Genomic DNA, 54128 nt, shown 5'->3' with positions numbered 1-54128 from the left:
CCCGCTCGGCGCCTTCGAGATCGAGCCTTTCGACCACGCAACAGTGGCAGCCGCCAAGCACGCGGCGGCACGTACCAGGGCCGGCAAGCTGGTTTCGGTTGCAGGCGGCGGCGATACGGTGGCAGCACTCAACCATGCCGGCGTAGCCGACGATTTCACCTATGTCTCGACCGCCGGCGGCGCGTTCCTGGAATGGATGGAAGGCAAGCCGCTGCCCGGCGTCGATGTGCTGAAGCGCTAGGCATTTTGCAGATACACGGAAACGGTTGGCTGGCGGCCCAGAACAGGCAGCCCGATCAACACAAGGAGAGCGGCCAAGGGAGGCCGCGACTTTCAATCGATTCGAGCTTTCCGATGCCATTCCTTTGGCGGTAGAGTTCCGTTAAGCGCGGAACAGACCCCTTGAGGAGAAGCAGAATGAGCGAACGTCTCGAAGACATTGCCGCCGCGATCGTGGGCGGCGGCAAAGGCCTGCTCGCCGCCGACGAGAGCTCCGGCACCATCAAGAAGCGCTTTGACGTCATCGGCGTCGAATCGACCGCCGACAGCCGGCGCGACTATCGCGAGATGATGTTCCGCGCCAAGGAGGCTATGACGAAGTATATTTCCGGCGTCATCCTCTACGACGAAACCATTCGCCAGAAGGCGGCCGACGGCACGCCCCTGGTCGACATCATCAAGGCCGCGGGCGCCATCCCCGGCATCAAGGTCGATGCCGGCGCCAAGCCCCTGGCCGGCTTTCCCGGCGACACCATCACCGAGGGTCTCGACGGATTGCGCGAGCGCCTTGCCGACTATTACAAGCTCGGCGCCCGCTTCGCCAAATGGCGCGCGGTGATCGACATCGACACCGGCAAGGGCGTGCCCTCGGCCAATTCGATCGCCTCGAACACGCATGCGCTCGCCCGCTATGCAGCGCTTTGCCAGGAGGCCGGCATCGTGCCGATCGTCGAGCCGGAAGTGCTTATGGACGGTGCCCACGGCATCGACACCTGCTTTGAGGTCTCAAAGGCGACGCTGCTGAAGCTCTATGAGGAGCTCTACGCGGCCCGTGTCGTGCTGGAAGGCACCATCCTGAAGCCGAACATGGTCATATCGGGCAAGAAATCGGGCAAGACCGACAGCCCGGAGGAAGTCGCCGAAAAGACCATCAAGCTGTTCCGCGAAACCGTGCCGGCGGCCATCGGCGGCATCGCCTTCCTGTCGGGCGGACAATCGGATGAGGAAGCAACCGCCAACCTCAACGCCATCAATGCCATCGGCCCGCATCCTTGGAAACTGACCTTCTCCTATGGCCGCGCGCTGCAGGCGGCGCCGCAGAAGGCGTGGGCCGGCAAGGCGGCCAACGTCGCCGCCGGTCAGGCTGCTTTCACCCACCGCGCCCACATGAACCATCTGGCCGCGCTGGGGAAATGGCAAGCAAGCCTGGAAAAGGCCGCCTGAGAGCAAATCTTTCTGTCTTTCTTCAAAACCCGGGCCACTTGCCCGGGTTTTCTCTGTGGGGGCTTGGGAAGAAGCCCCGGCATCCTTATTTCCTCTCCGGCGCTAGCGGCTGCGATGTCGGTTTTCGTCCGTCCCATACGTCCTTGGGATGAAGAGAGGGAGAAGTTCATGCATCGCACCAAGGCCGTTTCGCGCGAAGACTGGTTCGAGGCGCATAAGGCGCACCTAGCTCGCGAGAAGGAACTGACGCGATTTCGCGACCGCGTCGCCGCTGAGCGGCGCGAATTGCCCTGGCTGAGAATGCGTAAAGACTACGTCTTCGACACCGAGCGAGGGCCGAAGAAACTGGCCGAACTGTTCGCGGACCGCAGCCAGCTGATCGTCTGTCATTTCGTGTTCGGGCCGGGCTCGACCCACCACTGCGAAACCTGCGCGTTTCTCGCCGATCATATCGATGGCGCCAATCAGCATCTGAGGCATCACGACGTGTCGCTGGTCGCGATTTCGCGGGCACCGCTCGCCGAGTTGTTGCCTTACAAGGAGCGCATGGGCTGGAAGTTCGACTGGGCGTCGTCCTATGCCTCGGACTTCAACTTCGACATGCAGGTGTCCTTCACCGACAAGCAGATCGCATCGGGCGATGCCGTCTACAATTTCGAAACGCGCAAATTGAAATCGAAGGACCTGCCGGGCACCACCGTGTTCTGCAAAGACGCGAACGGCGACGTCTTCCTGACCTTCATGTCGCGCGCCCGTGGCAGCGAACAGCTGATCGGCGCCTATCAGTATCTCGATATGGCGCCCAAGGGCCGCGACGAGACCGGCCCCTACAAGACCCTTTTGGACTGGGTGCGACTGCACGATGAATACGGAAATCGCTCGCTACCAGATGACGATTGCCCCTAGGGCACCGTTCACCTGCGCCGCAACTTGCGCTAAGTGCACGTCGCTCTCGTCTTCGAGGTGTTCGCCGTGCAGCGCTTTCTCGCCTTCCTCACCTGGCTCGCCTTCCCGGTCTATATCTGGCAGGGACTGGGCGTGCGCCGCCGCACCACGCGCATGCTGCCGGCACAAGGCCCGGTCATGCACGACCTCGCCGGCAAGGCGCCTGATATCTCGCTGCTGGTCCTGGGTGATTCCTCCGCCGCTTCGGTTGGCATCGGCAATTCCGAGAACGGGCTCGCCGCGCAACTCGCCGGCCTGATCGCGCGGCGCACCGGCCGTGCCGTGCGCTGGCGGGCGGCGGGCTTCAACTCGGCGACATCAGGCCAGATTCGCGACCACGTGCTGCCCAACCTCTCGGCCGATCCATGGACGCATATCGTGCTAGCCATCGGCACCAACGACACCAAGAATTTTCACTCGGTCCCGCGTTTCAAGAAGGAGTTCGGCGGCCTGCTTTACGCGCTGCGCGCCAGATGGCCGGAGGCGCGCATCGTCTGGTCGCCGGTGCTGGAGTTCACGCAGGCGCCGGCAATGCCGAACCTGCTTGGCAAGATCCTCGAAATCCGCGCCGTCGAGATGAACCGCATGGGCGAGCGCCTTTGCCTGGAACGCGGCGCGGTTCCGGCCCCACGCCTGCCGATCACCGACCCCGAGGCCGGCTTTTCCTCGGACGGATTCCACGCTTCCGAGGCCGGCTACCGGGCCTGGGCCGAGCATCTTGTCGGGTGGGTGATCGCCGAGTAGGCCGCAAGCTCTCTGCCTACGTCCAGTGCCCCAGCACCGCTGTAATCGATATCGCCGCCATCGCCAGCAGCGCCAGCTTCCAGAAGTCGCTGCGCCGCTTCAGCCCCGGCCAGCCGAGCGGCTTGATCAGCTGGATGGCCATCATGGCGATGATGACGAGCGCGAGGAGTTTCGACATGCCGCCTTTGACCAGTATCGCGGTCGGCTGTCAAAGCACATGCGTGTCAAGGCGCGCCGCTGACCTCTTCAAGAGCTTCACCCCTGGAAGAACATGCCGGCGCTGATCAGCGCCGGCACTTTGGCTCGCTCAGACAAGCGGCTTCAGGCCAGCTTCGATCGAGGCCCGCTTTGGCTCGAGGAAAGGCGGCAAGGCCAGTCTTTCGCCGAGTGTTTCCAGCGGCTCGTCGGCTGTGAAGCCCGGCCCGTCGGTCGCAATCTCGAACAGAATGCCGTTCGGCTCGCGGAAATAGAGCGAGCGGAAATAGTAGCGCTCCACCTCGCCGCTTGACGGCAAGCGGAATTCGGCCAGCCGTGCCGTCCATTCATGCAGCGTTTGCTGGTCTGGCGCGCGGAAGGCAACGTGGTGGACTGCACCGGCGCCTTGCCGCGCCGTCGCCAGCCCTGGCTGGACCGCGACATGCAGTTCCGCCGCCGGGCCGCCGTCGCCCATTTCGAAGACATGAACCTGCCCCTGCCCGTCCGGCGAGGCATAATTCCGCACCTCGCGCATGTTCATCACCTGCGTCACCACTGCTTCGGTGTTGGTGATATCAGGGACACTGATGACGATCGGCCCAAGCCCGCGGATCTGGTGCTCGACAGGCACCGGGCTTTGCGCCCAGGGGTGGCTGTCGCCCTTGCCGCCATCGCTGACGAGGCGCAGGCGCTGCCCCTCGGGATCCTCGAAATCCAGCGATGGATAGCCGCCGATGTCGGCGATTTCTCCCGTCACGATATTCTCACCCGCAAGCCTTTCCTTCCACCAGACAAGGCTTTCGCTGCTGGCGACTCTGAGACTTGTGCGGATGATGCTGTGCGTGCCGCGCCGTTCCGGTCCGACTGGCCAGTCGAAGAAGGTCAAATCGCTGCCAGGCGTCGCTTCGCCATCGGCGTAGAACAGATGGTAGGCGGAAGTATCGTCCTGGTTCACAGTCTTCTTGACCAGCCGAAGGCCCAGCACGCGCGTATAGAAGTGCAGGTTCCCCAGCGCATTGGCGGTGATCGCGGTCAGATGATGAATTCCGGTCAGTTGCAGGCTCATGGTCGTCTCCCTGATTTCCGAGAAGTGTTCCCTCCCCATATCAGAACGCCGTCGCCGCTACTGAAGACCACAAATCCCGACAGTTCGTCGCAAGAAAGTGAACAATGAAGCCTCTTGAGTGATCGTTACGGTGAACAATCCTTGCATGCCTGGACCGTCGGTCCGCAGCCACCAACGCGATGAAGCAGCGGCCTTTCAGGATGTTGGTCCCCAGGTCAGCCATGATCCAGATAATCCTTCAGCATGTCAAAACTCTCGCCCCAGCCCTGCAAATGACCGTCACGGGTCTCGGCTGTCAGGAAGTCCGCCTGGTGGAAGGTCATGATCGTCCGGTCGCCGTCGTCGACGAAGGTCAAGGTCACCAGCGTTTCATGGCCGAGGCTGCCATCGTCCTCTTCCCAGGCATGGGTAAAGACCAGCCGTTCAGCCTCGACGATCTGGCGGAACACGCCTTGTTCGGCCACCTCGGTGCCGTCGTGCTTGCGCGAATGGGTCCGCCAGAACCCTCCCACCCGCAGATCCACTCGCGCGGACAAGGTCGTATAGCCCGGCGGGCCCAGCCAGCGCTTCATGTGGTGCGGCTGCGTCCACATCCGGTAGACCAGCATGCGTGGCGCCTTGAGAACACGGGTGATCGTCAGCGCCAGCCCACGGGCTTTGCTTCTGTCGGTGGCCGGGATCATTGCATCCAACCTGCCATTCCTGTATTTAACGATTAAGTTAAGTAAAGACCGAAAATCAAGCTGTCAACAAGCGGCACCTAGCCACCTCGCAAGGCAACAGAAGAGGTGCCGCCAGTGCTGAAGAAAGTTCGGCGAACCTGACACCCTCCTGACAGACTGCTGTCAGGAGGGGTATGCGATAGTGCCTCCATTCACAGAGAGGAGACTAGCCATGAACGGTTTCACCATTTTGCGCGGCGTGCAGCACTATGTCGGCAAGGTCAGGACGATCCGCAACGAGATCCGCACCCAGCGTTTTCTCAATGCCTTGCCTGCGGACATCCGCAAGGACATCGGCTGGCCGGATATGTACGAAGGCCGCCACTTGCGCCGCAATTGATTTTTTGGGCGCGACTGTTGGACGAGAGAACCGCGCAACCCAGATAATAGTCCCGGCATCTGAACAGATGCCAGGTCCTGGATAAGCAGGACGGAACTGGCGGCGGACTAAAGGATAGTGATGATGACTGAGACGGAGCAAGGCATGTCCAAACAGAAGACGATCGGCTTTCTTTTCATCGAAGGCTTCGCCGACTGGGAATATGGCCTGCTGGCCGCCTCGGCCGTTGAATGGTTCGGCGCCCGCGCCGTATCGTTGACACCGGACGGCAAGCCGGTGACCGGCATAAGCGGTTTCAAGCTGATGCCCGACCGCTCTGTCAAGGCCGATGAAAATACCGATCTCGATGCCGTCGCGGTCATCGGCTCCGACCAATGGGCCGGCAAGGCGCCGCCGGATGCAGCCGGCCTGCTGACAGCGGTGGCGTCGCGAGGCGGTGTCGTCGGTGGTATCTGCGCCGGAACGCTGGCGCTGGCCCGCGCCGGCCTGTTCGACAATGCCAATCACACCAGCAATGGCCGCGACTGGATCAACCAGCACGAGGCCGGTTACGCCGGCGACCAGAACTATCGGGACGTGGCGCACGCGGTGGCTGATGGCACGATCGTTTCCGCGCCGGGTTCAGCGCCGGGCACATTCGCACTGGCGTTCCTGGAAACGCTCTACCCGGAAAGGGGCAACGATCTAACCCAGATGCGCGCGATGTTCGCCAAGGAATACGCCGCAGCCTCCTGACAGTATGCTGTCAGGAGGCCCATGCAATACTGACAGGGGATTTCGGGACAAGTAGTCGATGAAAAGCTGGAACGACAGGCTGAACGCACCGGGCATCAACGGCATCAGGCCGACGCCGCGCACGATGAGCGATGTCGTCGAGGGGCAGCCGATGCTGGTGCCGACCGCACGCCAGGTCGATGACTTTATCCGCTCTATCCCCAAGGGCGTGGATATGGATGTTCGTGCGCTGCGCACCGCGCTTGCAATCGAACATGGTGCCGAAGTGACATGTCCGGTCACCATCGGCTATCATCTGCGCACTGTCGCCGAGGCCGCCAACGAGGATCTCGAGCGCGGCATGGCGCTGAGCGACGTCGCGCCGTTCTGGCGCGTGCTCGACGCGAAGACGCCGACAACGAAAAACCTGTCCTTCGGCACGGCATTTGTCGCCGCGCAGCGCAAGCGCGAAGGGCTCGACCCATAATGCATGCCGCCCAAAAGTCGGATCCGGTTTTGGGCCCCGGTTTTGGGCAAAGACATGCATAGAAGCAACGCCGAGGGACTATACGATGCGTCGTGCCGACAGGCTCTTCCAGATCGTGCAGCATCTGCGCGGTGGCCGTTTGGTCACCGCCCAGAAGCTGGGCACGTGGCTCGAGGTTTCCGAGCGAACCATCTACCGCGATATCGCCGACCTGCAGTCGACCGGGGTGCCGATCGACGGCGAAGCTGGCGTTGGCTACATGATGAGGGAGGGTTTCGACCTTCCGCCGCTGATGTTCACGCGTGACGAGATCGTGGCGCTGGTCGCCGGCGCCCGCATGGTGCGCGCCTTTGGCGGTGCGGCCATGGCGCGCGCGGCCGACGAAGCGCTGGTCAAGATCGGCGCCGTGCTGCCCGACGCCGAGAAGGATCGTATCGCCCGCACCGAGATCCACACACCGATGTGGGTGGTGAGCGATGCCGCCCGCGAGGCGATCGACCTGATCGAGCGCTCGGTCGAGAAGCGTCAGGTGCTGACCATCGACTATTCCGACGAGGCTGGACGCGGCACGGCGCGCGACATCAGGCCGCTTGGCCTGTGGTTCTGGGGCAAAGTGTGGACGCTGGTTGCCTGGTGCGAGATGCGCGATGATTTCCGCGCCTTCCGCATCGACCGCATCGCCTCGGTGGTCATTGCAGGCCGGATCTTCAAGCCGGAGCGCGGCAAGCAGCTCGCCGACTTCTACCGCGCGGTAGAACGCAGCGAGGACTACGGCATGGCGCCGGATCGCGCCGCTCGGACCTGAGGGTTCTTCCCTTCTCCCCTTGTGGGAGAAGGTGGCCGCGCGAAGCGGGGTCGGATGAGGGGTGCTCCAGAAAACACCAACGCCTCATTCCTCCCAGCACCCCTTGCATGTTGGGCTGGCGGCTATTTGTGCAAGATAGCTGCACTCCCCGACAGATGGCCGTCCGCCGGGGAGTGGACGGATGGGACCGTACGCCCCTTGGTGTGAACCGCGGATGAGCAAGGTCCATTCGTTCTCGCACTGGTCCTGAACAGATGATGGGGAGCGAGTCCCGCATGCAAGGCAAGGTATTGTCCGAACCGAATGCGACGCCGTCAGTCTATGCCGGCATCGACGTGTGTAAAGAGTGGCTGGATGTGTACGTCCATCCAACCGGCCAGAGTTTTCGTGTGGCCAATGATGGTGGTGGCCTGCGGCGGCTGAAGCGCCGGCTTGGTGATCTCGCAGTGAGGCGGGCGATCATGGAGGCGACGTCCAAATACCATCGTGCGGCACAGCGCTCGCTGCATGAAGCGGGATTGGTAGTGGCCGTCGTCAACCCGCTGCGTGCTCGGCTGTTCGCGGAAGCCTGCGGCCAGCTTGCCAAGACCGACAAGATCGATGCCAGGCTGCTGGCAGAAATGGGGGTCGCGCTCAATCCGGCCGAGACGGTGCCGCCTTCCCTTGCGATGGAGGCGCTGCAGGAGATGATCGGCGCGCGCAATGCCGCCTGTGCCGAACGCATCGCGCTCATCAACCGCTTGGCGACGCTCAAAAGCCCCTTCCTGCGTGCTGAACTCAACCGCAGGCTCAAAGCGCTTCACAGCCATATCGTGCGTCTTGAAGCCGAGACCGGTCGCCGGATCTCAGCTGATCCCGCTCTTGCCCGCCGCTACACAATCTTGATCTCGATCCCCGGCATTGGCCCGATCACTGCCGCCACGCTCCTGGCGGGCCTCGCTGAGATGGGTACGCTCAACGCCAAGCAGGCGGCAATGCTGACCGGCCTTGCTCCCGTCGCCCATGACAGCGGCCCGCGCCAGGGACGCCGAGCTATCAGGGGCGGCCGAAAGGGTGTCAGAAACGCCCTCTACATGGCCGCACTGTCTGCAAGTCGTTACAACAAGGACCTTGCAGTGTTCGCCGCCCGTCTGCGCAAGGCAGCTAAACCCGAAAAGGTCATCCTCGTCGCCGTCATGCGAAAGCTCGTCGTTACGGCCAACGCGCTCGTAACTCAGGACCGCATCTGGAGCCAAATCGCTCCTTGACAACAAACACAGATGCTCATCCGTCTTGCCGCTTCGTGGCAATCCACCTTCTCCCACAAGGGGAGAAGGCTAGGTCGCGCTTATTCGTCGTCCGCGTCGTCGTCGGTGTTCTTGGACTTCAGCGCCGAGAGCTTGGCGAAGACTGCGTTGGCGTCGAGCTCGGCATCCTCGTCCTTCGGCTTCTCAGGCGTCGGCACCAACCGCTCGGTCAGGGCGGCCGGCAGCAGTGTGTCGCCGACCGGCGCCGGCTGTTCGCGGCCACGCGAGGCGCGATTGACTTCCATGTCGAGGTCGATTTGCGAGGCGAGGCCCAGCGTCACCGGATCCATCGGCTGAAGATTGGCCGAATTCCAGTGCTTGCGGTCGCGGATCTGGTCGATCGTCGATTTGGTGGTGCCGACGAGGCGCGAAATCTGCGCGTCCTTCAGTTCGGGATGATTGCGCACCAGCCAGAGGATCGCATTCGGCCGGTCCTGGCGCTTCGACAGCGGCGTATAACGCGGGCCCTTGCGCTTGGATTCCGGCACCCGCACCTTGGGGTCGGACAGCTTCAGCCGCTGGTTTGAATCCTTCTCGGCGCGCGCGATCTCGTCGCGGGTCAGCTGGCCGGTCATGATCGGATCCATGCCCTTGATGCCTTGCGCCGATTCGCCATCGGCGATCGCCTTGACCTCAAGCGGATGCAGCCCGCAGAACTGCGCGATCTGCTCGAAGGACAGCGCGGTGTTGTCGACCAGCCAGACGGCGGTCGCCTTGGGCATCAGCAGCGTATTGGCCATTTAGATATCCTTCTCGTTCGCCCGCGTTCCCGCGCGGGCGGTGGTTTAGAGCCACCAAAATGGGAAATTCGCGGTCTGTATAACCGCTCTCCGCCCATTTCGCAACGTTTTTGGAAGATGGGCAAGCGACGCCTCGAAGGCCGGCCCAAACAGGTCGCCGCGGCGCTTTCCACGGCCCAAAACGACAAAACCCGCCGGACATTGTCCAGCGGGCTCGGAACCGGCGACGGGAGACCCGTCTTGTGCGGCTCTGGCTTCCAAAGCGCGATCCCCGGCCGGAACACGAAAAACATGGGTTCCGATTTCAGAGGGCCGCGTTCGAAATCAAATCGCGCGGCGGGCGATCTTTTCGATGTCGGCGCGGTTGATGCCGAGATCGTTCAGCTGACGCGAGTTCAGGCGGTTCAGTTCGCGCACGGTTTCGTTGTACATGCGCCAGTTACGGTAAGCGCGGATCGGGTTCATGGTAGTCCTCCATTCGTTGAATTCGTTTCGGTGATGCTCAAATAGGCATCATCGATCAGGACTTGAATGGCTGATTTTGCATAGCAATGATGCAAATGCTGCATTGCAGCATTAAGCTTCTGTTCACTTTGCGGGCATGGGCGCACATGCCAGCGACGTGTCGCGATCCAGGTCGGGCCGGCATCACTGAATATCGATACAGCCTTAGCCGACATCCAGCACGATCTTGCCGATATGCTCGCCCTCCTCAATGCGCTCATGCGCACGCCAGGCTTCGCCGAGCGGGAAGATCATGTCCATCACTGGGGCTATCCGGCGGGTGCCGAGCAGCGGCCACACCTGGGCTTCCAGGGATGCCGCCAGTGCCGCCTTGAACTCGACCGTGCGCGGCCGCAGCGTCGAACCGGTATGGGTCAGCCGCTTGACCATGATCCTGGAAAAATCGGCGCTCGCCACCGCACCACCCTGTACGGCGATCTGGACGATGCGGCCCTCGATCGCCGCCGCCTCGTAGTTTCGCGCCACATAGTCGCCGCCGACCATGTCGAGGATGACATTGGCGCCCTTGGCTTCCGTGGCCTCCTTGACCGCCGCGACAAAATCCTGCTCGCGGTAATTGATCGCCCGGTCGGCCCCAAGCTTCAGGCAGGCGTCGCACTTCTCCTTGCTGCCCGCGGTGGTAATGACATAGGCACCGAAAGCCGACGCAAGCTGGATAGCGGTGGTGCCGATGCCGGACGAGCCGCCATGCACGAGCAAGGTTTCACCCTTCTTCAGGCCGCCACGCTCGAAGACATTGTGCCAGACGGTAAAATAGTTTTCCGGCACGGCCGCCGCTTCGGTGTGGGTAAAGCCGGCTGGCAGCGGCAGCACGCTGCCGCTATGAACCTTGACATACTCGGCATAACCGCCGCCCGGCGTCAGCGCGCAGACCCGGTCGCCGATGCGCCAGCGCGAAATCTCGTCGCCAAGTGCTGCCACCTCGCCCGAGACTTCGAGGCCGGGCAGGTCGGAGGCCCCGGGCGGCGCCGGATAAGCACCCTTGCGCTGCTGCACATCAGGCCGGTTGACGCCAGCAGCGCGCACCCGGATCAGGATTTCGCCGGGGCCGGGAACGGGCACATCGCGCGTCTCCGGCTTCAGCACCCGGGGGCCGCCCGGTTCCGAGATCGCGATGGCCATCATCTTCGCCGGAATTTTCTGTCCGCTCGCCATGTTCATTTCCCGTCTTCGTTCACCAGAATCATGCCGGCCGTTTGCATCCGTGGCCTTGCCCTATGTATGCTCATTGCCAAATCAGGCAAATGGCCAACGGGAGGAGCGACGATGGCGATCTTCGACGACGAACCCAAGAAGAAGGCGCGCCCACACGAGGTCGGGCAGGACCTTTCGCTGCTTTCCGTCGGTGACCTGACCGAGCGGATTAGCCTGTTGCGCGACGAGATCGCCAGACTGGAAGCCGAGCTGAAGGCCAGGGACAGCACCAAGTCGGCGGCTGAGGCCCTGTTTCGTCGCGGATAGTGCCGAGACCCGCCGCCGAAAAGCCGGAATGCGATTGTCTTCAGACCCGATAAATTCCAGCCGGATCAAAAAATGTTCGCAACCTACAGACCGATCCTCTCGCTGCTTCGCGGCACGGCTTTTCTGCTTGCGGCCTCGGGATTGCACGGGCTGCTGCTGCCCTTGCGCGGCCAGTTGGAAGGTTTCTCGACCGCATCGCTCGGCCTCATGGGCACCGCCTGGGCGGGCGGCTTTGTCACCGGCTGTTTCTTTGCCCCCCGCATCGTGCGCCGCGCCGGTCACGTCAGGGCCTTTGGCGCTTTCGCCGCCTCGGGCGCGATCGTGGCACTGCTCACTGGCCTGATCATCGATGAATATGTCTGGATCCTGCTGCGTGCCTTCACCGGCTTCACCATGGCCGGCGCCTTCATGGTGATTGAAAGCTGGCTGAACGAGAAGGCCACGAACGAGAACCGCGGCACTGTCTTCGGCCTCTACATGATGGTCACCTACGCCTCGATCATGGGCGGCCAGATGATCGTTGCCGGCGGCGACGTGAAATCGGCTTCGTTGTTCATGATCACCGGCATCTTGTTCTGCCTGTCGCTCATCCCGACCGCCGTATCAACCGCTTCACACCCCAAGCCGCTGCAGGATGTTTCGCTCGACGTCAAAGGCCTCTACGCCAATTCACCGGTATCGGCGGTCGCTTGTCTCCTGATCGGTATCGCCAACGGCGCCTGGGGCACGCTCGGCGCGGTCTATGGCGCACGCATCGGCATTTCCACACCCGAGATCGCCCTGATGATGAGCCTTGTGGTGGTCGCGGGCGCCGCCATGCAGCTTCCGGCCGGGCGCCTGTCCGACACGACCGACCGCCGTTTCGTGCTGGCGGGCGCGGCCTTTGGCGCGGCGCTGTTCGCCATCGCCATCTTCCTGTTCGAGCCACGCTCCGCCGTGTTCGTCATCGTCTGCACCGCTGCCTATGGCGCCTTCGCCTACACGCTCTATTCGATCGCCGTGGCGCATGCCAACGACCACGCCCGCTCCGAGGATTTCGTCAAGGTCTCGGGCGGCCTGCTGCTGCTCTACGGCTTCGGCACGATGATCGGCCCGCTGCTGGCCGCCGCGCTGATGGGCTGGATGCGCCCGGAAGGGCTGTTCTTGGCAACCGCCTTTGCCCATCTTTGTCTGGCCGGCTACACGCTGCTGCGCATCAGCCGCCGCGCACCGGTGCCAATCGAGGGCCGCGATGCCTTCAAGACTCAGCCGGCCGACCGCTCGGTCACGCCGGAAGCATTGCGGCTCGACCCAAGAAGAAAAAATGAAACCAACGGTTGAGATTCGAAAAGCTTTGCCTCACAAATAGGTATGATGTTTTCCGACGCCTTCTTGGCGATTGCCGATCCCAACCGGCGCCATCTTCTGGAAGAACTCCGGCGCGGTCCGAAGACTGTCAACGAACTGGCTGCCGGATTGCCAGTGTCCCGGCCAGCCGTTTCACAGCATCTCAAGGTCCTGCTCGACGCAGGGCTGGTCAACGCCAGGCCCGAAGGTACGAGACGCGTCTATACAGTGAGCAGCTCCGGGTTCCTGAAGCTCAACATCTGGCTCGACCAATTCTGGGAAGCCGGATCCACACCCTGATTGGCAACGGCGATAATCAGGCTTGCGCGCCCAGGAAAGCGCCAAGCGCGTCGAGCAGTTCACCCGTTCCATGCTCGCGCGTGGCTGACGTGTCGTGGCCGTCGAGAAAGGCTCCCTGCTCTGTCATCACGAGCCGTGTGCTCCCACCTTCCGCAATAAGCTCGATCGTCGCCAGTGACACCGATACGCGGGTTTCGCCAAACAGCAGCTCATAACTGTAAACGATGCGCTGATCGGGCACGATGTCCTGATAGACCGCGTTGAAGAAATGCATGCTCCCATCGCTCGGGCAGCCGGCATTGACCTCCTTGCCGCCAACGCGGAAGTCCATTTCGTGGTGGCTGGGCGTCGGATCATGGGGATCGACGAACCAGCGCCGCTTGGCGTCCGGATTGCTGAATGCCGAAAAGACTTTTGCCGGCGCCACCGGATAGCTCCTCTCGACGACAAAGGTGGAATGGACGATGGATCGCTCGGTCATCGGGGTTCTCTCCCTGGCAAGGTTGAAGGTTCAGCTTATTGCTCGGAAGCACTCGACTGGCTCTTGGCCGTCTCGCTTGCGAATTCCGCGGCCAGGTTGGTCAGCGCGGCGCTGAAGCCGGCCTCGCTGCCCGCGATCATGTCCTTGCCGCCGAAGGCCGCGATCTGGTCGGTAAGCACCAGCCGCGTCGACGAGCCAACCGCTTGGAGTTCTACCGTGATCAGCGAAACGGAAAGCCGGTTCCCGCCTTCGCGAACGACCTCGGTCGACACGATCCTTTGCTCCGGCTCGATATCCATGTAGCGGGTCTCGACCTGGTAGACCAGATTGCCGCGCGGCCCGCAGCGGCTGATATCGAGCCCGGCGACGCGGAAGTCGGCTTGGTCATAGACCAGATCGATATTCTTCGACGGCGTGCCCCAGCGAGCGCGGGCTTGCGGATCGGCAAGCGCCTGGAACACCCGTGCTGGCGACGCCTCATAAATGCGCTCCAGCACGATCGTAGCGTGGGTCACGGATGGATCGGTCATTGCGGCCCCTCGCGGGCTGGCGAGGCATCGTAGACGCGTTTGAGCACAATGGTGGAATGGACGACTGTCATCACGGTCTCCTTCAGCCTTCGTCGTTGGTTTCCGCCAGAAAGTCGCCCAGCCGGTCGAGCCTGCGCTCCCACGCGAGGCGCCGCTCGTTGATCCAGTGTTCGGCCGCGCGCAGCGCCTTCGGCTCGATCTGGCAGGTGCGGACGCGGCCAAGCTTCTCGCTGCGGACGAGGCCGCTCGCCTCCAGCACATTCAGATGCTGGACGACGGCTGACAGCGACATCGCCAGCGGCTCGGCCAGCTGGCTGACCGATGCAGGCCCCCGCGACAGCCGATCCACCATCTGCCGCCGCGCCGGGTCGGCAAGCGCCTGGAACATCAGATCGAGCTGGGCGGGATCGTGCAGCATGGCTCTAACCGTTGTTGTAGGGGAACATGTGGAAATAGGGCTGCGCTTCCTCGACCACGCGAGCGAACGAGGGCCGCTGCAGCAACTGGTCGTGGTAGCGCTTCACGGTGGGATATTTGTCTCCCATCGGCTCGACCTTGTTGGCATAAAACAACGCCGGCGAGGCCGCGCAATCGGCCATGGTGAAGGTCTCGCCTGTCGCCCAGGTCTTCGCCTGCATGTCCTGCTCTATGATGGCGTAGGAATTACGCAGCTGGTCGCGTGCCTGTTCGACACCGAACGGATCGGTCTTATCCCCCGGCCGCAGCCGGTCGCCGACGATCTTCTGCATCGGCTCCTGTACATAGAAATCATAGAAGCGATCGGCCTGGCGGACTTGGATCGCGAGGTCGACATCGGCGGGAACAAGTTCGACCGTCCCAGGATAGCGCGCGGCCAGATACTCGATGACGATGGTCGATTCCAGCACGGTGCAGTCCCGCGCATCGTCGCGCAGGGCTGGCATCTTGCCGGAGGGCGATATCTTCAGGAAGGCCGCGCGGGACTCTTCATCGCCGAGATCGACGATGGCTGGATTGAATGGCGTACCGTTCTCATAGAGCGCGATCAGCGGCTTCCAGCAGAAGGATGCCAAAGGGTGAAAATGCAGCGTCAGGGGCATGGTCATTCGTGTTCTCTCAAAAGTGAAGTAGTTACTTAACTATTGCGACAGGTGGCGGTCGTCAAGCCCCGTTTGCTTGGCTCAATGGGCCTGGGTATGCGCGACGATGGCATCCGTCATCGCTGCCCAGTCGTCGGGGTGCAACTCGTGACCGCCGCCTTCGATGCGCAGAATCCGGGCGCCGGCGACGGCATCGACAAGCGCTTCGCCGTGCTCGACGGGAAAGATCGGATCGGCCGTTCCGTGGATGACCAGCAACGGCGCCGCCATTTCATGCAAGCGGCCCTGCCATTCCTCGCCGCCGCTCAGCATGAAGTGATTGGTCGCGCTCAGGAAGCCGCCGGAGCGGTCATAGTCCTGTTCAACGAAACCCTTCGTCCGCTTCTCGTCGAACGGATGCGCTGTTCCCGCGATCTCCCGGGCATCCCTGACGATGTAGTCCATGACCTGATCGCGGTTCGACCAGTCGACTTTGGCGCCATCGGCCGAATGCTGCATATAAGCCTCGGTCATCGTCGGCAGGTGCGAGGTGTCGGTGCCAACCGGGGAACTGCTGATCACTGTCAGCGAAGCAACACGCGCCGGATGCTTGAGCGCGGCGAACTGTGCGATCATGCCGCCCAGCGACATGCCCACGATATGGGCTTTCTGGATGCCGTGGCTGTCGAGAACCTGGATCGCATCGTCGGCCATGTCGTCGAACGCATAGGGCGGCTCTCCCGGGGCATACTTGGTCGATCGGCCGGTATCGCGATTGTCATAGCGGATCACGAACAGACCATTGTTCGCCAGTTTCCGGCACAATGCCTCCGGCCACCACAACATCGAGGCCATTGCCCCCATGATCAGCAGCACTGGCGGATGAGTACGGTCGCCAAAGGTCTGGGAGACGATTTCGGGGCGTTCCATGGCGATCATTTCCGCAGTTCCTGATCTCAATAACCGATTGCGTTTTGCAATCAGTTGCACAATAGTAAGACTGATACGATAATGCAACTGGTTTTTAGTGGGAGAGTCGCATGAGCTTGGATCGCCGATCTGGCTGCCCGATCAATCTGTCGCTGGAAGTGTTCGGCGACCGCTGGAGCCTGATCATCCTGCGCGACATGATTTTCGGCGGCAGGCGCCATTTTCGCGAGCTGCTCAACGGATCGATGGAAGGCATCGCATCGAACATTCTCGCCGACCGGCTGAAACGGCTGATGGCACTCGGCATGCTGACCAAAGCCGATGATCCGAGCCACAAGCAGAAGGCGATCTACAGCCTGACTGAAATGGCGATCACGCTGGTGCCGATCCTGGCCCATCTCGGTGCCTGGGGCCGGGTCTGGCTGCCGGTCAGCGATGAACTGTCGATCCGCGCCGAGCTGCTCGAAAACGGTGGCCCGCCGCTGTGGGACAGGTTCATGGATGAGCTGCGTCACGACCATCTGGGCACCCCTGCCGCGCCTTCAGCCGAACCCACTGTTCGGGCGATGCTGCAAGCCGGCTACGAGGCCGTGGTCGCCCGTAACGCGCGCGCCGCCGATGCACCGGCCTGAATCCGCCATCAGTCTCCGGAAGGCGTGAGGCTCTTGATCGTCGCTTCTCGTCTCTTTCGAATATTCAATCGGCAGCGCATGCTCCCGGCGCGGTGCGGGCTTTTGATCAACTTATTTTCCCAAATACAGGCCGTCTCTGCTATCAAGACGTTGAAATCATATTTTATGAGATTGGATCAAACGCTTGGTTGAGAACTCGAAGGATACGGCCCGTGCGCGGGCCGACTTGCGTTTCAAGAAGCAGGAAGAGGCGGCAACCGTTCGCCAGAAGGCGATGGCGGAATATGCCGCCGAGAGCGATGCCCGCCAGGCCAAGACCAACAAGCTGAGAGCCCTGCGTCTCGCCAAGGAAGCCGAAGACCTCGCCAACGCGCCCGCAACTCCGGCCAAAAAACCAGCACGCGCCAAGAAAAAAATCGCCTGACTGGCCCCAATTTTGGAACGCGGCTCTGGAAGCCCATTGGTGGCAACGCCATAGTATCGGTGTAGCGCCTGTCCCTGGCGCTATCCATACGATCCCGACACCGTCCATTCCGCCTCTTCACGCGAAGCAATTTCAACCAAGACCGGGATTATTATCCCCGGGCTGGCGGTCGATGATTGACGCGTTTTTCAAACAGGAGATTGTCATGACCGCACTGCCGCTCGAAAAGGCTATCGAGATCATTGGGGCCGCTTTCGCCAAGGGCGCCGACTTGAAGCTCAAGCCGCTGGGTGTCTCTGTCCTCGACGCAGGCGGCCATCTGGTCGCTTTCCAGCGACAGGACGGCGCTTCGTTCCTGCGGCCGCAAATGTCGGCTGGCAAGGCCTATGGAGCGCTTGCCATCGGCATGGGTTCGCGCCGTGTCGAAGCCTTCGCCAAGGAACGCCCGCACCTGATCACCGGCATCTCCGACGTTTCCGGAGGGCGTGTACTGCCGGTCGTCGGTGGCGTGCTGATCCGTGACAAGGCCGGCGCCGTCATTGGTGCCGTCGGCATTTCCGGCGACACGTCCGACAATGACGAAGCGGCAGCCATTGCCGGCATCGAGGCGGCAGGCTTCACCGCCGATCCGGGCTGATGATGTGTTGAGATTCAGGTCAGGCCGGGTCCGAGAATGGCTGATACCGAGAACCGGAGCGGAGCGTACTTAAGTACGTGAGCACCGGAAGCGCAGGTACCAGCCATTTGCAGGCCGGCCTCACCTGAATATCGAAACATCCTCAATTCAGGTTGATGTCACGGCTTGCCGACCGCATCGACACCGCGAATCCGGCCAGCACGTCGATCAGCGCGATGATCATCAGCGTGAAGAAGACGGAGTGGGCGGCGCCTTTCACCAGCAGGAATTCGACCAGGAAAGCCACGAAGACCAGGGTCGACAACAGGTGGTCCATGATCGACGCGTTCGTGGTGCGCGTCGACTTCACCATCTCGACGAAGAAGAAGACCAGCCCGATCAGCACCATCAGGTCTCCGAGCGTCATCGAGAACACGCCGCCCGACATCATGCCGACCGAAAGGATCTCGGTCGCCCACGGATCGTCACCGCTGCCGAATATTCCCAGAAGTCCAAGATTGTAGAGGACGAAAGGCACGATCAGCAGTGGGATGGCACCGAACATCTGGCGTCTCCATTTGGGGCACCCCTTTGTAGAATGCCCCACCGTCACGCCGTCAAGAATTTTCGTTGTTCCACCAGGCGACATATGAGCGCGACAGCATGAACCAATGCCGGCCGGAGCTTGCCCCGGCCGGCATTTTTGCCGCTGCTCAGCGCTTGAATTGACCGGCGCGCACAGCGGCGCCGATGACATTCAGGATGATGTGGCCGGCGGTCATCGAGGTGATCTCGTTGACGTCACGCGCTGGCGCGATCTCGACGATGTCCACGCCCACGACCTCGCCCTTGGCGAACAGCCCCTTGATCAGGTCGATTGTCTGGCGATAGGTGACGCCGCCGGGCTGCGGCCCCTCGACGGCCGGCATGACCGCCGGATCCAGTCCGTCGGCGTCGATGGTGAGATAGTAGCGGCCGCCATCGGGAATGCGCTTGAGTAGAGCCCCGGTGCCGATATCCTGCCACTCGTTGGTGGTGATGATGTTGGCGCCATACGCGCGGGCCGCTTCCACTTCCTCGGTGCGCGCACTGCCCTGGCCGCGTATGCCAACCTGGAAAATATCCTTGATATGCGCCATTTCGGAAGCCCTGCGGATGGTGCTGGAATAGCCCTCCTTGACGCCATTCACGTTGTCGCGCCAGTCGAGATGGGCATCCAGATGCACCAGTGTGATCGGGCCTTCGCCGTCGAGCGCCCGGAAGATCGGGATCGGGATGCCGTGATCGCCGCCGATCGTGATCGGCAGCGCACCGGCGGCGCGGATTTTGCGGATCGCCGCCTCGGCGCGTTTATAGTGTCCGACATGGTCGGCGGCATTGCCGGGGACGTCACCGACATCGACAACCTTGATGTCCTGACCATCGAAGACCGGCCCGCCTATATCGAAGTCATAGCGGTCGAGCGACTGGCTGATACGCTGCGAGGCGCGCCGCACCGCCGTCGGCGCGTTGGTCTGGTCATTGATCAGTTCGTCGATCGTATAGGGGTCGCCGTAAGGCATGCCGATGATCGCGACATCGGCCTTCAGCGTGTCGAGATCCTCGACCAGTGGGAAATTCAGAAATGTCTGGAAGACATCGCGCGGCGCGCTGGTGAGCTTGGACATGGGGTCTCCTCGTTTTGAAAGGCTTTTGGATCAGGCGCCACGGCGGGCCGCGAGATGGGGTTGCAGCCTGCGCTCCAGGCTGCGCGAGATCGCCGCGACAAGAGCCGTCAGGCCCCAGTACAGCAATGCAATGGCGGTGAAGATCTCCACCGGTGAGAAGGTTTGGCCGATGACGTTCTGTGCCATGTAGGTCAGTTCCGGCACCGTGATCGCCGAGAGGATCGCCGATTCCTTGATCAGCGTGATGGTGAGGTTGGTCGCGGCGGGCAGAATGTAGCCGATCACCTGCGGCACAAGGACCTTGCGGAAGATGGTGAGGTAGCGCAGCCCCAGCGCATAGCCTGCCTCGACCTGGCCTGACGATATCGACTGAATCGCACCGCGCAGGATTTCGGACGAGTAGGCGCTGGCATAGGCTGACAGCGCGCCGATAGAAACGACAACCGGCGAAAGCCGGATGCCGAACATCGGCAACGCGTAGAACAGCAGGAATATCTGGATCAGAAACGGGATATTGCGGAAGATCTCGACATAGGCCGCGACGATCGTTGCCGGCAGCCTGCCGCCCCGCAGCCTGATGAGGGCCAGAACGGTGCCCGCCGAGAAGCCCAGCGGCAACGCCATAGCGCACATCAGCACCGTGTTGCCGAAACCCTTCGCGAGCATCTGCCAATTGTCCGCGATGACGGAGAAATCGAAGCTCATGCGCGCGCACCTTGCGCCTTGCGCTCAAGATGCCTGGTCAGCATGCTGCAGGAGAACAACACGATGAAATACAACACCGCCGCGATGCAGAAGGCTTCGACAGGCCGGTAGGTGATGTTCATGATGTTCTGCGCGGTGCGGGTTAATTCAACCACGGCAATAACCGACAGAATGGACGAGGCCTTCACCAGCATGGTGAACTCGTTGACCATCGGCGGAATGATGGCGCGAAACAGCTGCGGCAGGATCACCTTGAACCAGGTTACAACAGGTTTCAGGCCGAGTGCCTTGGCGGCTTCATACTGGCCGATAGGAATGCGTGTCAGCCCGGCACGCAGGATCTCGGCGACGAAGGCGGCGCTGTTGAAGCTCAACGCCAGGACCCCCGCCAGCAGCGGCGGCAGGTCGATGCCAACAAGGCCGGGCAGAACATAATAGACCACGAAGATCTGGACGATCAGCGGCGTGCCGCGGATGAAGCTGGTGTAGAACGCACCAACCCAGCGGACCGCGCGCCAGTGCGATCTGCCGCAGGCAAGCAGACCGAAGCCGATCGCCGTCCCAAGCAGGAACCCCAGCGCCGAGACGCCGAGTGTGATCCCGGCGCCGGTCAGGAATTGCGGCAGGAAGCTCAGGGTTTTTGAAAAATGGAACATTCTTCAACTCGAAGAAGAGGCAATGCCTGGCGCATTAGGGAAGGCGCTATTCCAGCATGGGAACAGCCTCCCTCGCATCGCGCCAGGCATTGCCTGAACCAAAGGGGACCGCTGCTAGAGTGCGCCCGCCGGCAGATATCCGTCAGCCGGCGTCTTCATCTCGAAACCGAACCACTTCAGCTGCAGTTCCTTCAACTTGCCGCTGTCCTTCATCTCGCCGATCTTGGCATTGATGAATTCACGCAGATCCTTGTCCTCCGGCCGCACGACCCAAGACAGATAGGAGAATTCGCCGATCGATCCGACGACCTTGTAGGTATCAGGGACGTTCTTCATCAGCACGGCCGCCGAAGGCGAGGCGATGACGATGGCATCGACCTGCCCGGAGGCCAGGGCGACATGGGTTTCAGGGAAAGAGGTGAACAGCTTCAGTTCGCCGACCCCCTTGCCGCCCTTCTCCTTGAGCTCCTTGTCATAGGCCTCGATGATCGGCTGCACGGAAGAGGCAAGCTGCGTTGCCACCACCATGCCGTTGATGTCCTCCGGCTTCTTGATGCGCTCTTCATCGGCGCGCACGACAATCACGTTCTCGAAGGATCCGGTCGGCCGCGTATAGGCGTATTTCGCGGCCCGCTCGGCATTGATGCCCGTGGACGTCGCCATGACGTCGAACTTCTTGGCCAGCAGGCCTGGCAGCAACCCCTGGAAAGGGAGGTTCAACTGGTCCAGTTTCACGCCGAGCTGGCTGACGACATAGTCGAGAATATCCTTGTTGTAGCCGACGATCTGACCGTCTCGCACGAATTCGAACGGCTCGAAGGCCGCTTCGGTGCCGACCACGATGGTGCCGCGCTGCTTGATCTGTTCGATCAGGCCATCGGCATGAGATGTGGATGCGAATGACAGGAGAAGCGGCGCGGCGGCCAGCAGGGACAGGACACGGCGACGCGATGCGGAAAAGAACTCACCCATTGTTACCCTCTTTTTTTTCTTCGGTTTTGCTGCGCTGGTAGGCCCGGCCACTGTGCTTGAACACGCGGCCGATCATGTAGCTCTCGGAATCCTTGATCCCGGGAACGTTGGAGAGTTCACTGACCAGGAAGTCGTGCAGACTGGTTGTCGACGGCAGGGTCAGCTGGATGATGATGTCGAACGGACCCGTCATCGCGTAGACGCTGTCGACGAACGAATATTCCGACAGCTTTCTGGCAACGCTGATGATGTGCTCGCGGTCGACGTCGAACCCGACAATTGCGGCAATGCCGACGTCGCTGCGCAAAGGGCGCACGACGGCCTGGATGCAGATATCCGGATCTTCAAGGACGCGCGCCATTTTCCGCCGCACCGTCGCTTCCGTCACTCCGATACGCTTGGCGATGTCGACACTCGACATCCGCCCGTCGACCTTGAGTTGGGAGAGCACGGCCTGCTCGGTATCGTCGAGATCACTCGTGCTGACGAAATCCCACATACAACCCCCTATCTGTGTCGATTTACGACTACAAAATTAAAAATTGCATAGGAAACCTACAAACACAATCCCCATCACGTCGAAAAACGATCTTCACTTGGGGCGATGCAAGCGGAAAGCGGCCAACCGGTGCAGTCATGATTTTTGGGAAGGCTTGGTGCCGACAGGCACGAACTCGGCGAGCATATTTCTTGCCAGCGCGCGAAAACGCCCTTCGCTCAAGATTTGCGAGGGAGTGCTTCGTATCGAAACAGATCAAGGGGTAGGGTTCAGGCCCTCGGCATCACACCCGCGGGCACTGGTTTCGTCAAAAGACCGGAAACCAGTTATGTAAAAAACAAAAAGACCGGCCACTGGCCGGTCTTTTCGATAGCTCAAAGATTGGAAAAGCTGGTCTCAGCTTTCCTTGGGCGTCAGCACCTGACGGCCGCGGTACATACCGGTCTTCAGATCGATATGGTGCGGGCGGCGCATTTCGCCGGAATTCTTGTCCTCGACATAGGTCGGGGCCTTGAGAGCGTCGGCCGAGCGGCGCATGCCGCGCTTGGACGGAGAGGTTTTTCGTTTCGGAACGGCCATGGAAATGCTCCACTACATGGTCAAAAAGCCCCGCCTGCCCTCGTGAAAGGGCCGTTTCAGGGGCCGGAATCTGAGAAAGTCGGGTGCCTATACACGCCTGACGCCGTTTTGGCCAGCGCCGCCGTGATTTTTTTTGCCGGCGCTAGTCGAGACAGCCGACATAAGCGCCGGATCTTCCTGCCCGCCGCTCGATAAGGTTGGCCAGCCGTTTCAGGCCAGGCCCCGGCTTGGCCGGATTGCGGGCGATCGGGTTTGGCAGGCTGACGGCCAACAACGCCGCCTGGCGTCTTGTCAGCTGTTTTGCCGAAACACCGAAATGATGCTGCGCGGCGGCCTCGATGCCATAGATGCCTGGACCCCATTCGGCGATGTTGAGATAGATTTCCATGATGCGCCGTTTCGACATCACCGCGTCGAAATAGACGGCCAGCGGCAATTCGACGATTTTGCGCACCGAGCCCAGCGGGCGCGACCAGAGGTAGAGGTTCTTCACCGTCTGCATGGTGATGGTGGAGGCGCCTCGGGTCGCTTCGCCGGCCAGCGCATCGTCGACGACCCCCCTTAGCTCGCCAAGATCCACACCTCGATGGAAGCAGAACTGCCCGTCCTCGGACATGATCACGGAATGCGCCAGCACCGGCGACACATCGTCGATCGACACCCAGCGCCGGTCGTAGCCGGAAAATGTCGCCAGATCCTTCAGCATCAGCGTCGAGACCGGATGCACGAATGAGGGCAGGTAGAGGAACGTCAGAACAGTCGGAATCAGTGCCAGCACAGCGGCCACGACAAAGCCGCGCCGGACCCAGCGCCTGAGACCGCGGCGGTTCACGCCCCTCGATCTCGCCGCCATGTCCTGCTTTTCGATTTCATGATCGACGATCGGTTCCGCCAAGCCGCCCAACCCGTGCTTCTCCTCCCCCGGCATAATGGCGCTTGGCTTCTTGCGCAACGTCTGAGTGTCGGCTACCGCTCGCGGCCATGACGAATGGCGACGAAATGGCGTTCGAAATGGCACTTGGCATGCGCGCGGAGGCCGTCGAGGCGCTGCTGCGGCAATTGCTCGATGGGCGTGTGCTTTCCGGCGAGATCGCGCGGCCCGACCGTCTGATGGCCGCGATCCGCCATGGTGTCCTCAATGGCGGCAAGCGCCTGCGTCCCTTCCTCGTCATGGAAAGTGCGGCCTTGTTTTCGGCCGATGGCGAGGCGGCGTTGCGCGTGGCGGCCGCGCTGGAATGCGTCCACTGCTATTCGCTGATCCATGACGATCTGCCGGCCATGGATGACGACGATCTGCGCCGTGGCTTGCCGACCGTGCACAAGGCCTTCGACGAAGCGACCGCCATCCTTGCCGGCGATGCTCTGCTCACCTTGGCCTTTGACATCATCGCCGACGAGGCGACCGCACTGCCCGCCGAACGCAGGGCAGCCCTGGTGCTGGCGCTGGCCCGCGCCGCTGGTACCGGCGGCATGGTCGGCGGCCAGATGTTCGACCTTGCCGCCGAGCGGGACCAGCCGGACGAAGCCGGCATCATCCGGCTCCAGGCCATGAAGACCGGCGCCCTGATCCGTTTCGCTTGCGAGGCCGGCGCGATCATCGCCGGCGCCGCGCCGGACGACCGCGAAAGGCTGGCCGAGTTCGGCTCGGCGATCGGCCTTGCCTTCCAGCTTGCCGATGACCTGCTCGACCTGACAGCGGACGCCAAGCAGATGGGCAAGGCGACCGGCAAGGATGAGGCCGCAGGCAAGGCGACGCTGGTGGCGCTGCATGGCGCCAATTGGGCGCGAGGCCAGCTTCATGGCCTCGTTGACCTGGCCCACACGCTGCTTGAGCCCTATGATGACCGCGCAGTGCTTCTCAAGGAAGCAGCAAAATTCGTGGCGACCCGCAACAACTGAGATTGTGACGGAGAACGAACCCGCTGCGCGGGAGGGCGCCTGCGGTTGAGGTAGGGGTGATGGGCCGGCCGTCGCGCTCGCGTTGAGCGTCGTCCAGCAACGGCAGAAGATGACGGGCTTCTTCAACAAGGAGCCCGACCATGCCCCATCCCCTTCTCGATGCACCCATCAGCCCGCTGCGCCAGCGGCTGATCGACGACATGAACATGCGGCGTTTCTCACGCGAGACGCAGCGCAACTATCTCCGCGATATCGGACGCCTGGCGACATTCCTTGGGCGTTCGCCAAACACGGCGACAGCCGACGACCTACGTCGGTTCCAGATCGAGCAGCAGGAAGACGGCGTTCCCGTGCCGACGATGAACAGCATCGTGTCGGCGCTGCGCTTCTTCTTCACCCAAACGCTCGACCGCCCGGACCTGGCGCGCCGGCTCGTCCGGCTGTCGCATCCGCGCAACCTGCCCGTGGTGCTCAGCCGCGACGAGGTGGCCCGGCTGCTCAACGCCACCACGTGTCTCAAGCACCAGGCCGCATTGTCGGTCGCCTATGGTGCGGGCTTGCGCGTCGCGGAGGTGTCGATGCTGAAGGTCGCCGACGTCGACAGCGAGCGCATGCTGCTGCGCGTCGAGCGCGGCAAGGGCGGGCGGTATCGCAATGCCATGCTCTCTGCCGATCTACTCACTCTGCTGCGTCAGTGGTGGAAGGTTGGGCGGCAGCAGGGCGTGATGCATCGCGACGGCTGGCTGTTCCCTGGGCAGCACGCGATGAAGCCGATCAGCACGCGACAGCTCTATCGCATCGTCGTCGAGGCAGCGCAGGCCGCCGACATCGCCAAGCGGGTCGGGCCGCACACGCTGCGTCACAGCTTCGCGACCCACCTGCTGGAGGACGGCACCGATATCCGGATCATCCAGGTTCTGCTCGGGCACGCCAAGCTGAACACCACCGCTCTCTACGCCAAGGTCGCGACCCGCACGGTGCGTGCCGTGACGAGCCCGCTCGACAAGCTCGGCCTGTTCAAGCCGGAAGAGATCTCACCCGACGGCTGAGCCATGCGCGCCTCGATCGAGGTCGCCGACATCTTCCGTGCTGCCGGGCTCGCCTATCGGGTCGCCCATGCCGGCCATCTGAGCCTGCAGCAACTGAAGGTCATGTCGGCAATCGAGCACTGCCGCACCGCAGCCCTTGGCGGTCATGTCGAGGCTTGCGAGGACTGTGGCCAATGGCGGATCGCCTACAACTCCTGCCGCAACCGGCACTGCCCGAAGTGCCAGGGTGCGGCCGCGCGGACATGGCTTGCAGAGCGGGAAGCCGACCTGCTGCCGGTCGGCTACTTCCACGTCGTGTTCACGCTGCCCGCCGAGGTCGCCGACATCGCATTCCAGAACAAGTCGGCGGTCTACGACCTGCTGTTCAAGGCGGCGTCGGAGACGATGCTGACGATCGCCGCCGATCCGAAGCATCTCGGCGCACGCATCGGCATCACCGCCGTCCTCCACACATGGGGCTCAGCGATGACGCATCATCCGCATGTGCACATGATCGTGCCGGGCGGCGGCATCGCACCGGACGGGGCACGCTGGATATCATCGCGGCCGGCCTTCCTTCTGCCGGTGCGCGTGCTCGGCAAGCTGTTCCGCCGCCTATTCCTGACCCGGCTGGTCGCGCTGCACGACGCTGGCCGGCTCGCCTTCTTCGGCGCAATTGCTCATCTCGCGGAACGGCGGGCATTCCTACGCCACCTGTCGCCGGTCCAGAAGAAGCGCTGGGTGGTCTACGCCAAGGCGCCCTTCGCCGGTCCGGAAGCGGTGCTCGCCTACCTGTCGCGCTACACGCACCGGGTCGCGATCTCGAACAGCCGCCTCATCCACCTCGACGAGAGCGGCGTCACCTTCCGTTACAAGGACTACCGCCGCGACGGCGCCGGTCGCCAGCAGGTCATGGCGCTCGCCACCGACGAGTTCATCCGCCGCTTCCTGCTCCATGTCCTGCCGCGTGGCTTCCATCGCATCCGGCATTGCGGCTTACTCGCTGGCTCCGCCCGCAGGGCCAGCCTCGCGCTCGCCCGCGAACTCCTGGACGTCGCCGCGCAGCCCGATGACGACACATCAGACGAACCGGACGACTTCCGCCCGCCATGCCCACGCTGTCGCGGACGCATGATCGTCGTTGAGGTGTTCGAACGCTGGCGGCAGCCCCGCGGACCGCCGCACGCAACGGCATCGAACCGGGAGAACGGCCCATGATCCGGCATGGCATGGTAGAGCCTTCAGCCGCAGGCGCGTCCCCTCCGGCAACGGATCCACGCGTGCCCATGGTGACTACTGACGCCGAAAGGCGCGCGTCCGGACCAGCGCCGAGCCCGCAACATCGCGCGGAAGCGCACCAAAGCGGCCTGTCCGTATCAATCGCGGCGCTTCCCGGCGACGATCGCGCCATCGCCGACATCAGCCGCAAATCGAAATCCCCATAGCCATCGACTTGTGGCCCGCGGGTTCCTTCCTCGGGGACTTTCGTACGCCTGCCGGCGCCCGAAACTCTTCACGGAAGCGGAAGGACGGCTTTCGGTCGGAGGGCGGAACGTCGGCCCTGATCTGTGGGCAGGGTCGGACCTCGTGCCCTCCAGGAGCGCAGCTGGGACGCCGAGTTGGACGCACCAAGGTCGCCGCGTCCGCTTCGTGACGTGCTGCCGGCGACACACAGGAGGGGCGCGCTATCTGACCTTGATGACGACCTTCCCTTTGGCACGCCCTGTCTCGACGTAAGCCAATGCCTCGTTGGTCTGTTCGAATGGAAAAGTACGGTCCATCACGGGGCGTATGATGCCGGATTCGATCAGCGACGTTATCTTGCTCAGTTGCTCACCTTGCGCCCACATGAACAGGAAGGAATAATCGACACCAGCGCGTTTGGCCTCGCGGCGTATGCTGCGGCTCAGCAGGCGCAGGACCAGCTTCAGCACTACGTTCAGACCTTGTTTCCTGGCGAATTCTGGATCCGGCGGGCCGGAAATGGAGATGAGCTTGCCGCCCGGCTTCAGCACATGCAGGGACTTTTCAAGCGTCTTGGCGTCCTGGCTGTTCAGAACGACGTCGTAACCCTGCAAGACTTTCTCGAAGTCATCCTTCTTGTAGTCGATGACGATATCGGCGCCGAGACTTTTGACCAGATCGGTGCTCGCCCCGCTCGCGGTCGTAGCAACCGTCGCGCCAAGATGCTTCGCAAGTTGGATGGCGAAGGTTCCCACACCGCCGGAGCCGGCTTGAATGAAGACTTTCTGGCCTTTCCTGAGATTGGCTTTTTCGACCAGCACCTGCCAGGCGGTCAGACCGACAAGGGGGATGGAGGCCGCTTCTTCCATGCTGAGGTTTTTGGGCTTCAAGGCCACATCGGCTTCATCCATGGCGATGAATTCGGCGAACGTCCCGATCCGGCCGTCGCGGGGCCGCGCATAGACCTCGTCGCCTGGTTTGAATTTGCGGACTTTCGATCCGACCCGCACGACGATCCCCGCCACGTCGTGGCCGAGGATGAAGGTCGGACGATACGGCAGAATAGGTTTGAACTCCCCGCTCCGGACCTTGGAATCCAGAAGGTTCAGGCCGGCGGCGTGGATCTCGACCAGAACATCGTTGTCCAGCAGATCCGGCTCGGGCATTTCGGCAAGCCGCAGAGCGCCCTTCTTCTGATATTTATCGACGACAAAGGCTTTCATCATGTTCACTTTCTCAAAATCGCTTGCTCAGGCAGGTAGGCGGAACTGCTTGCGCAAGGTCTTGTCGAACATCCCGGCGGGTGCGAAGCGGCGAAGCAGGCTGATCTGGCGCGCTGCCTTGCCGACGGTATAGCGCCGTCGCGGACGGGCATCGGTCGCTGCCTTGACGACCGCATCCGCCACCACTTCCGGCCGATCGGCTTTGGGCATCACATCGGCAAGCAGCGCCTTGAACCCGGCTCGAGCCTGATCGTATTCCTTCAACACGGAATCCGGCTCGATCCCATTCTGGTCGAAGACAGTGCGGACGAATGCCGGCTCGATGACCGAGACGCGAATGTTGAAGGCACGAATCTCATGATCGAGAGACTCCGAATAACCTTCGAGCGCGTGCTTGACCGCGGAGTAATGCGCCGAATACGGCGCGGGTACCAATCCCAGGATCGAGCCGATATTGACAATGCGCCCTTCGCCGCGCCGCCGCATCGATGGCAACACTGCTTTCGTCATGCGCATGACGCCGAACAGATTGACGTCGAACAAGGCCTGCACCTGGGCGACCGAGGATTCCTCGGCGCCGCCAAGCAGGCCGACGCCGGCATTGTTGACCAGCAGGTCGATTCGGCCGGTCTGCGCCAGCACCTTTGAAACGAGGGCGCTGACCGAGTCGCCATCGGTTACGTCGCACGTCAGCATGGACACCTGCGTCGGGCCGTTGCCAGCCTTGCCGCGACTTGTCCCGAAGACGGTATATCCTGCCCGCGCAAGGGCCACGGCGCTGGCGCGGCCAATGCCCGAGGAGGCTCCAGTCACGATCGCGGTTCTTCCCGAAAACGCAGTCATTTGATACTCCAAAGCCGTAAGGGCTAGCTTTTTACCGTCAATTGAATTACGATTATAATACCACATTATGATAATAATGCAATGGCAGGAAGGAAACGCAGGCATGCGTTACGAAAAGGGCCGAAAGGACGCGTCTCGCGATCGGATCGTGGAGGTCGCCGCCCAGCGTTTTCGGGGTGACGGAATAGCCGCATCCGGACTGGCAACCATCATGGGCGACGCCGGGCTGACGAACGGCGCCTTCTATCCGCACTTTCGATCCAAGGCGGAGCTTGTGCGTGAAAGCGTGGTCGCGGCCATGGAGATTCAGTCTCAGCAACTGCAGGAAGTGTTGGCTGCCGGTGGTCCGGAGATGGGAATAGCAGCGTATCTATCGGCTGAGCACCGGGACAATCCGGGAGCGGGCTGCGCGTCTGCCGCACTGCTGCCGGAGCTCGCGCGTCAGCCACTGGAAACGCGCGAAGTCTATACCGAACGCTTGCTGGTTTTGGTGCGCCAGTTGTCTGCGGTGCTTCCGCGGACCAGGGATCCGGAAGGTGTAGCGCTGGGTGTCTTTGCGACCCTCATCGGCGCGCTTCAACTGGCCCGCGCGGTTGAAGGGACGGAATTGTCGGATCGCATCCTTGCGGCTGGAGCAGATACGGCGCGCAGGCTCATCCAGCCATCTGACGACGAGAACGCATCCCACAGCAGCCTGTCATGATTTGCGTCGGCCCACGAACGAAATTTTAATGTAAATGAAGCGTAATCCCGACCATTAAAATGATGCGTATGTGTTTTGGGGTTGCGCATGCCGGAATATTCTTCGTTCATCCGGTCTGTCCGGATCCGTTATCTCTCAGGGTTGTTGATTTTCGCGATGGCCTCCGCCGCCATCATGTTCGCGCTCGATCGTGTCAACTCCTACCGGCATAGCATTGATGCCCTGAGCAGCAACCTTGTCATCTTCACTCGCGATCTGCGCAATGCGACCAGCTTTGCCGAAACCACCGGAACCGCCTGGCGAACGGAAACACGCGATGCGCTCGTTGCTTCCGCGCGCGGCCACTCCGAGCGCCTGACCGGCGAGATCGCAACGCTTACCGCCCAGATCGAAGCGATAAAGCCGCGCCTGTCGCGGAGCGCTCTCAACGAGATCGAGGCGGCCTCCGTAAACGGCGACCTGTTCTGGTCGCCGCGTGACATGGTGCGCAACTTCAACCTCATGTCGGTTGCGCAGAAGGTCGACGAATGGAGCTATCGCGAGATCCGCAACCAGAACGACCTGTTTGCCCAGCCCATGCTGGTGCGCGTGCGCACCGCCCTCGACAACGAGCGGCACGTGGCCGATACCGCCAGCGACAAATTGTTGCTCTGGGCAAGCGGCCTGCTGTTCGCGGTGCTTGCCATCGTCGCCTTCTGGATCTTCCGGCCAATGGAACAGGCCATCCGCCGCGCCTTTGCCGAATCCGCGGAATCGCTGTTCAAGGCCGAGGCCGCCGACCGCGCCAAGTCGGAATTCCTGGCCAATATGAGCCATGAAATCCGCACGCCGATGAACGGCGTGCTCGGCATGGCCGAATTGCTGGCCAAGACCGACCTGACCTCGCGCCAGAAGACATTTACCGACGTCATCGTCAAATCCGGCAACGCGTTGCTCACCATCATCAATGACATCCTTGATTTCTCGAAGATCAACGCTGGCCAGCTCACGCTCGATCCCGCGCCCTTCCGCCTCTCCGAAGCGGTCGAGGACGTGGCGACGCTGGTATCGGCCCGCGTCGCCGAAAAGAACCTCGAGCTCATCGTCCGTGTCGACCCGCGTCTGCCTGCCTATGTCGTCGGCGACGCCGGGCGGTTCCGGCAGATCGTCACCAACCTGCTCGGCAACGCAGTGAAATTTACCGAGAAGGGCCACGTCCTGGTCGATGTCGGCGGCGAAATCGTCAACGACGTGGTCCAGCTCAAGGTTCGCGTCGAAGACACCGGCATCGGCATTCCGGCTGAAAAGCTGCAGAACGTGTTCGAGAAATTCGCCCAGGTCGACGGGTCGTCGACCCGTCGGCATGAAGGCACCGGCCTTGGCCTTGCCATCGCGGCCCGCCTCGTCGATCTGATGGGCGGCAAGATCGGCGTCGAGAGCGAGATTGGCCGCGGCTCGGTCTTCTGGTTCGCCGTACCGTTGCCCGCGCACCAGGCCCAGGCGCGCGACGAGATCATACCGGTCGACGTGACCGGCGCGCGCGTGCTGGTCATCGACGACAATCCGGTCAACCGCGAAATCCTGCTCGAGCAGTTGCGGAGCTGGAGCTTCGACTGTGCCGCCGCCGAAAGCGGCGCGGTGGGGCTAGCGTTCCTCGACCGCGCCTTCCAACTCGGTGCGGCTGTCGACTGCATCATCCTCGACTATCAGATGCCGGGCATGAACGGCGCCGATGTCGCCAAGGCGATCGCCGCCGACAGCCGGCTGGCCACCATTCCGGTCGTGCTGCTGACCTCGGTTGACCAGGTCGATTTCGGCAAGATGATCATCGATTTCGGCATTGCCGCGCACCTGACCAAGCCTGCCCGTTCCGCGGTCCTGCTCGGCACGGTCATTTCGGTCATCCAGAGAGCCCGCGCCCAGGTTGGCAAGGCGCAGTTCGTGCGCGAGCCGATAGTGCCGCAGGTCGCACCGCCGGCATTCACCGTCATTCGAGGCCCGGCGATGACGGCAGCGCCTGCGCCAGACTCGGTCGCTGGCTCGAACGGCCCGATCGACATCCTCATTGCCGAGGACAATGACGTGAACCAGCTGGTGTTCGGTCAGATCCTCAACGGGCTGGGATTGAGCTACCGCATCGCCAGCAACGGCCGCACGGCTGTCGAGATGTACAGATCGCTGCACCCCAAGCTGATCCTGATGGACGTCTCCATGCCAGAGATGAACGGCTATGAGGCGACCCGGGCCATCAGAAACATGGAAAACTCGACTGGCGGCCACATCCCCATCATCGGCGTCACCGCGCACGCGCTCAAGGGCGACCGCGACAAATGCATCGAAGCCGGCATGGACGACTATTTGCCGAAGCCGGTTTCACCTGATCGCCTGGGCACCAAGATCGGCACCTGGCTGAGCGAGACGGTGGTGGCCAAGACGGCGTAGGACCAGATCTGCCCGACGCTTCAGATGGCGGCATCCGCACGATAGCGGCGCATCCAGGCGAGGCTCGTCTCGTCGGCGAGCTTCGCGACACCAGGTCTTACGTCATTCGCATTGGGCGCTTGAACGCCAAGGGCCTCGCAGAGGCGTACCAGGCTCGCGGCGGGATTGGCTGAAAGGCGCTCATAGCCAATCCGAAGCGGGTCTATGGATTGTTCTTCGAACCAGGCGTTCCAGGCCGCGTCATGGCTCTCAAGCTCGGTGAGTTCATGCCGGATCCGCTCGAAATCATAGCGGGGTTCCTGTGCGGGCCCCACCCTTTCGATTTCGGTGCCATCCGGAGCGACATGCCAAAGACCGGTTTGCTCTGCCTTGATCAGGGAAACGGCCTGGGCAAGCTTGTCCTCGCGCGAAAGATGCATGAAGAGGACCTTGCCGAATGCCTTTTCAAGCCGTGCCTTGTCCGATGGAAGCCGCGGAAAGATACGATCGAGGATAGCGCAGAGCTCCCCGAGATTCTCCCGCATCAGGCGAAGCCCAAAGACACCCGTTCCAGCGGTCCCGGCCGTGATTGCCGCGTTGAGGTAGGCCGTCTCGAATTCAGCTTCGCTCATCGTATCGCGGCTCGGCAGATGCCATACCTCGGCCCACTCCAATACGTCCTGCATCCGATAGAATGAGTGAGGATCGCCTGCCGTCCTTGTCGACGCCAGGAGCTTGCACAGCAGGGTGCTTCCGGTTCTCGGGGTGCCACAGATAATGTACCCGTCAAACATAGTGCTACCCGTGCCGCTCACCGGGAAAGAATCGCCCGGCCAAATCGTGGCCGCGCTATATCCGAAATTTCTGCTGGATGCGACGGGCACACTCCAGCGGCGTCAGGCTGCTGGTGTCGATTTCGAGATCGTAGTCGACGCCCTTGTGCACGCGCTCATACTGCCAGCGCGCCAGTCCGGGCAGCCGGTCGGGCCTTTGGCTTTCGCGTGCCTCCAGCACCTCCAGCGGCGCGAAGACGCCAACCAGATGGAGTTCGAAGGCCGAAAGCAGCCTGCGATATTCCGGCATCTCGCCGTTGCAGAGCACATCGTCGACAATCAGGTTGTTGCCTTGCGCGGCCATGGCGGCGATGGCATGGCGCATGCCTTGCAAGGCTCGCTCCCCAACCGGCCCCGCCTTGATGACAACCGCCGGCTTGCCGTCCTGCTGGACCGTCTTATAGGAAAAACCATCGGCATGATCCTGCAGGCCATCCGGCAGCATCTCAATGAATGCATCCATCTGGACGTGCAGGAACGGCTCGACAGCCATCGCCTGCAATGCCTTGGCGATCGAGGATTTGCCGGCACTCCCGACGCCGTTGAGGAGAATGATCCTGGCGGTCATGTCAGCGCACCCTCACGAGATCTAGCGGTTGCGCACCACCACGCAGGCACCGCCGACACTTTGCAGTTTCTGGCAGATGACGTTGGCGTCGGCGCGAGCGTCGACCCCGATCCTGACCGCATAGATACCGCGCCGGCCGATCGGCGTGCGCACCCGGCTGACCACCGGGTCATGATTGCCGAGCAGCGCCGGGAACCGGCTTCTCACCCGGAGCCACTGGTTAATCGCGGCGCCGCGACGGAAGTTGCCCGCCACCTGCACGCCCCATGGCTTCACGTTGATCGAAGCCATGGCCACGGTTTGCGACATGATGACCGGCAGCCGGCGGCAGGCAACCGCGAAACTTGCCTTCGTATCGAGCGGCTGCACCGTTCCCGCGTAGCCTGTGTCGGTGAACTTGTCGGCTGGCTCGCCCATGATGTCGAAAACGTAGCTTTCGGTCTCCATCGGCAGGAACCCGCCCGATTTCAGCCAGCGTGAGACCCGGTTTTCACCCGCGTTGTAAGCCGCTGCGGCGAGGCCGAGATTGCCGTAGCCGGTTTTCATCTCGGCCAGATATTTCGCCGAGGCCGGGATCGCCTGGTCGATGTCAAAGGAATTGGCCAGGCCGCGCATCTTGGCGGTGCCCGGCATGAACTGGGCAATGCCTTCCGCGCCGACCGGGCTGACCGCGTTGGGATCGAAACGGCTTTCCTTCCAGATCAGCCGGGCGAAGAAATCCCTTGGCAGGCCATTCTGGTCCGCATGCACCTCGATCAGATTGCAGACGCGGTCGATCAATCTCTTGGCGGCGGATTGTGGCGGGTCGGCATGGACGGCCGTCGACCATGCCAATGCGCCCAACAGGACCAGCGTCGCCCTCGGGAAACGCCGCATGGCGCCTACTCCGCCGCGGCCTTGCCGCGACCGAACCGCTGCTCGATATAGTCGGCGACCATTTTCTCGAAATCCGCCGCGATCGATGGGCCGCGCAGCGTCGCCGCTTTCTTGCCGTCGACGAACACCGGCGCCGTCGGCGTTTCACCGGTGCCGGGCAGCGAAATGCCGATGTCGGCATGCTTGGATTCACCTGGGCCGTTGACGATGCAGCCCATGACCGCGACCTTGAGGCTTTCGACGCCGGGATATTTATCGCGCCACACCGGCATGTTCTTGCGCAGGTCCGCCTGGATGTTCTGGGCGAGTTCCTGGAACACGGTTGATGTGGTGCGGCCGCAGCCGGGGCAGGCCGCGACGATCGGCACGAATTGCCGGAAACCCATGGTCTGCAGCAATTCCTGCGACACCTGAACTTCGCGCGTCCGGTCGCCATTCGGCTCCGGCGTCAGCGAGATGCGGATGGTGTCGCCAATGCCTTGCTGCAGCAGGATGCCCATGGCGGCGGACGACGCGACGATGCCTTTGGACCCCATGCCGGCCTCGGTCAGGCCAAGATGCAGTGCATGGTTGGAGCGGGTCGCAAGCTCGGCGTAAACCGCGATCAGGTCCTGCACGCCGCTGACCTTGGCTGACAGGATGATCTTTTCGCGGCCAAGCCCGATCTCTTCGGCCATTTCAGCCGACAGGATGGCCGATTGCACGATCGCCTCCCGCGTCACTTCCTGCGCGGTCAGCGGAAAACCCTTGGCCTGGTTGTCGTCCATCAGCCGGGTGAGGAGTTCCTGGTCGAGCGACCCCCAGTTGACGCCGATACGCACCGGCTTGTCGTGCTTGATGGCCATCTCGACGATGTCGGTGAATTGCCGGTCCTTCTTGTCCTTGAAGCCGACATTGCCGGGATTGATGCGGTATTTGGCCAGCGCCTCGGCGCAGGCCGGATGATCGGCCAGCAGCTTGTGGCCGATATAGTGGAAATCACCGACCAGCGGCACATTGATACCAAGCCGCAGCAGCCGTTCGTGGATGCGCGGTACGGCGGCGGCACTCTCGTCACGGTCGACGGTGATGCGCACGATCTCGGAGCCGGCGCGATGCAGCGCCGCCACCTGGGCAACTGTCTGGTCGATGTCGGCGGTATCTGTGTTGGTCATCGACTGAACGACGACGGGCGCACCGCCGCCCACGACCACGCCACCGACGTCAACGCCGACCGAGGTCCGGCGCGGGAAGGGAGAGGAAAAATATCCGGTCATGCCGGCAGCCTTTTGTCTCTGGAGCGCCATGCGTCCGCTTGGGCGCGCAAAATACGCTCCGGCCGATGCGCTGAAGTCCGGTCATGAGGTGGAGGAGCAAACATGGCTTGTCAATGGCGACAGGTCGCCACTGGCCCAAATCGGGCTGACGCCAGGATCGGAAAATACGGGTTTCCGGGATTGTTGCCGTGGGAAGGAGATCCGTTGGAACTCGGTTTCGCAAGAAACCAAAAGCCCCACCACCGGCGGCGCTAGCCGCCGGCAAATAGGCCGCCATCAGAAAAAGCGGCTATGTCAGATTGTAACCGTCAATGCGTTGTCGGTTTCGCCTTCAGCTTTTCAATCTCGTCCTTGAGTGCCAGCTTGCGTCGCTTGAGATTCACGATTTCGAGGTCGTCGACCGATGGATGGTTCATCGCGTCATCGAGCTCACGTTCGATGTCGCCGTGTTTCCGCTGCAACTCATCAAGATGGGATGCAAGAGACATGATTGGTTCTCCCTTTCATGGATTCCTCGATTGCAGCCGCCATAGGCGCGTCCACCGCAGGCTCGCTTCTGTGACGGCACGGTGACACTGTGCCACCAACTGGAAGCGATGTCGAATGATGTGTGGTAGCATTCCACGACAATGTGAAATGTGATATGGGCTGCGCGCCGGTTGAAAAAGATGATCGGCCCCGCCCAACAAGGCCCGTTTCTGGGCATCGCAGACGTGCAGACGGTAAAGAATGTCCGATCAAGAACAGGCCGATGTTCGCCTCGAATTTTCCCGCCTGAAGCAGGAACACGCCGATTTCGACGCAGCGATCAACGCGATGATCGCCATGGCCTGCGATCCACTGCAAATCCAGCGCATGAAGAAGAAGAAGCTGTTCCTGAAGGACAGGCTGATGGCGCTGGAGGACAAGATCATTCCCGATATCATTGCCTGAGTTGACGTGGCTGCGCGGCCACGTCTCACGGCCATGCGCGAAATAATTTTCGCTGGCAGGGAATAAACCGTCTCCTTTCCGGGTCCTCTCTGCAGATGCCACTTTTGGTGTCGCGGGAGATCGAAATGGCTCGTCTTTGTTGCGGCTTTCCTGTTGGGCGCAGCCCGTTGGCTGCAGCTAAGCGTGACCGGCAACGCCTGCTTTCGCGTCAGGGCGCTTGACACCGGTGACGCCTATGAATTCACTTTCACAAAAGCAGGCGGCTTTGCCTGATTTAGCGGGCTTGCCCCGCGCATGGGGTGCCAGATCGCCCGCGCTCAATGATAGAGCGCGGATGATTCAGCCCGGAGTATCGGATCATGGTGCGGTGTTGAGCGAAAAGGCCCAGGCCGAGCGCTTCGGCGAAGTGGTGCTGCCCCATCTTGGCGACGCCCTTGCACTTGCACGCTGGCTGACCGGCAACACGGCCGACGCGGAGGACGTGGTCCAGGAGGCCTGTGTGAAGGCGCATGCCGGCATATCAGGCTATGCCGGCGGCAATGCCCGGGCCTGGCTGCTGACCATCGTGCGCAACACATCCTACACATGGATGTCGCGCAACCGGCCCCGCGCCATGATGGCGGTCGGCGACCTCGGCGACCTCGACGAGATGGCCGCGGCGCATGGCGCCAGTCTGCCTGACGACGATGGCCCGGAAGCGAGCCTTATCGCCAAGGCCGATATGGCCGCACTCGAAGCGGCGATAGCCGCGCTGCCGGACCCGTTTCGCGAGACGCTGGTGTTGCGCGACATCAATGGTCTCAGCTACCGCGAGATATCGGCCATGCTCGGCGTGCCGATAGGCACGGTGATGTCACGGCTGGCCCGGGCTCGCGGTCTGCTTATGTCTGAACTGGGGAGAGCGCCATGACCATCCATGACGACGGACTGCCCAACGATGCCGAAGGTATGAGGTTGATGATCCACGCCCTTGTTGATGGCGAACTCGACGCTGCGGCGGCCCTGGCTGTGGAGCGGCGCATCGCCGCCGACCCGATCCTGGCCGCCGAGCACGCCCGTGTCACTGCCTTGCAGTCAGCGGTGAGCCGCCTGCCGCAACCGCCCGTCAGCGAGGCCTTTCGTGCCCGCATCGCAGCCATCGGCGCGGCGGCAAGCGCAGAGCCGAAGGAAGACGGCGCGGCTGAGCCGCAGCGGGGCGCATCGTCGGCGCTGCCGGGATTGATTGGCGGCGTACGGATTGGTGGAGGCACGCGCAGAAACGCGGAGGCACGTCCGTCCCAGGCACGGCCCTCGCTGGCACGCGCGCGCCGTTTCGGCTCGTTCGACTGGCGCGCCATGGCGGCGTCGATCATGATCAGCGCCTTGCTGGCTAGCGGAGCGACGCAATGGGTGATGCTGAACGGCGCGGATGACGGCTTTGCCGCGGCAGTCGCCAGTGGCCACCGCCGCAGTCTGCTCGCCGCCAGCCCCATCGATATCGTTTCGTCCGATCGCCACACGGTGAAGCCGTGGCTGGACGCCAGGATCGGCGTGTCACCACCCGCACCGGACCTTGCGAAGGACGGCTACGCGCTGATCGGCGGACGGGTAGAGGTGATCGCCGGCCGGCCGGTGCCGGCTTTGGTCTACCGACACCGCGAGCATCTGATCACGCTGGTCGCCGAACCGCAGCAAGGTGGCCGTGTCACAGCCCCGGACGATCTCTCGTCGAGCGGCTTCTCGCTGGTGCAGTGGAGCGATGGCGCCTTCTCCTACTGGGCAATCTCGGACATGGAGCGGCCCGAACTCGACGACTTTGTCGTCCGCTTCCGCAAGGCGGCGGTGTAAGAGGAATACTCTCCAGCGACAGCGGTGGCCGCCCTATCCTTGCGGCCCCGCCCGAATTCCGCTAATGCGCGCCTTTGTCGCCGGGGAGCAAGGACTTGGACGATCAACGCGCCGACGTCGCCATCATCATGGGCAGCCAGTCCGATTGGGCGACGATGCGCCATGCCGCCGAAACGCTTGAGGCGCTTGGCGTTCCGCACAAGCGGCTGATCATATCGGCCCATCGTACCCCCGACCGGCTCTACGACTTCGCCAAGGGCGCCAAGGCTGCCGGCTACAAGGTGATCATCGCCGGCGCCGGCGGTGCCGCCCATCTGCCTGGCATGACGGCGGCGATGACGCCTCTGCCGGTCTTCGGCGTGCCTGTCGAATCGAAAGCTCTTTCGGGACAGGATTCACTGCTCTCCATCGTTCAGATGCCGGCCGGCATTCCGGTCGGCACCTTGGCCATCGGCAAGGCCGGCGCCGCCAATGCAGCCCTCCTGGCCGCCGCGGTGCTGGCGCTGCACGACGACAGGCTTGCCGCACGGCTGGACGGCTGGCGCGCCGCGCAGACCGCCAAGGTCGCGATTGAGCCGACGGATACGCCGTGAGCCTGCCCGCCGGATCGACCATCGGCATCATTGGCGGAGGCCAGCTCGGCCGCATGCTGGCTGCCGCGGCCGCCCGACTGGGCTATCGCACCGTGGTGCTGGAACCGCAGCCGGACTGTCCGGCGGCGCAAGTCGCCAACCGGCAGATAACGGCCGCCTATGACGACCAGACAGCACATGCCGAACTGACAGCCGCCAGCGCCGTGGTCACCTATGAGTTCGAGAACGTGCCGGTCGCGGCCGCCAACGCACTGGCCAGCACGGCGCCTGTCTATCCGCCTGCACGCGCGCTCGAGGTTGCGCAGGATCGGGTCACCGAGAAGACCTTTCTCAACAGCATTGGCATACCAACAGCGGATTTCCGCCCTGTCGGCAATGACAGTGACCTGACCGCCGCGCTGAAGGCATTCGCTGGCAACGGCGTCCTGAAGACGCGGCGCATGGGCTATGACGGCAAGGGCCAGCGCGTTTTCCGCAACATGGAAGCAGGCGGATTTGCCGGCACCTTCGAGGCCATGGGCAGTGTGCCATTGGTCCTCGAAGCCTTCGTACCCTTCGAGCGCGAGATTTCGGTGATCGCCGCGCGCGGCATAGACGGCGCTGTTGCCGCCTATGATCCGGCCGAAAATGTCCACCGCCACGGCATCCTGCACAGCTCCACCGTGCCGGCCGGGATCTCCGCTGAAACCGCTGCCGCCGCGCAGGCAGCCGCCAAAACAATCCTGTCGGCCCTCGATTACGTCGGCGTCATCGGCGTCGAGTTTTTCGTGCTGGCCGATGGTTCGCTGCTGGCCAATGAGATTGCGCCCCGCGTTCACAACTCCGGCCACTGGACCGAGGCTGCCTGTGTCGTCTCGCAGTTTGACCAGCACATCCGCGCCATCGCCGGGCTGCCACTGGGAAGCCCGAGCCGCCATTCCAACTGCATGATGGAAAACCTGATCGGTGACGATGTCTCGCGCGTTGCCGAGCTGCTTGGCGAGCCCGATCTGATGCTGCATCTCTACGGCAAGGCGGAGGCACGGCCCGGCCGCAAGATGGGCCATTTCACCCGGATCAGCCGCCGCGCCTGACCTCCGAGGCGCGGCCTATTGCTCGTCGTCGGAGCTGGCGCAACTCGCGTCGCCTTCCTGGCAATTGGCGGCGGCCGCAAGTTGCTTGACCCGATCATCGGTCAGCCTGGTCAGGCACTGCGAGACCTCCATCGAATGGATTGAGCCGCCGGCGCTGGCGGCGGAGGAATGGGCGCATTCGGCATCCCGAAAGGCAATCCAGGCCCGCTGCGCGGCCTGCAGCAATTTCCGGCCGTCGGCATCGTCCGCACCGATAAGGTCCTGATAGGCCCTGTTGAGCCTGGCATCGGCCGCCGCGTAATCCTCTCCGGCACAGATGTTCATCATTTGCTGGCTGTCGTCGCCGCGGTCGCATTCCTGCGCTCGGACAACCGAGACGCCAGCCATGACGACAAGGCAGGCGGACAGGAAAATTCGGCGCATGATCGTCTCCAAATCACTTCACGGCGACTGTATCATCCCAGCGGCCTTACAGCCGCGCAATGCCGCGAGATGCAGATTGCGGATATTTGATGATATGGACGGCCCACAAGCGCTATGGAGCGCCCTCGTGGTTGACATAGACAAGGCTCCTCGTTTATGAGCCACGCACAGTTCAAGGGCGCGTCTTCTGGCGCGCCTTAAAATTTCGACCCGCAGCGGGTCCATACCGACAGGCAAGACCATGAAGATCAAGAATTCGCTCAAGGCGCTCAAGGGCCGTCACCGCGACAACCAGTTGGTTCGCCGCAAGGGCCGCGTTTACATCATCAACAAGACCGCCCCGCGCTACAAGGCACGCCAGGGCTGAGTTTTCGGCTGGAGGCTTCTGGCCTCCATTTGCCTGATGTTGTCGCCGGCTTGCCGGCGTGTCACGCTAATTTCAGTTTGATGTTCCGCTGTCCGGGATTAAAGTCCGGTCATGCGGATTCTTTTTGCGTTTCTTACAGCCCTTTTGTTCTCCGGCGTCATGTCCCTGCCGGCAAGGGCCGATGACCCGGCCGCGCCGCCGGTGGCGATGACGAAACAGGCTCGTCTCGATCAGCTCTTTTCCGATCTCAAGCGTGAGCGCAACGAAAAGGCCGCCGAGCGCATTGCCGGCAACATCTGGAGCGAATGGTTCCAGTCCGGCAGCGCGTCGATCGATCTGATGATGCAATGGTCGCAGAAGGCGATTGAAGGCCAGAAATTCGACGTCGCGCTCGATTTCCTCGACCAGGTAGTCACCTTGCAGCCGACCTATGCTGAAGGCTGGAACCGGCGCGCCACCGTGCATTTCATGATGAAGAACTACGGCAAGTCGATGTCCGATATCGACCACACGCTGCAACTCGAGCCGCGTCATTTCGGCGCTTTGTCCGGACTGGCGCAGATCATGGCGCTGACCGGCCGCAAGCAGTCCGCGCTCGAGGCCTGGCAGAAGGTGCTTGTCATCTATCCGATGATGCGCAGCGCGCAGGACCAGGTCGCCACGATTTCGGAAGAACTCGCCGGCGAAGGCATCTAGTTAGGGAGTACGGGAATAGGGAGTAAGGCAGTAGGGCGCGGATCGCCCTGCGAAATGTCAGCCCTACTGCCTACTGCCTACTGCCTACTGCCTACTGCCTACTGCCTACTGCCTCCCCACCCCAGAACTAATTCCGCTCCGGTCCGTATATCCCCGCATGAACCTGATCTACGCCGCGCTCGCCTTCCTGATGGCACTCGTGTTTACCCTCGTCGGCGTTACCCGCGTCGGCTCTTGGCTGATTGAACGGCGCAATCCGCCGGTCGGCGAATTCGCCGACATCAACGGCGCCCGCATCCACTATGTTCATGTTCCAGCGCCCGCCAATGCCGATCTGCCGCCGATCGTCTTCATTCATGGCGCCAGTGCCAATCTCAAGGACCAGATGTTGCCGCTGCGGCCATTGCTCGAGGGCCGGGCCGAAATGCTGTTCTTCGACAGGCCAGGTTTCGGCTGGTCGGGGCGCGGCCCCGGCAACAATGAGAACCCGTCGGCGCAGGCAAACACCATCGCCGCGCTGATGGACCACCTCGGCATCAAACAGGCGATCATCGTCGGCCATTCCTTTGGCGGCGCGGTCACCACCGCATTCGGCCTCGAACACGCCGACAAGACGCTCGGCCTCGTCTTCATGTCGCCGGCGACCCATCCCTGGCCGGGCGGCGCGACCTCCTGGTACTATGATGTGACCACCATCCCGGTGCTAGGCTGGCTGTTTTCCGAAACGCTGACCTATCCGGCGGGAACCCTGCAGATGGCCGACGCCACGACCTGCGTGTTCGCCCCCAACAAGGTGCCGGACAACTATGTCGCCGAGGCGTCGATCCCGACGGTGCTGCGGCCATCCGCCTTTCGTGCCAACGCCACCGATGTCGCGGGGCTCTATCGCTACGCGCTTGCCGCCGCGCCGCACTATCCTGAGATCAAGGCACCGACGGTGGTCATCTCCGGCGACCGTGACAAGGTGGTCTTCGCACGGATCCATTCGGTCGGGCTGGTGCGCGACATATCAGGCGCCGAACTGGTCTGGGTCCACAATCTCGGCCACAAGCCGGACTGGATCGCTCCTGACCTCGCCGTAGGCGCCATCGAGAAGGTAGCGGGCAAGGATATCGACCTGCAGGCGATGGCCAGGACCGTGGAAGCGCGCATTGCCGGCGATGCCTACGGGGCAGGCAAATGCGCCGACATCAATATTCCGCAGGCCGAGCTCGCGCCAGGCTGAGGCCGTCATCGATCGGAGCCATCGCCGGCTCAGATCACCAAGAGCGGCGTCTTGCTGGGGACCCGCTCATAGAGGTCCATCACATCCTGATTGAACATGCGCACGCAGCCTGAGGACGCGGACTTGCCGATGGACTTCCAGTCCGGCGAGCCGTGTATCCGGTAAAGCGTGTCGTTGCCGTCCTTGAAGATGTAGAGCGCGCGCGAGCCAAGCGGGTTGCTGATGCCGGGCGGCATGCCCTGGCGCCATTTTTCCAGTTTTGGATCGCGGCCGATCATCGCCGAAGGCGGTGTCCAGGTTGGCCACTTGCGTTTCCATTGAACGATCGCACGGCCCTTCCAGGAATACCCTTGCCGTCCGAGCCCGACGCCATAGCGCATGGCCTTGCCGTCCTTGAGCACCCAGTAGAGGTATTTGTCGGTCGTGTTGACGACAATCGTCCCGGGTTTCTCGCCGGTTGGATCATCGACCATCTGCCGCAGAAATTTCTGGTCGACCTTGGTGAAGGGAATCGCTGGCAGCGTATGTCCGCCGTCGTCAGTCCCCGCATACATGCCCGCATATTCGGGCGGCACCGGTGCCGCTTCAGGCGCTTCAACTGTGGCCTTTTCCATTGCCGGTTGGAGCGGGGCCGGCGCCAGGGAACTGGCGACGCTGATCGATTGCTTGGGCATTTGCGCACAGGCGGAAACCGCCGAAACACCAATAAGCGACAGCCCGGTCAGAAGTGACCGGCGCGAAACGAGGGATGACATTCACAAACTTTCAAACGATGGGAAATGCAAAGGGCGGAGGAGCGAACGTAGACGCCGCTTTACCGCGTCTTCTAGAGGGATCGCGGCAACCCTGTGTCGAGATAAAGGCCCGGATCATTGTCCGGGCCCTTGTTGCAATATGGTCACAGCAGACTGCGCGGCATCGATTGCGGGGAGCCTATCGGCTGCCCTGCACGTCCGAGCCGACATAGGCGATGCGCAGCATGTTGGTCGAACCCGGGGTCCGCAGCGGCACGCCGGCGGTGATGATGACGCGGTCGCCCGGCTTGCCAAAGCCTTCGTCGAAGGCAATGCGGCAGGCGCGGTCGACCATGTCGTCGAGATCGCTGGCGTCGGGTGAGACGACGCAATGCGTGCCCCACAAAAGCGACAGCCGCCTTGCCGTGTTGAGGATCGGTGATAGCGCAATGATCGGCACCTGCGGGCGCTCGCGCGCGGCGCGCAGGCCGGTATTGCCTGACGCCGTGTAGGTGATGATCGCAGCCAGCTTCAGCGTTTCGGCGATTTCACGCGCGGCAAGCGAAATGGCGTCGGCGCCGGTCGCTTCCGGCTCGGAGCGCTGCGCGTTGATGATGCCGGCATAGGTCGGGTCGGTTTCGACCTTGGTGGCGATGCGGTTCATCATTGCCACGGCCTCGACCGGATAGGCGCCGGCCGCCGATTCCGCCGACAGCATGATGGCGTCCGCGCCTTCGAAGACGGCAATCGACACGTCCGAGACTTCGGCGCGTGTCGGCACCGGGGCGGTGATCATCGATTCCAGCATCTGCGTCGCCACCACCACCGGCTTGCCGGCGCGGCGCGCGGCGCGGGTGATCTGCTTCTGGATGCCGGGCACGGCCTCGAGCGGCATTTCGACACCGAGATCACCTCGGGCGACCATCAGCGCATCGGACAGTTCGATGATTTCGGCCAGCCGTGCCACGGCCTGCGGCTTTTCGATCTTGGCCATGATCAGCGCCCGGCCGCGCGCGATCTTGCGCGCTTCAGCCAGATCCTCGGGCCGCTGCACGAACGACAGCGCGATCCAGTCGACGCCGGTGTCGAGCACCGCATCGAGGTCCTTACGGTCCTTCTCGGTCAGCGCACCGACCGGCAGGTCGGTATCGGGCAGGCTGACGCCCTTCTTGTCGGAAATCGTCGTGCCGGCGACAACCGTGCAGACAATCGACTTACCGTCGCTTTTCACCGCCCTCAGCTCGAGCTTGCCATCATCGATCAAAAGCCGGTGGCCGGCTTCAACGGAGCTCAAAATCTCGGGATGCGGCAGGTACACCCTGGTCGAGGTGCCCGGCTCGGGATTGTTGTCGAGCGTGAAGGTCTGGCCAACGGTCAGCACTTCCTTGCCATTGGCGAACTTGCCGACACGCAGCTTTGGCCCTTGCAGATCGGCGAGAATGCCGATCGGCCGGCCGACGGCCTCCTCGACAGAACGGATGCGGCCGACCAGCGTGCGCATCAGCTCGTGGTCGGTATGGCTCATATTGATGCGGAACACATCCGCGCCCGCTTCGAACAGCTTCTTCAGCATCTCCTCGGACGAGGATGCCGGACCGATGGTGGCTAGGATCTTGACCTTGCGGCTGCGTCTCATTGACTGTTTGTTCCCGGGGCGGCTGGAGCGCCTCCCGTTGCGGGTTCATCGGTCAGCTGGACCATCCAGCTTGCCTGTTCGCCCGTGTCATATTCCTGAAATCCGGCGCGTTGGAAGCCCCGGGCGACGCAGTCGGCTACGCCGGCGATCTTGAACTCTTTTTCAGCCACGCACATGTTGATCGGGCCGTCCCAGCGTCCACCGCGCTCGGCGTCTTCTGCATAAAGATAATAAAACCTTGATGACAGCGGTCCTTCGATCAACGTCTTGCAGCTCGATCCTTCGATGTGCCACCAGCCCTCGGTGATCCAGCCGGCCTTGGCGCGATAGCCTATGCCGACCCCAACGAGGTTCTGCGTGGCGTTGCAGACACGGAAATCGGCCCGCGCCGGCGTGGCCGTAACCATCGCCGACAGGCCGATCACAAGGATCAGGAGCGGCATGGCGAAAGCATAGCGCATGCGCTGCCCGCCGGCGGAACCCAACCTGAAACCCCTCAAGAACCACATCAGCATCTCTCTGCGCCCCTTTTCGGAAAAGTCCGGGCGCATGTCAACGCGCCGTTTTGTCCAATTCCAATCGATTTAGAAAGGCTCCGGCGCACAATTCGCCGGCTTCTGCCAGATTTCCTGGGAAACCTTGGCCAAACAACGGCATTGCGCAAGCGTCGTCTTCGTGGAATGACGATAGCATCCTCCCCGGAAGCCAGCGAACAGACCATTTCCCGCCAATGACCCGATCCACAGTTTTCGCGCCTTTCGATATCGTCGAGGGCGACCGCAAGCGAGGCATCGTGCTCCTTGGCGATCACGCCCGCCGCGAATTGCCGGAGGACTATGGCAGCCTTGGCCTGCCGGCAGCGGAGTTTGACCGCCACATTGCTTACGACATCGGCGTCGAGGCGGTAACCCGTGAACTGGCCGCCCTGCTTGGCGTTCCGGCGGTGCTCGCCAATTTCTCACGACTGCTGATCGATCCCAATCGCGGCGAGGATGACCCGACGCTGATCCGTCAGCTCTATGACGGCACGGTTGTGCCCGGCAATTACCCGCTTGCCGCTGAAGAGCGCGAGAGGCGACTCGACAATTTCTACCGCCCCTATCACGACGCCGTCGGCGCCATGATCGCTTCCGTGGCGCATGCTTCCGCGCAGGCGCCGTTCATCTTCTCGGTGCATTCCTTCACGCCGGTCATGCAGGGCATCAAGCGCCCCTGGCATGTCGGCATCCTGTGGGACCTCGACGACCGGGTGGCGCGGCCATTGATCGATATGCTGGCCGCCGACGAGAGCCTCATCGTCGGCGACAACGAGCCCTACGATGGCGCATTGCGCGGCGACACCATGTACAAGCACGCCATCGTCAATGGCTTTGCCCATGCACTGATCGAGATCCGTCAGGATCTGATCGCCAACGCCAGGGACGCGCTTGCATGGGCGGAGCGGCTAGCGCCGATCGTTGACGCGATCGACCGTCGTCCCGATATACATGTCGTCAGGCAATTCGGCTCGCGCACCGGGCCGCTTTAGGCTGCAAGGAGCTTTCGATGACCGAACTCAGCCCCCTACTTCCGCCGCTCAGCGACGAGCAGAAACGCGATTTCGAGGCCGCCGCCTTCCGCCGGCTGGTGGCGCATCTCAGGGAACGCAACGATGTGCAGAACATCGACCTGATGAACCTCGCTGGCTTCTGCCGCAACTGCCTGTCGAACTGGTATCGCGATGCAGCCAACGCGGAAGGCGTCGATCTCTCCAAGGATCAATCGCGGGAGATCGTCTACGGCATGCCCTATTCCGAATGGCAGGCCCTCAATCAGACCGAGGCCTCCGACGCCAAGAAGGCGGAGTTCGAGGCGAGGCGGCCAAAGGACCACTAGCCCCCGGCATCCCCGATCACGTTCAAGGCCCGTTTGGCCCAAATGGTTCCTCGAAACAGCGCTTGACTGAAAATTGAATCGATCTAATTTGCCCCGCGAAGCCATTTTTTGACCGGATTCGCCTTATGAACGTATCGAACGCCATGCAGATGGACCATCCGTGGACGGTGGGCCGTGGCTGCCATTTTTCTGGCCAACGGCTTCCTGACCGGAAGCTGGGCGCCACAGATTCCGGTCTTCCTGACCCGGCTCGATATCAGCAAATTCACGCTTGGGCTGCTGATCCTGCTGTTCGGCGCTGGCGCGGTCACGGCCATGACCTGGTGCGGTCACCTGATCTCGAAACACGGTTCGCGCACGGTGTTGCGCTGGTTCGCTCTCTGCGGCAGCCTGGGCCTGCTGGTTGTGGCGCTGGCGCCTGATGTGCCGCTGGCGGCCATCGCCATGTTCATCTTCGGCGGCTCGATCGGCGGCATGGATGTCGCCATGAACGCGAACGCGGTGGTCGTGGAACGAAAATTGGGTCGCGCGATCATGTCGTCCTCGCACGGTTTCTGGAGCCTCGGCGGATTCGCCGGCGGCGGGCTGGGTGGCTTCGCCATCCAGCACTACGGCCACCTTGTGCATGCTACAGGGGTGACCGCCATAGCTTTCGTCGTGATCGCGGTAGCGATCCGTCACCTGGTTGCCGAGGACAAGCCGCAGGCGGTCGAACATCACAAATTCTCACTGCCGGCAAACCCGCTGGTCTATCTGATCGGGCTGATGGCACTGCTGACGATGATCTCCGAGGGAGCGGTGCTCGACTGGGCAGCCCTGTATCTGCGACAGGAACTCGGCGCCGATCTCGCCGTCGCCGGACTTGCCTATGCCGCCTTCTCCGGCGTCATGGCGATCATGCGCTTCTTCGGTGATGGCGTGCGCAACCGCTTCGGCGCGGTGACGACGCTGCGTGGTTCGGCCATAATCGCCGCTGCCGGCATGCTGGTCGCCGGCCTGTCGCCCTCGCCCTGGCTTGCCATCGCGGCTTTTGCATTGTGCGGCTTCGGCATTGCCAACATGGTGCCGATCATCTTTTCAGCTGGCGGCAACCAGGAAGGCATGTCGTCAGGCACCGGCATGAGCGTCGTCACCACCATGGGCTATTCCGGCATCCTGGTTGCGCCGTCGGCGATCGGCTTTGTCGCCGAACACTTCAGTTTCGGCCCGATCTTCATTGCCATGGCGGCGCTGCTGATCGTCGTCCTGCTCATGGCTGGATTGGCTCACCGCGCCGAGTTCGCGCCCGAGGCAGCGCCGGCCGAGTAGCGCTTGAACGCCTCGAACAGAAAATCCGCGACGCGGCGGATGCGCACGCTGGTGCGCACGTCACGATGCATGGCAAGCCAGACCGGCAGTGTTGGCAAGGTAAAGCCAGTCAAAACCTTCTCCACCAGCGGATCGCGTTCCGCCAGCGGCTCCTGGCCGAAACCGATGCCGTTTCCAGTCCGCACCGCCTCCCACAGCACGATCTGATTGTCGGCCCTGAAGCGGAAGGCGTGGCGGTCAAGTTTGACGCCGGCTGCGGCAAAGCCGCGGATGGCGGTGTCATCGCGATCGAAACCGATCAGTCGATGGCTGACGAGATCCGCCGCTGTCGTGGGGCGCCCGGCCCGGTCGAGGTAGGATGTGGCCGCGCAGACGCATAAAGGAATGTCGCAGACCTTGCGCGCCACCAGCTCGTTCTGCGCCGGCTTGACCATGCGGATGGCGATGTCGGCATCCCTGCGTAGCAGGTTCTCGACCTGGTTCGACGGCACGATCTCGACCTCGATACCCGGCTCCTCAATGCCGAGCCGCGCCATCATTTCCGGCAGGACATAGGCCGACACCACTTCGCTGGCGGCGATACGCACCGTGCCTTCGATCGCTTCGACCGAGCCCAGAGCCAGCAGCGAGAAAGCCGTCGCCTGCTCGCTCACCACCTTGCCACGCTCGAACAGGGTGCCGCCTGCCTCGGTCAATTCGTAGCCGCGACGTCCGCGCCGAAACAGCGTTACGCCAAGCGCCTGCTCCAACTCGGACATATGGCGGCCAAGCGTCGGCTGGCTGGATGCGAGTTTTCGCGCCGCGGCCGACAGACTGCCGGTTTCCGCCACGGTGACGAAGCTCTTGATCAGATTCCAATCGAACTCACTCATTCATTTTTGAATATCAGATCGCCGAAATCAGTCAATTTCTATTCGCATGTGAACCGACCATATTCACCCTGCAAACACCAACCAAGGAGACGAAAAATGACCAAGATTGCTCTTACCGCCGCCGCCATCCTCATTGCCACCGCCAGCGCTTTTGCCGGCAGCGACAAGTTTGGCTCAAACAGCACCAACCAGTCGGCGGCCCCGGTCGCCAGCCTCGACGAAACGCGTACCACGTCGATCCAAAAGCCGGATGCCATCGTCGCCCAGCCCGCCACGCCTGGCAGCGACCGCAACCTGTTCGGCAACCGCTGATCGATGCCGATAGTGCCTCGAGACGGCGGGCTTATCCCGCCGTCCCGCTCTTCTGAGATCGCCCAGCAAGGACCAACCTGCGTTGGTTTGACAGTCTGCGGCCCCGGTGAACGACGCAACAACCGTCAACTCAAACGTGGAGAAACGACATGACCAAGATCGCAATTCTGGGCGCCAATGGCCGGCTCGGCCGCGCTGTCGCCAAAGCCTTCCTCGATGTGGGCTTCGATGTCCGCGCCATCACCCGCGGCGGCAAGGTGCCGGCGGAACTGGCCGGCGCCACGGCTGCCGCTGGCGACGCGCTCGACCGTGACGCACTCATCGCCGCCACCGAAGGTGTCGATATCATCTTCAATGGCCTGAACCCGCTCTACACCGACTGGAGCAAATGCCTGCCGATGGCCGAGAACGTCATGGCGGCGTGCCACGCGAACGGTGCCCTCCATCTGTTCCCCGGCACAGTCTACAATTACGGCTCACCGACACCCCGGGTGATCACCGAGGACACGCCATTCCATCCGACCACCGAGAAGGGCCGTATCCGTGTCGCCATGGAAGAACTCTTCCGCCGTGAGGCCGACGCCGGGCGGGTGCGCACAATCCTGCTTCGGGCCGGCGACTTCTTTGGCGGCACTGGCACCGGATCGTGGTTTGACCTGGTCGTGGCGTCCAAGATGAACAAGGGCGTCTACACCGCACCCGGCCCTGCTGACCTCGTACACGAATGGGCCTACCTGCCGGACCTCGCCAACGGCTTCGTTGGACTGGCGCAAAACCTCGACAAGCTCGGCAACTATGAGGCGCTGAACTTTCCAGGTCACCCCGTCACCGATCTGGAAATCAAAGCCTCCGCGGAAAAAGCGATTGGCCGCCCGCTCAAGCTGACCTTGATGCCCTGGTGGGTGCTGCGCGCCGGCAGCCCGTTCGTGGCGATGTGGCGCGAGATTGTCTCGATGTCCTATCTTCGCTTCGAGCCGCACCAGCTGGCCTCGGCGCGGCTCGAAGGCATCATCGACACAATCCCGCATACGCCGCTTGATCAGGCGGTGGCGGAAGCTCTTGAGGATATCGGCGTCGCCACGGTGGCAAACCGTTCGCGGGCTGCCTGAGCTACAGGAAGCGGGCACGGTCATGACCTGCCCGCGATCTCCCCACCAAGCGCCTCAGAGCCGTCCCATCAACAGCAGCACCAAAAACACCACCAGCACGATACTGATGATCCCGGAGGGCCCATAACCCCAGGACCGCGAATGCGGCCAGGCCGGCACCGCGCCGATGAGGACCAGGATCAGGACGATGATGACGATGGTGCTGATCGGCATGAGACATTCCCCGCTCTGAGATACTGCTCAGGGGACAATGCAAAAGGCCGCCCGGTTGTTCCGGGCGGCCTTTTTCGTCACAAAATCACGACCAAGTCTATTCGGCAACCAAGTCTATTCGGCGGCCTTCGGAAAAGCCACCGCCGGCTCGACGCCCAGATCCTGGCCGGGTGCAGCGGTGGAGGTAGCCTCACCCTTGCCGCGCCGGAACAGCCGGCTGAACCAGCCGCGCCGCGCGCCGGGCTTCACCTTGGCACGCGTGAACACCATCAGCATCGACGGCGTCACCACGAGCGTCAGCACCGTCGCGAAGGACAGGCCGAACACGATCGCCGAGGACAGCGAAATCCACCATTGCGTCGACGGCGCGTTGATCGTCGTCTCGTGATGGAAGATTTCAAGACCAAGACCGAAAGCGATCGGCAGCACGCCAAGGATAGCCGACACCGCCGTCAGCACCACCGGACGCGCGCGTTCGCGGCAGGTCTGCAGCACCGCTTCCAGCTTGTCCCAGCCCTCTTCACGCAGCCGGTCATAAGTGTCGATCAGCACGATGTTGTTGTTCACCACCACGCCAGCCAGCGCGATAACACCAATGCCCGACATGACGATGCCAAACGTCTCGCCTGTTATCAGCAGCCCAAGGAACACACCGATCGTCGCCATGACCACGCAGGAAAGCACCAGCCACACGCTGGTGAACTTGTTGAACTGCGCCAGGAGCACAAGGAAGATCAGGAAGATCGCGGCGCCGAAGGCCTTGCCAAGGAAAGCGCTGGCTTCGGCGCTGTCTTCGTTCGAACCGGCCAGCTTCCAGCGTATGCCGCTGCTGTTGAGGTCCATTTCGGTGACGGCCTTGGTGACCTCATCCTGCACTACCGCGACCTGGGCCCCGGCGGCGGCATTGGCCTGCACCACCACCGTACGCGCGCCGTCGATACGGTTGAGAATGCCGACGCTCGGTTTTGCCTTGCGCACGACGAAGTTCGAGATCGGCACCGACCCTTGCGAGGTCTGCACCCTGAGTTCATCGAGCGTCGACAGTGTGCGCCGGTCTTCGGGCAAGCGCAGCCGGATGTCGACCGCCTTGTCGGCGCCGGCCGGCCGGTATTCCGAGAGCTTCAAACCGTTGGTGACAAGCTGCACCACCGTGCCGACCGCCGTCGGGCTGATGCCGTACTGCGCCGCCTTGGCACGGTCGACCTCAAGCGCCCAATCGACGCCGGGCGGCGGCAAGCCGTCGGAAATGTCGATAACCCCTGGCACTTTGGCAATGCGTGCAGCGACCGCACGGGCCTTCTCGTCCAATCCCTTGGGATCGGCGGCCGAAAGCCTGATCTGGACGGCCTTGCCGGTGGGCGGGCCGGCTTCCGGCACGCGGACCTCGACATCGACGCCGGGAATGCCGGCCATGACGCCACGCAATTCGTCCAGGATATGGTTGGCTGATTTGCGTTCGCGCCAGTCGACGAACTCGTACTGGATGACGCCCACGACATCCTCGGGGACATCCTGGCCACCGCCTTGGGACTTGCCGACGCGGGTATAGACAGACTTCACACCCGGCCAGCCGAGCAGTCTGTTTTCGGCGATCTTGGTGGCGGTGTCCATTTCGGCCAGCGAAAGATTGCCGCGGGCATGGACATAGAGCAGGCCGTAGTCGGGTTCGACACTCGGGAAGAACTCGACACCGGCGCCGTATTTCGAATAGCCGACGAAGATGCCAGCCAGCAAGACAACGGTCAGCACCATCACGGTGATGGGGAAGCGCACCGCCTTCTTGACGATGGCCATGTACCAGCCGTCGCGGTTGTCATCCTCGTGATGCTCAGGTGCCTTGGCGAACAAGGCACCAAGCGTCGGCGCGAAGACCAGCGCGTAAAGCATCGAAGCCGAAAGCGTGACGATGAGTGTAATCGGCATGTACTTCATGAAGTCGCCGATGATGCCTGGCCAGAACAACAGCGGCGAGAAGGCCGCGATGCGCGTCATGGTCGCCGCGATGACCGGACCGGCCATGCGCTTGGCGGCGAGCGCGAAGGCCTCGGCCTTCGGCATGCCCTCGCTCATGCGTCGTTCGGCGAACTCGGTTACGATGATGGCATCGTCGACCAGCATGCCGACAGCCAGGATGAGGCTGAACAGCACGATCATGTTGATCGTGTAGCCCATCAATGCCAGCAGCAGGATGCCGATCAGGAAGGATGATGGAATGGCGAGACCAATCAGCAGCGAGGCACGGCCAGACAGCGCATAGAGGATGACGATGAACACCAGGATCACGGCGATCATCACGTGGTTCTGCAAGTCACCGAGCAACTGGTTGACGAAGACCGACTTGTCCTGCGTGTAGGTGACGTTCATGCCTTCCGGCATGGTCTTGACGAAGGCGTCGGACACCGCCCTGACCTTGGTCAGCGTATCGATCAGATTGGCGCCGATGCGCTTCTTGACTTCGATGGCGATGGCGGGCTTGCCGTTCAGGCGCGTGATCGTCGTGGCGTCCGCGAATGTGGAACGGATCGTCGCGATGTCCTTCGCCTGCACCACGGCATTGGGACCGGCGACCACCGGCAGCGCCGCCACATCCTCTGGCGTTTCGATCAGCGACGGCACCTTGACCGCGTATTTGCCTTGCGATCCCTCGATGTTGCCGGCAGCGACCAGGCTGTTGGAAGCGCCGACGGCGCCGATCAGCTGGTCCAGCTGCAAACCGTAGGAAGACAATTTCATCGGGTCGATGACGACCTCGACGAGATCGTCGCGCGAGCCCTGCAGCGAGCCTTCGAGAACGCCGGGCACTTCTTCAATGCGGTCACGCAATTCGCGCGCGGCCGCCGTCAGCACGCGTTCGGGCAGTTCTCCCGACAGCGTGACGACGAGCACCGGGAATTCCGAGATATTGACCTCGCTAACGACAGGTTCCTCGGCTGCCTGCGGCAGGTCGGCCTTGGCGTCCTGCACCTTGCTGCGCGTGTCTTGCAGCGCAGT

Annotated in this window: 65 protein-coding genes and 1 pseudogene (2 of these 66 cut by a window edge); 33 read left to right on the top strand and 33 right to left on the bottom strand. The window is 62.5% G+C overall.

Annotated elements, in window-relative coordinates; genetic code table 11:
- The 4 genes from GA829_RS07715 to GA829_RS07700 all read left to right on the top strand — a co-directional run.
- Positions 1–241, top strand: the final stretch of a protein-coding gene (locus tag GA829_RS07715; protein WP_195177935.1) for a phosphoglycerate kinase. The gene continues 956 nt to the left of window position 1, outside the view; only the last 241 of its 1197 coding nucleotides appear in the window; its start codon lies off the left edge, out of view; it ends in the stop codon at positions 239–241.
- Positions 242–417: 176 nt separating this feature from the next.
- A complete protein-coding gene (locus GA829_RS07710; protein WP_195177934.1) occupies positions 418–1443 on the top strand; it encodes a class I fructose-bisphosphate aldolase in 1026 nt (341 codons plus the stop codon).
- 168 nt (positions 1444–1611) lie between these two features.
- Positions 1612–2349, top strand: a complete 738-nt coding sequence (locus GA829_RS07705) for a DUF899 domain-containing protein (protein ID WP_195177933.1) — start codon at positions 1612–1614, stop codon at positions 2347–2349.
- A gap of 66 nt (positions 2350–2415) precedes the next feature.
- Positions 2416–3132 (top strand): SGNH/GDSL hydrolase family protein, encoded by a 717-nt coding sequence (locus GA829_RS07700; RefSeq protein WP_195179565.1) that lies wholly within the window; start codon positions 2416–2418, stop codon positions 3130–3132.
- A 16-nt stretch (positions 3133–3148) separates the two neighbouring features.
- Here the strand turns inward: GA829_RS07700 and GA829_RS07695 are convergent, their stop codons facing one another.
- From GA829_RS07695 to GA829_RS07685, 3 genes are all read right to left on the bottom strand, one after another.
- Positions 3149–3310 (bottom strand): hypothetical protein, encoded by a 162-nt coding sequence (locus tag GA829_RS07695; RefSeq protein WP_195177932.1) that lies wholly within the window; start codon positions 3308–3310, stop codon positions 3149–3151.
- A gap of 129 nt (positions 3311–3439) precedes the next feature.
- A complete protein-coding gene (locus tag GA829_RS07690; protein WP_195177931.1) occupies positions 3440–4393 on the bottom strand; it encodes a ring-cleaving dioxygenase in 954 nt (317 codons plus the stop codon).
- A gap of 215 nt (positions 4394–4608) precedes the next feature.
- A complete protein-coding gene (locus tag GA829_RS07685; RefSeq protein WP_195177930.1) occupies positions 4609–5076 on the bottom strand; it encodes an SRPBCC domain-containing protein in 468 nt (155 codons plus the stop codon).
- 211 nt (positions 5077–5287) lie between these two features.
- Here GA829_RS07685 and GA829_RS07680 point away from each other — a divergent pair, with 211 nt between their 5' ends.
- The 5 genes from GA829_RS07680 (at position 5288) to GA829_RS07660 (ending at position 8708) form a co-directional block, all read left to right on the top strand.
- A complete protein-coding gene (locus tag GA829_RS07680; protein WP_195177929.1) occupies positions 5288–5455 on the top strand; it encodes a hypothetical protein in 168 nt (55 codons plus the stop codon).
- A gap of 144 nt (positions 5456–5599) precedes the next feature.
- Positions 5600–6190 (top strand): DJ-1/PfpI family protein, encoded by a 591-nt coding sequence (locus tag GA829_RS07675; RefSeq protein ID WP_195177928.1) that lies wholly within the window; start codon positions 5600–5602, stop codon positions 6188–6190.
- A 58-nt stretch (positions 6191–6248) separates the two neighbouring features.
- A complete protein-coding gene (locus GA829_RS07670; RefSeq protein ID WP_195177927.1) occupies positions 6249–6656 on the top strand; it encodes a hypothetical protein in 408 nt (135 codons plus the stop codon).
- Between the two features lie 85 nt (positions 6657–6741).
- On the top strand, positions 6742–7461 hold the full coding sequence (locus tag GA829_RS07665) for a helix-turn-helix transcriptional regulator (protein WP_195177926.1): 720 nt from the start codon (positions 6742–6744) through the stop codon (positions 7459–7461).
- 275 nt (positions 7462–7736) lie between these two features.
- The gene (locus GA829_RS07660; protein WP_195173796.1) at positions 7737–8708 is read left to right on the top strand and encodes an IS110 family RNA-guided transposase; all 972 of its coding nucleotides are present in this window, start codon (positions 7737–7739) and stop codon (positions 8706–8708) included.
- An 80-nt stretch (positions 8709–8788) separates the two neighbouring features.
- On the opposite strand, the gene GA829_RS07655 is transcribed toward GA829_RS07660, so the two are convergent.
- The 3 genes from GA829_RS07655 to GA829_RS07645 all read right to left on the bottom strand — a co-directional run bounded on the left by GA829_RS07655 (position 8789) and on the right by GA829_RS07645 (position 11167).
- Positions 8789–9487: a DUF1013 domain-containing protein gene (locus GA829_RS07655; RefSeq protein ID WP_195177925.1), complete on the bottom strand. Its 699-nt coding sequence runs from the start codon at positions 9485–9487 to the stop codon at positions 8789–8791.
- Between the two features lie 324 nt (positions 9488–9811).
- Positions 9812–9952, bottom strand: a complete 141-nt coding sequence (locus GA829_RS07650) for a DUF1127 domain-containing protein (RefSeq protein ID WP_195177924.1) — start codon at positions 9950–9952, stop codon at positions 9812–9814.
- Between the two features lie 204 nt (positions 9953–10156).
- Entirely contained in the window at positions 10157–11167 is a 1011-nt protein-coding gene (locus tag GA829_RS07645) for an NAD(P)H-quinone oxidoreductase (RefSeq protein ID WP_195177923.1), read from the bottom strand.
- 111 nt (positions 11168–11278) lie between these two features.
- On the opposite strand from GA829_RS07645, the gene GA829_RS07640 reads away from it, so the two are divergent.
- The 3 genes from GA829_RS07640 to GA829_RS07630 all read left to right on the top strand — a co-directional run bounded on the left by GA829_RS07640 (position 11279) and on the right by GA829_RS07630 (position 13099).
- Positions 11279–11473, top strand: a complete 195-nt coding sequence (locus GA829_RS07640; protein WP_195177922.1) for a DUF1192 domain-containing protein — start codon at positions 11279–11281, stop codon at positions 11471–11473.
- 72 nt (positions 11474–11545) lie between these two features.
- Complete coding sequence (locus GA829_RS07635; RefSeq protein ID WP_195177921.1) at positions 11546–12793, top strand: MFS transporter; 1248 nt, start codon at positions 11546–11548, stop codon at positions 12791–12793.
- Between the two features lie 30 nt (positions 12794–12823).
- Complete coding sequence (locus tag GA829_RS07630) at positions 12824–13099, top strand: ArsR/SmtB family transcription factor (protein WP_195177920.1); 276 nt, start codon at positions 12824–12826, stop codon at positions 13097–13099.
- A 16-nt stretch (positions 13100–13115) separates the two neighbouring features.
- Here GA829_RS07630 and GA829_RS07625 read toward each other — a convergent pair whose 3' ends face one another.
- The 5 genes from GA829_RS07625 to GA829_RS07605 form a co-directional block, all read right to left on the bottom strand.
- On the bottom strand, positions 13116–13580 hold the full coding sequence (locus tag GA829_RS07625) for an SRPBCC family protein (protein WP_195177919.1): 465 nt from the start codon (positions 13578–13580) through the stop codon (positions 13116–13118).
- A gap of 35 nt (positions 13581–13615) precedes the next feature.
- Positions 13616–14110, bottom strand: a complete 495-nt coding sequence (locus GA829_RS07620; RefSeq protein ID WP_195177918.1) for an SRPBCC family protein — start codon at positions 14108–14110, stop codon at positions 13616–13618.
- Positions 14111–14192: 82 nt separating this feature from the next.
- A complete protein-coding gene (locus GA829_RS07615) occupies positions 14193–14528 on the bottom strand; it encodes an ArsR/SmtB family transcription factor (protein WP_195177917.1) in 336 nt (111 codons plus the stop codon).
- 4 nt (positions 14529–14532) lie between these two features.
- On the bottom strand, positions 14533–15189 hold the full coding sequence (locus tag GA829_RS07610; RefSeq protein ID WP_195179564.1) for a glutathione S-transferase family protein: 657 nt from the start codon (positions 15187–15189) through the stop codon (positions 14533–14535).
- Positions 15190–15270: 81 nt separating this feature from the next.
- Positions 15271–16107, bottom strand: coding sequence for an alpha/beta fold hydrolase (locus tag GA829_RS07605; protein WP_195177916.1), 837 nt, complete (start codon positions 16105–16107; stop codon positions 15271–15273).
- Positions 16108–16208: 101 nt separating this feature from the next.
- Here GA829_RS07605 and GA829_RS07600 point away from each other — a divergent pair, with 101 nt between their 5' ends.
- From GA829_RS07600 to GA829_RS07590, 3 genes are all read left to right on the top strand, one after another.
- A complete protein-coding gene (locus GA829_RS07600) occupies positions 16209–16730 on the top strand; it encodes a winged helix-turn-helix transcriptional regulator (RefSeq protein WP_195177915.1) in 522 nt (173 codons plus the stop codon).
- A 184-nt stretch (positions 16731–16914) separates the two neighbouring features.
- Positions 16915–17154 (top strand): hypothetical protein, encoded by a 240-nt coding sequence (locus tag GA829_RS07595; RefSeq protein ID WP_195177914.1) that lies wholly within the window; start codon positions 16915–16917, stop codon positions 17152–17154.
- A 205-nt stretch (positions 17155–17359) separates the two neighbouring features.
- Entirely contained in the window at positions 17360–17791 is a 432-nt protein-coding gene (locus GA829_RS07590; protein WP_195177913.1) for a GlcG/HbpS family heme-binding protein, read from the top strand.
- Between the two features lie 142 nt (positions 17792–17933).
- Here the strand turns inward: GA829_RS07590 and GA829_RS07585 are convergent, their stop codons facing one another.
- From GA829_RS07585 to GA829_RS07550, 8 genes are all read right to left on the bottom strand, one after another.
- Complete coding sequence (locus GA829_RS07585; RefSeq protein ID WP_195177912.1) at positions 17934–18335, bottom strand: hypothetical protein; 402 nt, start codon at positions 18333–18335, stop codon at positions 17934–17936.
- Between the two features lie 148 nt (positions 18336–18483).
- The gene (locus tag GA829_RS07580) at positions 18484–19437 is read right to left on the bottom strand and encodes an agmatinase (RefSeq protein ID WP_195177911.1); all 954 of its coding nucleotides are present in this window, start codon (positions 19435–19437) and stop codon (positions 18484–18486) included.
- A 30-nt stretch (positions 19438–19467) separates the two neighbouring features.
- Positions 19468–20142 (bottom strand): amino acid ABC transporter permease, encoded by a 675-nt coding sequence (locus GA829_RS07575; protein ID WP_195177910.1) that lies wholly within the window; start codon positions 20140–20142, stop codon positions 19468–19470.
- The gene (locus tag GA829_RS07570) at positions 20139–20798 is read right to left on the bottom strand and encodes an amino acid ABC transporter permease (protein WP_195177909.1); all 660 of its coding nucleotides are present in this window, start codon (positions 20796–20798) and stop codon (positions 20139–20141) included. The genes GA829_RS07575 and GA829_RS07570 overlap by 4 nt, the downstream gene beginning before the upstream one ends.
- A 114-nt stretch (positions 20799–20912) precedes the next feature.
- On the bottom strand, positions 20913–21770 hold the full coding sequence (locus tag GA829_RS07565; RefSeq protein ID WP_195177908.1) for a transporter substrate-binding domain-containing protein: 858 nt from the start codon (positions 21768–21770) through the stop codon (positions 20913–20915).
- Positions 21763–22269 carry an Lrp/AsnC family transcriptional regulator gene (locus tag GA829_RS07560; RefSeq protein ID WP_195177907.1) on the bottom strand — a complete coding sequence of 169 codons (507 nt, stop codon included), beginning with the start codon at positions 22267–22269 and terminating at the stop codon, positions 21763–21765. The genes GA829_RS07565 and GA829_RS07560 overlap by 8 nt, the downstream gene beginning before the upstream one ends.
- A 396-nt stretch (positions 22270–22665) precedes the next feature.
- Complete coding sequence (gene rpmF / locus GA829_RS07555) at positions 22666–22848, bottom strand: 50S ribosomal protein L32 (protein WP_008834724.1); 183 nt, start codon at positions 22846–22848, stop codon at positions 22666–22668.
- Positions 22849–22990: 142 nt separating this feature from the next.
- Positions 22991–23752: a biosynthetic peptidoglycan transglycosylase gene (locus GA829_RS07550; protein ID WP_195177906.1), complete on the bottom strand. Its 762-nt coding sequence runs from the start codon at positions 23750–23752 to the stop codon at positions 22991–22993.
- Between the two features lie 77 nt (positions 23753–23829).
- Between GA829_RS07550 and GA829_RS07545 the strand changes: the two genes are divergently transcribed.
- From GA829_RS07545 to GA829_RS07535, 3 genes are all read left to right on the top strand, one after another.
- Positions 23830–24747: a polyprenyl synthetase family protein gene (locus GA829_RS07545; RefSeq protein ID WP_195177905.1), complete on the top strand. Its 918-nt coding sequence runs from the start codon at positions 23830–23832 to the stop codon at positions 24745–24747.
- Between the two features lie 140 nt (positions 24748–24887).
- A complete protein-coding gene (locus GA829_RS07540) occupies positions 24888–25796 on the top strand; it encodes a tyrosine-type recombinase/integrase (protein ID WP_195176217.1) in 909 nt (302 codons plus the stop codon).
- 3 nt (positions 25797–25799) lie between these two features.
- Entirely contained in the window at positions 25800–26993 is a 1194-nt protein-coding gene (locus GA829_RS07535; RefSeq protein WP_195176218.1) for an IS91 family transposase, read from the top strand.
- A 467-nt stretch (positions 26994–27460) separates the two neighbouring features.
- Here GA829_RS07535 and GA829_RS07530 read toward each other — a convergent pair whose 3' ends face one another.
- Positions 27461–28462, bottom strand: coding sequence for an NADP-dependent oxidoreductase (locus tag GA829_RS07530; RefSeq protein ID WP_195179563.1), 1002 nt, complete (start codon positions 28460–28462; stop codon positions 27461–27463).
- A 27-nt stretch (positions 28463–28489) separates the two neighbouring features.
- The gene (locus GA829_RS07525) at positions 28490–29305 is read right to left on the bottom strand and encodes an oxidoreductase (RefSeq protein WP_195177904.1); all 816 of its coding nucleotides are present in this window, start codon (positions 29303–29305) and stop codon (positions 28490–28492) included.
- 103 nt (positions 29306–29408) lie between these two features.
- Between GA829_RS07525 and GA829_RS07520 the strand changes: the two genes are divergently transcribed.
- Together GA829_RS07520 and GA829_RS07515 are read left to right on the top strand one after the other, a co-directional pair.
- Positions 29409–30008: a TetR/AcrR family transcriptional regulator gene (locus GA829_RS07520; RefSeq protein WP_195177903.1), complete on the top strand. Its 600-nt coding sequence runs from the start codon at positions 29409–29411 to the stop codon at positions 30006–30008.
- A gap of 87 nt (positions 30009–30095) precedes the next feature.
- Positions 30096–32429: a response regulator gene (locus GA829_RS07515; protein ID WP_195177902.1), complete on the top strand. Its 2334-nt coding sequence runs from the start codon at positions 30096–30098 to the stop codon at positions 32427–32429.
- Positions 32430–32449: 20 nt separating this feature from the next.
- On the opposite strand, the gene GA829_RS07510 is transcribed toward GA829_RS07515, so the two are convergent.
- The 5 genes from GA829_RS07510 to GA829_RS07490 form a co-directional block, all read right to left on the bottom strand.
- The gene (locus tag GA829_RS07510) at positions 32450–33292 is read right to left on the bottom strand and encodes a Stf0 family sulfotransferase (RefSeq protein ID WP_258052224.1); all 843 of its coding nucleotides are present in this window, start codon (positions 33290–33292) and stop codon (positions 32450–32452) included.
- A complete protein-coding gene (locus GA829_RS07505) occupies positions 33258–33809 on the bottom strand; it encodes a chloramphenicol phosphotransferase CPT family protein (protein ID WP_195177901.1) in 552 nt (183 codons plus the stop codon). The genes GA829_RS07510 and GA829_RS07505 overlap by 35 nt, the downstream gene beginning before the upstream one ends.
- 21 nt (positions 33810–33830) lie before the next feature.
- Positions 33831–34685, bottom strand: coding sequence for a lytic transglycosylase domain-containing protein (locus GA829_RS07500; protein WP_195177900.1), 855 nt, complete (start codon positions 34683–34685; stop codon positions 33831–33833).
- 5 nt (positions 34686–34690) lie between these two features.
- Complete coding sequence (gene ispG / locus GA829_RS07495; protein WP_195177899.1) at positions 34691–35941, bottom strand: flavodoxin-dependent (E)-4-hydroxy-3-methylbut-2-enyl-diphosphate synthase; 1251 nt, start codon at positions 35939–35941, stop codon at positions 34691–34693.
- A 308-nt stretch (positions 35942–36249) separates the two neighbouring features.
- Entirely contained in the window at positions 36250–36429 is a 180-nt protein-coding gene (locus GA829_RS07490; protein ID WP_195177898.1) for a YdcH family protein, read from the bottom strand.
- Between the two features lie 241 nt (positions 36430–36670).
- On the opposite strand from GA829_RS07490, the gene GA829_RS07485 reads away from it, so the two are divergent.
- From GA829_RS07485 to GA829_RS07465, 5 genes are all read left to right on the top strand, one after another.
- Positions 36671–36874, top strand: coding sequence for a YdcH family protein (locus GA829_RS07485; protein WP_195177897.1), 204 nt, complete (start codon positions 36671–36673; stop codon positions 36872–36874).
- Positions 36875–37208: 334 nt separating this feature from the next.
- Positions 37209–37784 (top strand): sigma-70 family RNA polymerase sigma factor, encoded by a 576-nt coding sequence (locus GA829_RS07480; protein WP_258052220.1) that lies wholly within the window; start codon positions 37209–37211, stop codon positions 37782–37784.
- Entirely contained in the window at positions 37781–38701 is a 921-nt protein-coding gene (locus GA829_RS07475) for an anti-sigma factor family protein (protein ID WP_195177896.1), read from the top strand. Before GA829_RS07480 ends, GA829_RS07475 begins: the two co-directional genes overlap by 4 nt.
- A gap of 95 nt (positions 38702–38796) precedes the next feature.
- Positions 38797–39294: a 5-(carboxyamino)imidazole ribonucleotide mutase gene (gene purE, locus GA829_RS07470; protein WP_195177895.1), complete on the top strand. Its 498-nt coding sequence runs from the start codon at positions 38797–38799 to the stop codon at positions 39292–39294.
- Positions 39291–40367: a 5-(carboxyamino)imidazole ribonucleotide synthase gene (locus tag GA829_RS07465; protein ID WP_195177894.1), complete on the top strand. Its 1077-nt coding sequence runs from the start codon at positions 39291–39293 to the stop codon at positions 40365–40367. The genes purE and GA829_RS07465 overlap by 4 nt, the downstream gene beginning before the upstream one ends.
- Before the next feature lie 15 nt (positions 40368–40382).
- Here GA829_RS07465 and GA829_RS07460 read toward each other — a convergent pair whose 3' ends face one another.
- Positions 40383–40790, bottom strand: a complete 408-nt coding sequence (locus tag GA829_RS07460; RefSeq protein ID WP_195177893.1) for a lysozyme inhibitor LprI family protein — start codon at positions 40788–40790, stop codon at positions 40383–40385.
- Positions 40791–41031: 241 nt separating this feature from the next.
- Between GA829_RS07460 and ykgO the strand changes: the two genes are divergently transcribed.
- The 3 genes from ykgO (at position 41032) to GA829_RS07445 (ending at position 43078) form a co-directional block, all read left to right on the top strand.
- A complete protein-coding gene (gene ykgO / locus GA829_RS07455; protein ID WP_047568381.1) occupies positions 41032–41157 on the top strand; it encodes a type B 50S ribosomal protein L36 in 126 nt (41 codons plus the stop codon).
- Positions 41158–41268: 111 nt separating this feature from the next.
- The gene (locus GA829_RS07450) at positions 41269–41853 is read left to right on the top strand and encodes a tetratricopeptide repeat protein (protein ID WP_195177892.1); all 585 of its coding nucleotides are present in this window, start codon (positions 41269–41271) and stop codon (positions 41851–41853) included.
- 157 nt (positions 41854–42010) lie between these two features.
- The gene (locus tag GA829_RS07445) at positions 42011–43078 is read left to right on the top strand and encodes an alpha/beta fold hydrolase (protein WP_195177891.1); all 1068 of its coding nucleotides are present in this window, start codon (positions 42011–42013) and stop codon (positions 43076–43078) included.
- 29 nt (positions 43079–43107) lie between these two features.
- On the opposite strand, the gene GA829_RS07440 is transcribed toward GA829_RS07445, so the two are convergent.
- From GA829_RS07440 to GA829_RS07430, 3 genes are all read right to left on the bottom strand, one after another.
- Positions 43108–43833: a L,D-transpeptidase gene (locus GA829_RS07440; protein ID WP_258052218.1), complete on the bottom strand. Its 726-nt coding sequence runs from the start codon at positions 43831–43833 to the stop codon at positions 43108–43110.
- A gap of 178 nt (positions 43834–44011) precedes the next feature.
- Positions 44012–45448, bottom strand: a complete 1437-nt coding sequence (pyk, locus tag GA829_RS07435) for a pyruvate kinase (RefSeq protein WP_195177890.1) — start codon at positions 45446–45448, stop codon at positions 44012–44014.
- A complete protein-coding gene (locus GA829_RS07430; protein ID WP_374940412.1) occupies positions 45445–45891 on the bottom strand; it encodes a DUF1036 domain-containing protein in 447 nt (148 codons plus the stop codon). Before GA829_RS07430 ends, pyk begins: the two co-directional genes overlap by 4 nt.
- Before the next feature lie 287 nt (positions 45892–46178).
- Between GA829_RS07430 and GA829_RS07425 the strand changes: the two genes are divergently transcribed.
- From GA829_RS07425 to GA829_RS07415, 3 genes and pseudogenes are all read left to right on the top strand, one after another.
- Positions 46179–46976 carry an N-formylglutamate amidohydrolase gene (locus GA829_RS07425; protein ID WP_195177888.1) on the top strand — a complete coding sequence of 266 codons (798 nt, stop codon included), beginning with the start codon at positions 46179–46181 and terminating at the stop codon, positions 46974–46976.
- Between the two features lie 17 nt (positions 46977–46993).
- Complete coding sequence (locus GA829_RS07420) at positions 46994–47323, top strand: DUF1244 domain-containing protein (RefSeq protein ID WP_195177887.1); 330 nt, start codon at positions 46994–46996, stop codon at positions 47321–47323.
- Between the two features lie 125 nt (positions 47324–47448).
- Positions 47449–48631, top strand: a pseudogene (locus GA829_RS07415) (MFS transporter).
- Here GA829_RS07415 and GA829_RS07410 read toward each other — a convergent pair.
- Positions 48589–49503: a LysR family transcriptional regulator gene (locus GA829_RS07410; protein WP_195177886.1), complete on the bottom strand. Its 915-nt coding sequence runs from the start codon at positions 49501–49503 to the stop codon at positions 48589–48591. The pseudogene GA829_RS07415 and the gene GA829_RS07410 overlap by 43 nt on opposite strands.
- Positions 49504–49599: 96 nt before the next feature.
- On the opposite strand from GA829_RS07410, the gene GA829_RS07405 reads away from it, so the two are divergent.
- Positions 49600–49815: a DUF680 domain-containing protein gene (locus GA829_RS07405; RefSeq protein WP_195177885.1), complete on the top strand. Its 216-nt coding sequence runs from the start codon at positions 49600–49602 to the stop codon at positions 49813–49815.
- A 149-nt stretch (positions 49816–49964) separates the two neighbouring features.
- Positions 49965–50924 (top strand): NAD-dependent epimerase/dehydratase family protein, encoded by a 960-nt coding sequence (locus GA829_RS07400; RefSeq protein WP_195177884.1) that lies wholly within the window; start codon positions 49965–49967, stop codon positions 50922–50924.
- A 54-nt stretch (positions 50925–50978) separates the two neighbouring features.
- On the opposite strand, the gene GA829_RS07395 is transcribed toward GA829_RS07400, so the two are convergent.
- Together GA829_RS07395 and GA829_RS07390 are read right to left on the bottom strand one after the other, a co-directional pair.
- Positions 50979–51137, bottom strand: coding sequence for a DUF3309 family protein (locus GA829_RS07395; protein ID WP_195177883.1), 159 nt, complete (start codon positions 51135–51137; stop codon positions 50979–50981).
- Positions 51138–51251: 114 nt separating this feature from the next.
- Positions 51252–54128 carry the 3' portion of an efflux RND transporter permease subunit gene (locus GA829_RS07390; RefSeq protein WP_195177882.1) on the bottom strand. 306 nt of this gene lie beyond the right edge of the window, so 2877 of the gene's 3183 nt are visible here — the last part of the coding sequence; its start codon lies off the right edge, out of view; its stop codon occupies positions 51252–51254.

The sequence above is a fragment of the Mesorhizobium sp. INR15 genome, assembly GCF_015500075.1.
GTDB lineage: Bacteria > Pseudomonadota > Alphaproteobacteria > Rhizobiales > Rhizobiaceae > Mesorhizobium.
This window is presented reverse-complemented; position numbering and strand designations above follow the sequence as displayed.

Coding starts and splice junctions, on each gene's coding strand:
- GA829_RS07710 (WP_195177934.1), top strand. CDS start 418: ATGAGCGAACGTCTCGAAGACATTGCCGCCGCGATCGTGGGCGGCGGC.
- GA829_RS07705 (WP_195177933.1), top strand. CDS start 1,612: ATGCATCGCACCAAGGCCGTTTCGCGCGAAGACTGGTTCGAGGCGCAT.
- GA829_RS07695 (WP_195177932.1), bottom strand. CDS start 3,310: ATGTCGAAACTCCTCGCGCTCGTCATCATCGCCATGATGGCCATCCAG.
- GA829_RS07690 (WP_195177931.1), bottom strand. CDS start 4,393: ATGAGCCTGCAACTGACCGGAATTCATCATCTGACCGCGATCACCGCC.
- GA829_RS07685 (WP_195177930.1), bottom strand. CDS start 5,076: ATGATCCCGGCCACCGACAGAAGCAAAGCCCGTGGGCTGGCGCTGACG.
- GA829_RS07680 (WP_195177929.1), top strand. CDS start 5,288: ATGAACGGTTTCACCATTTTGCGCGGCGTGCAGCACTATGTCGGCAAG.
- GA829_RS07675 (WP_195177928.1), top strand. CDS start 5,600: ATGTCCAAACAGAAGACGATCGGCTTTCTTTTCATCGAAGGCTTCGCC.
- GA829_RS07670 (WP_195177927.1), top strand. CDS start 6,249: ATGAAAAGCTGGAACGACAGGCTGAACGCACCGGGCATCAACGGCATC.
- GA829_RS07665 (WP_195177926.1), top strand. CDS start 6,742: ATGCGTCGTGCCGACAGGCTCTTCCAGATCGTGCAGCATCTGCGCGGT.
- GA829_RS07660 (WP_195173796.1), top strand. CDS start 7,737: ATGCAAGGCAAGGTATTGTCCGAACCGAATGCGACGCCGTCAGTCTAT.
- GA829_RS07655 (WP_195177925.1), bottom strand. CDS start 9,487: ATGGCCAATACGCTGCTGATGCCCAAGGCGACCGCCGTCTGGCTGGTC.
- GA829_RS07650 (WP_195177924.1), bottom strand. CDS start 9,952: ATGAACCCGATCCGCGCTTACCGTAACTGGCGCATGTACAACGAAACC.
- GA829_RS07645 (WP_195177923.1), bottom strand. CDS start 11,167: ATGGCGAGCGGACAGAAAATTCCGGCGAAGATGATGGCCATCGCGATC.
- GA829_RS07640 (WP_195177922.1), top strand. CDS start 11,279: ATGGCGATCTTCGACGACGAACCCAAGAAGAAGGCGCGCCCACACGAG.
- GA829_RS07635 (WP_195177921.1), top strand. CDS start 11,546: ATGTTCGCAACCTACAGACCGATCCTCTCGCTGCTTCGCGGCACGGCT.
- GA829_RS07630 (WP_195177920.1), top strand. CDS start 12,824: ATGATGTTTTCCGACGCCTTCTTGGCGATTGCCGATCCCAACCGGCGC.
- GA829_RS07625 (WP_195177919.1), bottom strand. CDS start 13,580: ATGACCGAGCGATCCATCGTCCATTCCACCTTTGTCGTCGAGAGGAGC.
- GA829_RS07620 (WP_195177918.1), bottom strand. CDS start 14,110: ATGACCGATCCATCCGTGACCCACGCTACGATCGTGCTGGAGCGCATT.
- GA829_RS07615 (WP_195177917.1), bottom strand. CDS start 14,528: ATGCTGCACGATCCCGCCCAGCTCGATCTGATGTTCCAGGCGCTTGCC.
- GA829_RS07610 (WP_195179564.1), bottom strand. CDS start 15,189: ATGCCCCTGACGCTGCATTTTCACCCTTTGGCATCCTTCTGCTGGAAG.
- GA829_RS07605 (WP_195177916.1), bottom strand. CDS start 16,107: ATGATCGCCATGGAACGCCCCGAAATCGTCTCCCAGACCTTTGGCGAC.
- GA829_RS07600 (WP_195177915.1), top strand. CDS start 16,209: ATGAGCTTGGATCGCCGATCTGGCTGCCCGATCAATCTGTCGCTGGAA.
- GA829_RS07590 (WP_195177913.1), top strand. CDS start 17,360: ATGACCGCACTGCCGCTCGAAAAGGCTATCGAGATCATTGGGGCCGCT.
- GA829_RS07585 (WP_195177912.1), bottom strand. CDS start 18,335: ATGTTCGGTGCCATCCCACTGCTGATCGTGCCTTTCGTCCTCTACAAT.
- GA829_RS07580 (WP_195177911.1), bottom strand. CDS start 19,437: ATGTCCAAGCTCACCAGCGCGCCGCGCGATGTCTTCCAGACATTTCTG.
- GA829_RS07575 (WP_195177910.1), bottom strand. CDS start 20,142: ATGAGCTTCGATTTCTCCGTCATCGCGGACAATTGGCAGATGCTCGCG.
- GA829_RS07570 (WP_195177909.1), bottom strand. CDS start 20,798: ATGTTCCATTTTTCAAAAACCCTGAGCTTCCTGCCGCAATTCCTGACC.
- GA829_RS07565 (WP_195177908.1), bottom strand. CDS start 21,770: ATGGGTGAGTTCTTTTCCGCATCGCGTCGCCGTGTCCTGTCCCTGCTG.
- GA829_RS07560 (WP_195177907.1), bottom strand. CDS start 22,269: ATGTGGGATTTCGTCAGCACGAGTGATCTCGACGATACCGAGCAGGCC.
- rpmF (WP_008834724.1), bottom strand. CDS start 22,848: ATGGCCGTTCCGAAACGAAAAACCTCTCCGTCCAAGCGCGGCATGCGC.
- GA829_RS07545 (WP_195177905.1), top strand. CDS start 23,830: ATGACGAATGGCGACGAAATGGCGTTCGAAATGGCACTTGGCATGCGC.
- GA829_RS07540 (WP_195176217.1), top strand. CDS start 24,888: ATGCCCCATCCCCTTCTCGATGCACCCATCAGCCCGCTGCGCCAGCGG.
- GA829_RS07535 (WP_195176218.1), top strand. CDS start 25,800: ATGCGCGCCTCGATCGAGGTCGCCGACATCTTCCGTGCTGCCGGGCTC.
- GA829_RS07530 (WP_195179563.1), bottom strand. CDS start 28,462: ATGAAAGCCTTTGTCGTCGATAAATATCAGAAGAAGGGCGCTCTGCGG.
- GA829_RS07525 (WP_195177904.1), bottom strand. CDS start 29,305: ATGACTGCGTTTTCGGGAAGAACCGCGATCGTGACTGGAGCCTCCTCG.
- GA829_RS07520 (WP_195177903.1), top strand. CDS start 29,409: ATGCGTTACGAAAAGGGCCGAAAGGACGCGTCTCGCGATCGGATCGTG.
- GA829_RS07515 (WP_195177902.1), top strand. CDS start 30,096: ATGCCGGAATATTCTTCGTTCATCCGGTCTGTCCGGATCCGTTATCTC.
- GA829_RS07505 (WP_195177901.1), bottom strand. CDS start 33,809: ATGACCGCCAGGATCATTCTCCTCAACGGCGTCGGGAGTGCCGGCAAA.
- GA829_RS07500 (WP_195177900.1), bottom strand. CDS start 34,685: ATGCGGCGTTTCCCGAGGGCGACGCTGGTCCTGTTGGGCGCATTGGCA.
- ispG (WP_195177899.1), bottom strand. CDS start 35,941: ATGACCGGATATTTTTCCTCTCCCTTCCCGCGCCGGACCTCGGTCGGC.
- GA829_RS07490 (WP_195177898.1), bottom strand. CDS start 36,429: ATGTCTCTTGCATCCCATCTTGATGAGTTGCAGCGGAAACACGGCGAC.
- GA829_RS07485 (WP_195177897.1), top strand. CDS start 36,671: ATGTCCGATCAAGAACAGGCCGATGTTCGCCTCGAATTTTCCCGCCTG.
- GA829_RS07480 (WP_258052220.1), top strand. CDS start 37,209: ATGATTCAGCCCGGAGTATCGGATCATGGTGCGGTGTTGAGCGAAAAG.
- GA829_RS07475 (WP_195177896.1), top strand. CDS start 37,781: ATGACCATCCATGACGACGGACTGCCCAACGATGCCGAAGGTATGAGG.
- GA829_RS07460 (WP_195177893.1), bottom strand. CDS start 40,790: ATGCGCCGAATTTTCCTGTCCGCCTGCCTTGTCGTCATGGCTGGCGTC.
- ykgO (WP_047568381.1), top strand. CDS start 41,032: ATGAAGATCAAGAATTCGCTCAAGGCGCTCAAGGGCCGTCACCGCGAC.
- GA829_RS07450 (WP_195177892.1), top strand. CDS start 41,269: ATGCGGATTCTTTTTGCGTTTCTTACAGCCCTTTTGTTCTCCGGCGTC.
- GA829_RS07445 (WP_195177891.1), top strand. CDS start 42,011: ATGAACCTGATCTACGCCGCGCTCGCCTTCCTGATGGCACTCGTGTTT.
- GA829_RS07440 (WP_258052218.1), bottom strand. CDS start 43,833: ATGTCATCCCTCGTTTCGCGCCGGTCACTTCTGACCGGGCTGTCGCTT.
- pyk (WP_195177890.1), bottom strand. CDS start 45,448: ATGAGACGCAGCCGCAAGGTCAAGATCCTAGCCACCATCGGTCCGGCA.
- GA829_RS07430 (WP_374940412.1), bottom strand. CDS start 45,891: ATGCCGCTCCTGATCCTTGTGATCGGCCTGTCGGCGATGGTTACGGCC.
- GA829_RS07425 (WP_195177888.1), top strand. CDS start 46,179: ATGACCCGATCCACAGTTTTCGCGCCTTTCGATATCGTCGAGGGCGAC.
- GA829_RS07420 (WP_195177887.1), top strand. CDS start 46,994: ATGACCGAACTCAGCCCCCTACTTCCGCCGCTCAGCGACGAGCAGAAA.
- GA829_RS07410 (WP_195177886.1), bottom strand. CDS start 49,503: ATGAGTGAGTTCGATTGGAATCTGATCAAGAGCTTCGTCACCGTGGCG.
- GA829_RS07405 (WP_195177885.1), top strand. CDS start 49,600: ATGACCAAGATTGCTCTTACCGCCGCCGCCATCCTCATTGCCACCGCC.
- GA829_RS07400 (WP_195177884.1), top strand. CDS start 49,965: ATGACCAAGATCGCAATTCTGGGCGCCAATGGCCGGCTCGGCCGCGCT.
- GA829_RS07395 (WP_195177883.1), bottom strand. CDS start 51,137: ATGCCGATCAGCACCATCGTCATCATCGTCCTGATCCTGGTCCTCATC.